At 51.9% G+C, this 57,006-nt stretch carries 62 protein-coding genes and 1 riboswitch (1 of these 63 cut by a window edge); of the genes, 6 read left to right on the plus strand and 56 right to left on the minus strand.

Going from position 1 to position 57,006, the window contains the following annotated elements:
* Positions 1-160: 160 nt before the first annotated feature.
* The 10 genes from rnc to IEY46_RS13815 all read right to left on the minus strand — a co-directional run bounded on the left by rnc (position 161) and on the right by IEY46_RS13815 (position 8,366).
* Positions 161-853, minus strand: coding sequence for a ribonuclease III (gene rnc, locus IEY46_RS13770; RefSeq protein ID WP_188992567.1), 693 nt, complete (start codon positions 851-853; stop codon positions 161-163).
* A complete protein-coding gene (gene fabF, locus IEY46_RS13775; protein ID WP_188992568.1) occupies positions 843-2,081 on the minus strand; it encodes a beta-ketoacyl-ACP synthase II in 1,239 nt (412 codons plus the stop codon). The genes rnc and fabF overlap by 11 nt, the downstream gene beginning before the upstream one ends.
* Positions 2,082-2,236: 155 nt before the next feature.
* A complete protein-coding gene (acpP, locus tag IEY46_RS13780) occupies positions 2,237-2,470 on the minus strand; it encodes an acyl carrier protein (protein ID WP_188992569.1) in 234 nt (77 codons plus the stop codon).
* A 99-nt stretch (positions 2,471-2,569) separates the two neighbouring features.
* Positions 2,570-3,319 (minus strand): 3-oxoacyl-[acyl-carrier-protein] reductase, encoded by a 750-nt coding sequence (gene fabG / locus IEY46_RS13785; RefSeq protein ID WP_188992570.1) that lies wholly within the window; start codon positions 3,317-3,319, stop codon positions 2,570-2,572.
* 499 nt (positions 3,320-3,818) lie between these two features.
* Positions 3,819-4,745 (minus strand): ACP S-malonyltransferase, encoded by a 927-nt coding sequence (gene fabD, locus IEY46_RS13790; protein ID WP_188992571.1) that lies wholly within the window; start codon positions 4,743-4,745, stop codon positions 3,819-3,821.
* Positions 4,746-4,814: 69 nt separating this feature from the next.
* Positions 4,815-5,801 (minus strand): beta-ketoacyl-ACP synthase III, encoded by a 987-nt coding sequence (locus tag IEY46_RS13795; RefSeq protein ID WP_188993822.1) that lies wholly within the window; start codon positions 5,799-5,801, stop codon positions 4,815-4,817.
* Positions 5,802-5,810: 9 nt separating this feature from the next.
* Complete coding sequence (gene plsX, locus IEY46_RS13800) at positions 5,811-6,800, minus strand: phosphate acyltransferase PlsX (protein ID WP_188992572.1); 990 nt, start codon at positions 6,798-6,800, stop codon at positions 5,811-5,813.
* Complete coding sequence (gene fapR, locus IEY46_RS13805) at positions 6,801-7,400, minus strand: transcription factor FapR (RefSeq protein WP_188992573.1); 600 nt, start codon at positions 7,398-7,400, stop codon at positions 6,801-6,803.
* A gap of 222 nt (positions 7,401-7,622) precedes the next feature.
* Complete coding sequence (gene rpmF / locus IEY46_RS13810; RefSeq protein ID WP_188992574.1) at positions 7,623-7,796, minus strand: 50S ribosomal protein L32; 174 nt, start codon at positions 7,794-7,796, stop codon at positions 7,623-7,625.
* Positions 7,797-7,853: 57 nt separating this feature from the next.
* Entirely contained in the window at positions 7,854-8,366 is a 513-nt protein-coding gene (locus IEY46_RS13815; protein ID WP_188992575.1) for a YceD family protein, read from the minus strand.
* Positions 8,367-8,479: 113 nt separating this feature from the next.
* Here IEY46_RS13815 and IEY46_RS13820 point away from each other — a divergent pair, with 113 nt between their 5' ends.
* Both IEY46_RS13820 and IEY46_RS13825 read left to right on the plus strand, forming a co-directional pair.
* Complete coding sequence (locus IEY46_RS13820; RefSeq protein WP_188992576.1) at positions 8,480-9,736, plus strand: nucleotidyltransferase; 1,257 nt, start codon at positions 8,480-8,482, stop codon at positions 9,734-9,736.
* 133 nt (positions 9,737-9,869) lie between these two features.
* Entirely contained in the window at positions 9,870-11,054 is a 1,185-nt protein-coding gene (locus tag IEY46_RS13825) for a nucleoside recognition domain-containing protein (RefSeq protein WP_188992577.1), read from the plus strand.
* Positions 11,055-11,103: 49 nt separating this feature from the next.
* Here IEY46_RS13825 and coaD read toward each other — a convergent pair whose 3' ends face one another.
* The 3 genes from coaD to pruA form a co-directional block, all read right to left on the minus strand.
* The gene (coaD, locus tag IEY46_RS13830) at positions 11,104-11,682 is read right to left on the minus strand and encodes a pantetheine-phosphate adenylyltransferase (RefSeq protein WP_188992578.1); all 579 of its coding nucleotides are present in this window, start codon (positions 11,680-11,682) and stop codon (positions 11,104-11,106) included.
* A gap of 3 nt (positions 11,683-11,685) precedes the next feature.
* Positions 11,686-12,270 carry a 16S rRNA (guanine(966)-N(2))-methyltransferase RsmD gene (rsmD, locus tag IEY46_RS13835; RefSeq protein WP_188992579.1) on the minus strand — a complete coding sequence of 195 codons (585 nt, stop codon included), beginning with the start codon at positions 12,268-12,270 and terminating at the stop codon, positions 11,686-11,688.
* Positions 12,271-12,359: 89 nt separating this feature from the next.
* A complete protein-coding gene (pruA, locus tag IEY46_RS13840; protein ID WP_188992580.1) occupies positions 12,360-13,913 on the minus strand; it encodes an L-glutamate gamma-semialdehyde dehydrogenase in 1,554 nt (517 codons plus the stop codon).
* Between the two features lie 221 nt (positions 13,914-14,134).
* On the opposite strand from pruA, the gene IEY46_RS13845 reads away from it, so the two are divergent.
* Together IEY46_RS13845 and rocF are read left to right on the plus strand one after the other, a co-directional pair.
* Positions 14,135-15,067, plus strand: a complete 933-nt coding sequence (locus tag IEY46_RS13845) for a proline dehydrogenase family protein (protein ID WP_188992581.1) — start codon at positions 14,135-14,137, stop codon at positions 15,065-15,067.
* A 39-nt stretch (positions 15,068-15,106) separates the two neighbouring features.
* The gene (gene rocF, locus IEY46_RS13850) at positions 15,107-16,009 is read left to right on the plus strand and encodes an arginase (RefSeq protein WP_188992582.1); all 903 of its coding nucleotides are present in this window, start codon (positions 15,107-15,109) and stop codon (positions 16,007-16,009) included.
* 184 nt (positions 16,010-16,193) lie between these two features.
* Here the strand turns inward: rocF and IEY46_RS13855 are convergent, their stop codons facing one another.
* The 5 genes from IEY46_RS13855 to IEY46_RS13875 form a co-directional block, all read right to left on the minus strand.
* Entirely contained in the window at positions 16,194-17,447 is a 1,254-nt protein-coding gene (locus IEY46_RS13855) for a peptidylprolyl isomerase (RefSeq protein ID WP_188992583.1), read from the minus strand.
* Positions 17,448-17,551: 104 nt separating this feature from the next.
* The gene (locus tag IEY46_RS13860) at positions 17,552-18,244 is read right to left on the minus strand and encodes an LrgB family protein (RefSeq protein WP_188992584.1); all 693 of its coding nucleotides are present in this window, start codon (positions 18,242-18,244) and stop codon (positions 17,552-17,554) included.
* Complete coding sequence (locus tag IEY46_RS13865) at positions 18,222-18,590, minus strand: CidA/LrgA family protein (protein ID WP_188992585.1); 369 nt, start codon at positions 18,588-18,590, stop codon at positions 18,222-18,224. Before IEY46_RS13865 ends, IEY46_RS13860 begins: the two co-directional genes overlap by 23 nt.
* A 78-nt stretch (positions 18,591-18,668) precedes the next feature.
* Positions 18,669-19,628 (minus strand): D-2-hydroxyacid dehydrogenase, encoded by a 960-nt coding sequence (locus IEY46_RS13870; RefSeq protein ID WP_188992586.1) that lies wholly within the window; start codon positions 19,626-19,628, stop codon positions 18,669-18,671.
* Between the two features lie 177 nt (positions 19,629-19,805).
* Positions 19,806-20,522 (minus strand): TrkA C-terminal domain-containing protein, encoded by a 717-nt coding sequence (locus tag IEY46_RS13875; protein ID WP_188992587.1) that lies wholly within the window; start codon positions 20,520-20,522, stop codon positions 19,806-19,808.
* Between the two features lie 383 nt (positions 20,523-20,905).
* Here IEY46_RS13875 and IEY46_RS13880 point away from each other — a divergent pair, with 383 nt between their 5' ends.
* Complete coding sequence (locus tag IEY46_RS13880) at positions 20,906-21,607, plus strand: endonuclease/exonuclease/phosphatase family protein (RefSeq protein ID WP_229750286.1); 702 nt, start codon at positions 20,906-20,908, stop codon at positions 21,605-21,607.
* 112 nt (positions 21,608-21,719) lie between these two features.
* Here IEY46_RS13880 and IEY46_RS13885 read toward each other — a convergent pair whose 3' ends face one another.
* From IEY46_RS13885 to IEY46_RS14025, 29 genes are all read right to left on the minus strand, one after another.
* Entirely contained in the window at positions 21,720-22,193 is a 474-nt protein-coding gene (locus IEY46_RS13885) for a DinB family protein (protein ID WP_188992589.1), read from the minus strand.
* 367 nt (positions 22,194-22,560) lie between these two features.
* The gene (locus IEY46_RS13890) at positions 22,561-22,923 is read right to left on the minus strand and encodes a WGxxGxxG family protein (protein ID WP_188993824.1); all 363 of its coding nucleotides are present in this window, start codon (positions 22,921-22,923) and stop codon (positions 22,561-22,563) included.
* A 153-nt stretch (positions 22,924-23,076) separates the two neighbouring features.
* On the minus strand, positions 23,077-23,880 hold the full coding sequence (locus tag IEY46_RS13895; protein ID WP_188992590.1) for a TatD family hydrolase: 804 nt from the start codon (positions 23,878-23,880) through the stop codon (positions 23,077-23,079).
* Positions 23,877-24,680, minus strand: coding sequence for an ABC transporter ATP-binding protein (locus IEY46_RS13900; RefSeq protein WP_188992591.1), 804 nt, complete (start codon positions 24,678-24,680; stop codon positions 23,877-23,879). Before IEY46_RS13900 ends, IEY46_RS13895 begins: the two co-directional genes overlap by 4 nt.
* A 7-nt stretch (positions 24,681-24,687) precedes the next feature.
* Complete coding sequence (locus IEY46_RS13905) at positions 24,688-25,461, minus strand: ABC transporter permease (RefSeq protein ID WP_188992592.1); 774 nt, start codon at positions 25,459-25,461, stop codon at positions 24,688-24,690.
* The gene (locus IEY46_RS13910; RefSeq protein WP_188992593.1) at positions 25,451-25,753 is read right to left on the minus strand and encodes a thiamine-binding protein; all 303 of its coding nucleotides are present in this window, start codon (positions 25,751-25,753) and stop codon (positions 25,451-25,453) included. The genes IEY46_RS13905 and IEY46_RS13910 overlap by 11 nt, the downstream gene beginning before the upstream one ends.
* A 46-nt stretch (positions 25,754-25,799) precedes the next feature.
* Complete coding sequence (locus IEY46_RS13915) at positions 25,800-26,900, minus strand: ABC transporter substrate-binding protein (RefSeq protein WP_188992594.1); 1,101 nt, start codon at positions 26,898-26,900, stop codon at positions 25,800-25,802.
* Between the two features lie 156 nt (positions 26,901-27,056).
* Positions 27,057-27,168, minus strand: a riboswitch (TPP riboswitch).
* Positions 27,169-27,244: 76 nt separating this feature from the next.
* Positions 27,245-27,931 (minus strand): DnaD domain-containing protein, encoded by a 687-nt coding sequence (locus IEY46_RS13920; RefSeq protein ID WP_188992595.1) that lies wholly within the window; start codon positions 27,929-27,931, stop codon positions 27,245-27,247.
* Between the two features lie 70 nt (positions 27,932-28,001).
* On the minus strand, positions 28,002-29,297 hold the full coding sequence (asnS, locus tag IEY46_RS13925; RefSeq protein ID WP_188992596.1) for an asparagine--tRNA ligase: 1,296 nt from the start codon (positions 29,295-29,297) through the stop codon (positions 28,002-28,004).
* Between the two features lie 33 nt (positions 29,298-29,330).
* Positions 29,331-30,536: an acetate kinase gene (locus tag IEY46_RS13930; RefSeq protein ID WP_188992597.1), complete on the minus strand. Its 1,206-nt coding sequence runs from the start codon at positions 30,534-30,536 to the stop codon at positions 29,331-29,333.
* On the minus strand, positions 30,533-31,414 hold the full coding sequence (locus IEY46_RS13935) for a 3-hydroxyacyl-CoA dehydrogenase family protein (RefSeq protein ID WP_373288804.1): 882 nt from the start codon (positions 31,412-31,414) through the stop codon (positions 30,533-30,535). Before IEY46_RS13935 ends, IEY46_RS13930 begins: the two co-directional genes overlap by 4 nt.
* A 171-nt stretch (positions 31,415-31,585) precedes the next feature.
* The gene (locus tag IEY46_RS13940) at positions 31,586-33,106 is read right to left on the minus strand and encodes an AAA family ATPase (RefSeq protein WP_188992599.1); all 1,521 of its coding nucleotides are present in this window, start codon (positions 33,104-33,106) and stop codon (positions 31,586-31,588) included.
* Positions 33,099-33,635, minus strand: a complete 537-nt coding sequence (locus IEY46_RS13945) for a hypothetical protein (protein ID WP_188992600.1) — start codon at positions 33,633-33,635, stop codon at positions 33,099-33,101. Before IEY46_RS13945 ends, IEY46_RS13940 begins: the two co-directional genes overlap by 8 nt.
* Positions 33,636-33,785: 150 nt before the next feature.
* The gene (locus tag IEY46_RS13950) at positions 33,786-34,271 is read right to left on the minus strand and encodes a cell wall elongation regulator TseB-like domain-containing protein (protein WP_229750287.1); all 486 of its coding nucleotides are present in this window, start codon (positions 34,269-34,271) and stop codon (positions 33,786-33,788) included.
* A gap of 32 nt (positions 34,272-34,303) precedes the next feature.
* Positions 34,304-35,605, minus strand: a complete 1,302-nt coding sequence (locus IEY46_RS13955; protein ID WP_188992602.1) for an amidohydrolase — start codon at positions 35,603-35,605, stop codon at positions 34,304-34,306.
* The gene (locus IEY46_RS13960) at positions 35,586-36,236 is read right to left on the minus strand and encodes a redox-sensing transcriptional repressor Rex (RefSeq protein ID WP_229750288.1); all 651 of its coding nucleotides are present in this window, start codon (positions 36,234-36,236) and stop codon (positions 35,586-35,588) included. The genes IEY46_RS13955 and IEY46_RS13960 overlap by 20 nt, the downstream gene beginning before the upstream one ends.
* The gene (gene dinG, locus IEY46_RS13965) at positions 36,233-39,142 is read right to left on the minus strand and encodes an ATP-dependent DNA helicase DinG (protein ID WP_188992604.1); all 2,910 of its coding nucleotides are present in this window, start codon (positions 39,140-39,142) and stop codon (positions 36,233-36,235) included. The genes IEY46_RS13960 and dinG overlap by 4 nt, the downstream gene beginning before the upstream one ends.
* A gap of 26 nt (positions 39,143-39,168) precedes the next feature.
* Positions 39,169-39,999: a tetratricopeptide repeat protein gene (locus IEY46_RS13970; protein ID WP_188992605.1), complete on the minus strand. Its 831-nt coding sequence runs from the start codon at positions 39,997-39,999 to the stop codon at positions 39,169-39,171.
* Positions 40,000-40,065: 66 nt separating this feature from the next.
* The gene (gene panD / locus IEY46_RS13975) at positions 40,066-40,449 is read right to left on the minus strand and encodes an aspartate 1-decarboxylase (RefSeq protein WP_188992606.1); all 384 of its coding nucleotides are present in this window, start codon (positions 40,447-40,449) and stop codon (positions 40,066-40,068) included.
* Entirely contained in the window at positions 40,442-41,335 is an 894-nt protein-coding gene (gene panC / locus IEY46_RS13980) for a pantoate--beta-alanine ligase (protein WP_373288805.1), read from the minus strand. Before panC ends, panD begins: the two co-directional genes overlap by 8 nt.
* Positions 41,304-42,221 (minus strand): 3-methyl-2-oxobutanoate hydroxymethyltransferase, encoded by a 918-nt coding sequence (gene panB / locus IEY46_RS13985; protein ID WP_188992608.1) that lies wholly within the window; start codon positions 42,219-42,221, stop codon positions 41,304-41,306. The genes panC and panB overlap by 32 nt, the downstream gene beginning before the upstream one ends.
* Before the next feature lie 291 nt (positions 42,222-42,512).
* Positions 42,513-43,502 carry a biotin--[acetyl-CoA-carboxylase] ligase gene (locus IEY46_RS13990; RefSeq protein ID WP_188992609.1) on the minus strand — a complete coding sequence of 330 codons (990 nt, stop codon included), beginning with the start codon at positions 43,500-43,502 and terminating at the stop codon, positions 42,513-42,515.
* Positions 43,503-43,523: 21 nt separating this feature from the next.
* Positions 43,524-44,888, minus strand: a complete 1,365-nt coding sequence (locus tag IEY46_RS13995; protein WP_188992610.1) for a CCA tRNA nucleotidyltransferase — start codon at positions 44,886-44,888, stop codon at positions 43,524-43,526.
* 2 nt (positions 44,889-44,890) lie between these two features.
* Positions 44,891-46,051 carry an N-acetyl-alpha-D-glucosaminyl L-malate synthase BshA gene (bshA, locus tag IEY46_RS14000; protein ID WP_188992611.1) on the minus strand — a complete coding sequence of 387 codons (1,161 nt, stop codon included), beginning with the start codon at positions 46,049-46,051 and terminating at the stop codon, positions 44,891-44,893.
* A 90-nt stretch (positions 46,052-46,141) separates the two neighbouring features.
* Positions 46,142-46,837, minus strand: coding sequence for a bacillithiol biosynthesis deacetylase BshB1 (bshB1, locus tag IEY46_RS14005; RefSeq protein ID WP_188992612.1), 696 nt, complete (start codon positions 46,835-46,837; stop codon positions 46,142-46,144).
* Entirely contained in the window at positions 46,837-47,256 is a 420-nt protein-coding gene (locus tag IEY46_RS14010; protein WP_188992613.1) for a methylglyoxal synthase, read from the minus strand. The genes bshB1 and IEY46_RS14010 overlap by 1 nt, the downstream gene beginning before the upstream one ends.
* Positions 47,257-47,302: 46 nt before the next feature.
* On the minus strand, positions 47,303-48,106 hold the full coding sequence (dapB, locus tag IEY46_RS14015; RefSeq protein ID WP_188992614.1) for a 4-hydroxy-tetrahydrodipicolinate reductase: 804 nt from the start codon (positions 48,104-48,106) through the stop codon (positions 47,303-47,305).
* 7 nt (positions 48,107-48,113) lie between these two features.
* Positions 48,114-48,653: a tetratricopeptide repeat protein gene (locus IEY46_RS14020; RefSeq protein WP_188992615.1), complete on the minus strand. Its 540-nt coding sequence runs from the start codon at positions 48,651-48,653 to the stop codon at positions 48,114-48,116.
* Positions 48,654-48,707: 54 nt separating this feature from the next.
* Positions 48,708-49,043: a nucleotide pyrophosphohydrolase gene (locus IEY46_RS14025; RefSeq protein ID WP_188992616.1), complete on the minus strand. Its 336-nt coding sequence runs from the start codon at positions 49,041-49,043 to the stop codon at positions 48,708-48,710.
* A gap of 154 nt (positions 49,044-49,197) precedes the next feature.
* Here IEY46_RS14025 and IEY46_RS14030 point away from each other — a divergent pair, with 154 nt between their 5' ends.
* The gene (locus IEY46_RS14030) at positions 49,198-50,064 is read left to right on the plus strand and encodes a YitT family protein (RefSeq protein WP_188992617.1); all 867 of its coding nucleotides are present in this window, start codon (positions 49,198-49,200) and stop codon (positions 50,062-50,064) included.
* A 70-nt stretch (positions 50,065-50,134) separates the two neighbouring features.
* Here IEY46_RS14030 and IEY46_RS14035 read toward each other — a convergent pair whose 3' ends face one another.
* The 9 genes from IEY46_RS14035 to IEY46_RS14075 form a co-directional block, all read right to left on the minus strand.
* Entirely contained in the window at positions 50,135-51,034 is a 900-nt protein-coding gene (locus IEY46_RS14035) for a sporulation protein YpjB (RefSeq protein WP_188992618.1), read from the minus strand.
* A gap of 43 nt (positions 51,035-51,077) precedes the next feature.
* A complete protein-coding gene (locus IEY46_RS14040; protein WP_188993826.1) occupies positions 51,078-51,662 on the minus strand; it encodes a DUF1405 domain-containing protein in 585 nt (194 codons plus the stop codon).
* A 140-nt stretch (positions 51,663-51,802) separates the two neighbouring features.
* Positions 51,803-52,687, minus strand: a complete 885-nt coding sequence (locus IEY46_RS14045; RefSeq protein WP_188992619.1) for a menaquinol-cytochrome c reductase cytochrome b/c subunit — start codon at positions 52,685-52,687, stop codon at positions 51,803-51,805.
* 22 nt (positions 52,688-52,709) lie between these two features.
* The gene (gene qcrB, locus IEY46_RS14050; RefSeq protein ID WP_188992620.1) at positions 52,710-53,381 is read right to left on the minus strand and encodes a menaquinol-cytochrome c reductase cytochrome b subunit; all 672 of its coding nucleotides are present in this window, start codon (positions 53,379-53,381) and stop codon (positions 52,710-52,712) included.
* A 16-nt stretch (positions 53,382-53,397) separates the two neighbouring features.
* Positions 53,398-53,931 (minus strand): Rieske (2Fe-2S) protein, encoded by a 534-nt coding sequence (locus IEY46_RS14055; protein ID WP_188992621.1) that lies wholly within the window; start codon positions 53,929-53,931, stop codon positions 53,398-53,400.
* 243 nt (positions 53,932-54,174) lie between these two features.
* Entirely contained in the window at positions 54,175-54,606 is a 432-nt protein-coding gene (locus IEY46_RS14060) for a DUF2487 family protein (RefSeq protein ID WP_188992622.1), read from the minus strand.
* A gap of 182 nt (positions 54,607-54,788) precedes the next feature.
* Positions 54,789-54,971 carry an IDEAL domain-containing protein gene (locus IEY46_RS14065; RefSeq protein ID WP_188992623.1) on the minus strand — a complete coding sequence of 61 codons (183 nt, stop codon included), beginning with the start codon at positions 54,969-54,971 and terminating at the stop codon, positions 54,789-54,791.
* A 291-nt stretch (positions 54,972-55,262) separates the two neighbouring features.
* The gene (locus tag IEY46_RS14070) at positions 55,263-56,465 is read right to left on the minus strand and encodes a hypothetical protein (RefSeq protein ID WP_188992624.1); all 1,203 of its coding nucleotides are present in this window, start codon (positions 56,463-56,465) and stop codon (positions 55,263-55,265) included.
* 144 nt (positions 56,466-56,609) lie between these two features.
* Positions 56,610-57,006, minus strand: the 3' portion of a protein-coding gene (locus tag IEY46_RS14075) for a histidine phosphatase family protein (protein WP_373288806.1). Its footprint extends 230 nt past the window's final position; only the last 397 of its 627 coding nucleotides appear in the window; its start codon lies off the right edge, out of view; it ends in the stop codon at positions 56,610-56,612.

A 57,006-nucleotide genomic window follows, 5' to 3' on the forward strand; every position in this document is an offset into this window, starting at 1 on the left:
CAATTGCTCGCTTGGGGGGCTATGCCGCGATGGATCTCACGGTTTCATGAGCGTTTTGCGATATGGGAAAATTTTCCCTGACTCGCCGCTTCCCGCGCAAAAAATCCCGGAACGCTTGACCAGCGACCAGGATCTTTTCGCAGCTATTGAATGAAGAGAATTAGCCGGGCAGTTTGCGCCAAGCTTCCGCAGCAGCCTGCTGCTCCGCTTCCTTCTTTGTTCGTCCGACTCCAGTTCCATACAGATCATCCGCGATGTAGACTTCCACGACAAATTCGCGGTCGTGGGCAGGCCCCCGCTCCTCTGTGATCCGGTATTCGATAGGACCCATGCCGCTATGCTGGGCACGCTCCTGCAGCGTAGATTTGTAATCCTTGACGAGCATGCCGCCATCGCTGTCGATGTGGGGGAAGATGTGGCGCGCGAGAAAATTCCGCACAGCCTCCAGCCCCTGATCGAGATAAATCGCTCCGACAAAGGATTCGAACAGATCGGCAAGCAGAGCAGGCCGAAGCCTGCCGCCGAGTTGTTCCTCACCGCGCCCAAGCATAACATGGGCGCCCAGTCCAAGCATATCCGCGAACCTTGCAAGCGATGGCTCGCACACAATCGAAGCGCGCATCCGGGTTAACTGCCCCTCCGGACGCTCCGGAAATGTCCGGTACAGAAATTCCGAAACCGTCAGCTGAAGAACGGCGTCGCCCAAAAATTCAAGCCGCTCATTATGTTCCAGCACGCTTTGACGGTGTTCATTCACATAAGAGGTGTGAGTGAACGCTTGTCTCAGCAGACGAGTTGTACGGAAACGGAGCTGCAGCCGCGATTGAAGCTCCTCAAACCTTTCAAGCTTCATATTTCTTCATCACGATCGTGGCGTTATGACCGCCAAAACCGAAGGAGTTGGACAATGCGATTTGCACATCCGCCTCACGCGGCGTGTTGGGTACATAATCGAGATCGCACTCCGGATCCGGATTGTCCAGGTTAATGGTGGGCGCAATTCGGCCATTCTTCAGCGTCAGTCCCAAAATAACGGCTTCAACGCCTCCTGCGGCTCCCAAAAGATGACCGGTCATCGACTTCGTAGAACTGACTGCCAGCTTATGGGCGTGTTCACCGAATGCTTTCTTGATGGCAATGGTTTCCGAGCGGTCGCCTGCACCCGTCGACGTGCCGTGTGCATTAATATAATCGATCGCCGTCGGCTCAATATTCGCATCCTTGAGCGCTTTTACCATACAGCGGGCAGCTCCATCCGGATCCGGATCTGTCATATGGTGAGCGTCGCCGCTCATCCCATAACCGATAATTTCCGCATAGATATGCGCTCCGCGCTGCTGTGCATGCTCCAAGGATTCAAGGACCAATACGCCCGACCCTTCGCCCATGACAAAACCGTCACGGTCGATATCAAACGGCCTGCTTGCTTTATGCGGCTCATCGTTTCGCGTCGACATCGCGCGCATGGAGCAGAAACCGGCCATGCCGGTCGGACGGATCGTTGCCTCCGCGCCTCCGCAAATCATCGCCTCGGCATCCCCGCGCTGTATCAATTTGAAGGAATCGCCAATGGAATGGGTTCCCGTCGCACAAGCGGTAACCGCCGTGCTATTGGGACCTTTGGCTCCTGTCGTAATGGAAACCTGGCCTGAGGCCATATTGGCGATCATCATTGGTATAAAGAACGGGCTGACCCGCTTGGGCCCTTTCTCCAGCAGAATATTATGCTGGTCCTCCCAAGTGCCTAGCCCCCCGATACCTGAACCGATCATGACGCCAATCCGTTCGGCGTCCACGTTGCTGCCAATTTCCAGTCCTGAATCTTTGACTGCAAGCAGGCTGGCAACGACCGCAAACTGAACAAAACGGTCCATGCGGCGAGCTTCTTTTTTATCCACGTAATCGTCAGGCTGGAAGTTCTTGATTTCAGCTGCAATCTGAGTCGTATACTCCGATACGTCAAACGCTTCGACATGCGAAACGCCCGACTTGCCCTGCATCAAATTCTCCCAGAACTGATCCAAATCCGAACCGAGCGAGGTCATGACCCCCATGCCCGTAACGACCACTCTCTGCTTCATTCAATTCACCTCAGATGGACAACGATAATGGTTACCGTACCATAGTTATAATAATCTATAAAAAACGCAGGTTGCGCTTGCTCACTGGGATATACAGCTTGTGAAAGGTTAATAAGGAGAGAAGTCCCGCTGTGAACGGGACCCGTAAGTTTACTTTAGGTATGAGAAGATATGTACTTCACTACTTCTCCCACACTGGTAATTTTCTCTGCATCTTCATCAGAGATCTCCATATCGAACTCATCTTCCAGCTCCATGACTAATTCGACGACATCTAGAGAGTCAGCGCCGAGGTCGTCTTTAAACGACGCTTCAAGCGATACTTCTGATTCGTCAACGCCAAGGCGGTCGACAACGATGCGTTTCACACGATCAAATACATCGGACATCCGGTTCACCTCCTCCATGGTATTATACGAGAATCTTGGACAAATTGCCATACGTCTGTCCGTGGTCCGAAAAGGGTTGAAACCGCGCAATGGAATGCGTTACATGTACATGCCGCCGTCCACATGAACCGTCTGTCCGGTCATGTAGGAAGCCGCGTCAGACGCCAGAAAACGAACCGCAGCCGCCACATCGGCGGGGGATCCAAGCTGGGCCAGCGGTATATCCGCCTGCAGCTTTGTTCTCATTTCTTCCGGCAGCTTGTCCGTCATTTCGGTCTCAATAAACCCCGGCGCCACGCAATTCACCGTAATCTGGCGCGAGGCCAGCTCGCGTGCAGAAGCTTTTGTCAGTCCAATCACACCAGCCTTGGCAGCCACATAATTAGCTTGCCCCGGATTGCCAAGGACGCCGACAACGGAAGAAATATTAATAATCCGGCCGGACCGCTGCTTCATCATAGGCCGCGTTACTGCCTTGATTCCGTTAAAGACGCCCTTGAGGTTGGTTTCAATAACCTGGTCGAACTCTTCTTCCTTCATCCGCATGATTAAATTATCCCGTGTGATTCCTGCATTATTCACCAAAATATCGATGGTTCCAAACGTTTCCACGACCTGCTTGACCATCGCTTCGAATTCGGCTTGTTTTCCTACGTTAGCCTGAATCGTAATCGCGCGCCGTCCCAAGGCTTCTACAGCCTTGGCGGTCTCAGCCGCAGCTGCTTCGCCACCCGCGTAATTGATAGCCACGTCGGCGCCGCCTTCTGCAAGCGCAATGGCGATGGCCCGTCCGATCCCGCGGGATGCTCCGGTTACCAGGGCGACTTTACCAGTCAGGTTTGCAAACATATTTGGTTGCTCCTTTCTTTGGGAGAGGGGCTGGTGCCCCACTTACCCCCCATAGGAATACGATTAAGATTAAGATTAGGGCTGTGCCCTACATTGCCCCCTAAATCCCCCAGAGGGGGACCCCAAGGGCATCCTGCCCTCTGGACACCCGGAATGGTATAACGTTGGCGCTGCCGCATAGCGTGTTAGTTACAACGTGCCGGCCTCGTTTTTCGTCCCATTCGGGACCCACTATTATTCCGGTGCTCACGTGTTAAAAGATGCCCCTTCGGGGCTTGAATAACGTTTAGTTTCGGGCTCGTGCCATTTGGCGGAGCAGGCGAAAACAGTCTGTAGAAGCGTAAGCTGCAAGCTTTCTGTAAGAAAGCTGCTTCGGAAGCATCCACTTACGACCTTTGTACCCCGAATTTAACCGATAAAGGTATTCAAAATAAAAAAATTCAGGGGTACAACAGCGATCGGAAGACGTTTTCGCATGCGCAACCGTTCTTAAACGGTTTTAAACTTCCACAGCCTCGATAGAGGCCGCGGAGTTGATGGAGATGATTTTTACGGTTTTATCGATTTTTTTGATCAGACCGGCCAGAACGGTGCCGGACCCGATTTCAATAAAGGTGTCAACGCCTTGCTCGATCAGGTAACGTATACTGTCTTCCCAAAGAACGGGAGAATAAACCTGCTCGGCCAACAAACGGCGTATCTCTGCCGCTTCAACCACCGGACCAGCCGTGACATTGGCAATGACTGGCATAGAAGCATCGCCCATTTGGATCGCAGACAATACATCCGCAAGCTTCGCTGCGGCCGGTTTCATCAACGAGGAATGGAACGGTCCGCTGACTTCCAGCGGAATGACGCGCTTCGCGCCTGCTTCCTTACCCCGCTCGACAACAGCCTGTACGCCTGCCGCCGTACCGGAGATGACGATTTGTCCCGGGCAGTTTATGTTGGCCAGCTCCACTGCGGCTGTATCCGCAGTGACAGCCTTACACAGCGCATCCAGGTCTCCACGCTCCGCACCGAGCACCGCAGCCATGGCGCCCTGGCCGCTTGGTACCGCCTGCTCCATGAATTCGCCGCGCGCTCTGACCGTGCGGACCGCGTCTTCGAAGGACAGCACGCCAGCAGCAACCAACGCGCTGTATTCGCCAAGACTGTGGCCAGCTGCATAGTCAGCTTCAATGCCCCGTGCGCGGAATGCCTCCAGCAGCGCGATGCTGACCGTAAGCAGCGCGGGCTGCGTATTTGCCGTTTGCTTAAGCGCATCGTCCGGACCTTGGAAGATCAGATCGCTCAGCTTGAAGCCAAGCGCCTCATCCGCCCGTTCGAAGATCGCTCTTGAAGCTTCTATCGTATCAAAAGCCTCCTTGCCCATTCCAACTGCTTGCGCACCCTGACCGGGAAATACGAATGCTGTTTTGCCCATGGTGATGCACCTCCTCCTATCAAGCATAAACCGAATTTACGAGGGTGATTTGACAATAAGGCCGGTTAATTACCAGACCAGTACGGAGGCTCCCCAGGTTAGCCCGCCGCCAAAGCCGACCATTACAAGGCGGTCGCCTTCATGGACGCGGCCCTGTTCAACCGCTTCAGCCAGCGCGATGGGAATCGATGCCGCTGAAACATTTCCGTAATTGTGCAGATTGATCATGCTTTTCTCTTCCGGAAGTTCCAACCGGTTAAGCGCCGACTGGATAATCCGGATATTCGCCTGATGGGGAATCAGCAAATCGATGTCGCCTTTGTCCATCCCGGCCTTGCGAAGCGCTTCTTCCGCCGCATTTCCCATAATCCGGACAGCAAATTTGAATACCTCGCTGCCCGCCATATAAATAAAATGCTGCTTGTCGGCAATTGTCTGCGCCGTAGACGGCAGTCGCGAGCCGCCACCGCACACCTTCAGCAAATCTCCCCCTGCACCGTCCGCGCCCAGCTCGAAGGATTTAAAACCCCGTCCTTCCGGAACCGCGCCGAGCACCACCGCACCTGATCCGTCACCGAACAGGATACAGGTATTGCGGTCGGTGTAATCCGTGATACGCGACAAACATTCTGCGCCGACAACCAGTACGTGACGGTACATGCCCGTCGCAATCATGCTTGTTGCGGTTGCCAGTCCATAAATAAAGCCGGAGCATGCCGCAGACAAATCAAACGCCGCCGCTTTCTTGGCTCCCAACTTATCCTGCAGCAGGCAGGCCGTGGACGGAAAATACATATCAGGCGTAATCGTCGCCACAATGATCAGGTCCAGCTCTTCAGCTGTTATTCCCGCTGCCTGGAGTGCTGCTGTTGAAGCATGGAATGCCAGATCGGAAGTCGCCTGATCCGGTGCGGCGATGCGGCGCTCACGAATTCCCGTCCGGGAAACGATCCATTCATCGTTCGTATCCACCATTTGTTCCAGCTCATGATTCGTTAAAATACGTTCAGGCACATATTTGCCTGTTCCAAGTATGCCAACTGATGTTTGTTGCATCATTCACTCTCACTTCCCGCTGATTTCAGCCGCGATTGATGGAATCAGCTGGCTTTCGATCGCTATTTTTGCCTGGCGTACGCCATTCTTGACCGCTTTGATATCGGATGATCCGTGACACTTGATGACAAGGCCGTTTACGCCCAGCAATGGAGCGCCGCCGTGCTCTTTATAATCCATTTTTTTGCGCAGCTTCTGCATGCTTGAACGCAAAATCGACGCGGCGATTTTGTTGACAAACGAACTGGTCAATGTTTCCTTCAAGGTACTGAACAGCATCCCTGCCGTGCCTTCCATTGTCTTCAACATAATGTTGCCGGCAAATCCGTCGCAAACGAGGACATCGCAGTTATGCGCCAGCACATCACGGGACTCCACATTGCCGATAAAATGAATCGGAGCCGCTTCCAGCAAGCTGTAAGCCGCCTTGGATAATTCATTGCCTTTCATCGCTTCTGTTCCCACATTGAGCAGACCGACACGGGGATTCTTAAGCCCCTGCACCTTGGTCCTGTAAATGCTGCCCATAATGGCATACTGCAGCAGATGCTCCGGCTTGGCATCCATATTCGCGCCCAGATCCAGCGCAAGCACGCCGACATCATCAATTGTCGGCAGCATGTACACCAGCGCCGGCCGCTCAATGCCCTCGATTCTGCCCACAACAAGCAGTCCCGTCGTCATCAGCGCTCCAGTATTGCCGGCCGACAGCATGGCCTCCGCCTGCCCTTCCCGGACCAGTCTTCCGGCCACCACCATGGAAGAATCCTTCTTCCGGCGCACGGCCTTCACCGGTTCCTCATCCGGTCCGATAACATCGGATGCATGGATGATCTTCACATTAGACGGCATCGTCCCTTCTATATGCTCTTCAATCCGCGGAGTGTCGCCTACCAGCAGCAGCTGTATATCCGGCCACTCCCTGGCTGCTTCCAATGCCCCTTTGACGATGAGTGCAGGCGCATGGTCGCCTCCCATCGCATCAATTGCGATCCGCACTTAATTTCCTCCCTCGATGACCGTCTCTCCCGCGGACCGATAAATAACGAAATGGCCCTGAAATACCATTTCATCCCCCACATAAGAAAACACTTCTACTTTCGCTTTGCTCTGCCTGCCTGAAATGGAACGGACATAAGCTTTGGATATGCATTTCTCGCCCAGCTTGACTGAACGTAAAAAACGGATATCCGCAGTTGCCGTAAGCGCGATCTCATCGTTAATAACGGCGACAGCCAATGAATTGGCCTGCGCGAAAATATGATGTCCGCGAGCTATCCCGGTTCTGGAAAAAACATGTTCATTGCGTATTTCAAAAATGGATATTCCGCTTCTGTCCAGCTGCAAATCAACAATATCCCCTATTACTTCATGCAGCGGAAGGGAGCGGACCGAATCATACGAACGCTCGGCCATCAGCTTGATGCGTTCCCTCAGTTCAGGGATGCCAAGTTCCATCCGGTCAAGCCTTACGGTCTGGATACTGACCTTCAACTGCCGGGTGAGTTCGCGATCCGTTATGAACGGGTTCTCATCAATAAGCTTTGCAAGCTGCTGGTGCCGTTGTCTTTTCGGAAGACGCTCGATAATCCGCACCACCCTTATCTATATTTTCTTTTCTTCCGGTGGATTCATTAATTGATGCCGAACTGTCAGCATGGTCAAAATTTGCATCCAGCTATTATAACCTGGTCCTAACAAGTATATAGAAGAATCCGGCGGGAAGCAATGACAACAATTGATCGGAAGATGGCCGCGAAAATGAGAAAAAGCGCAAAAAAATAGCACCTCACCAAGATGAAGTACTACTAATTAAGCGCATTATTGTTTGATAATTTCTCTCGTTTTGTAATATCCGCAAACTTTGCATACCCGGTGAGCCAATTTCAACTCTCCGCATTGTTCACATTTCACCATGCCCGGCACTGCCAGTTTGAAATGCGTGCGGCGTTTGTCACGACGGGTTTTCGATGTTCTTCGTTGTGGTACTGCCATATTTCCCACCTCCTTAAAAGAATTCGCTAAAGGTATGCTTAACCTCGACTGAAGAGCCTACTCTTTCTTGAAAAAATCTTGCAACGCGGCCAAACGGGGATCGATAACATCCTTCGAGCATCCGCAATTTTCAACATTCAAGTTGGTTCCGCAAGTGTGGCAAAGTCCTTTGCAGTCTTCGTCGCACAGCGGGATGAAAGGCAGGGAGAGAAGCATCGTTTCTTCAACAATCGGATCAAGATCCACGCTGTCCTCTTCAACCGCAATAATTTCTTCTTCATTTTCAAGATTTTCAATTTTAGCTTTAGCCGGCTTGAAACGTTCATGAAAAGGAACAGTAATCTGTTCCTTCACAGGTTCCAAGCAGCGCGAGCATGCGAATTCGACTTCAACGGACAGCTTGCCCTCCACATGAGCGATACCGTCCGTCGCGGTGGCCGTCAAATCAACTTCAAGCGGACTTGCGCTGATGACGTCACTGCGGACCTGCTGAAGCCAATCGGCATTTAAGCTCTCGCGTATCGGAACCGATGTCCCTTTGGACAAAAATTCACGAAGTTGAATCTTCATAGGATCACCCCAAACAAACAAAGTTTATTATATCGATTTTTGAATCGTTTTGTCAACAATTTAACTCCATGATATAGTGAAAATTATACATGGAAATGAACGGAGGGTCCAATATGCGTACAGTCGGCCTCATCGTGGAATATAATCCGTTCCATAATGGACATTATTATCATTTACAACAATCCGCAAAAATAACGAAGGCGGATGCGGTTGTTGCCGTGATGAGCGGAAATTTTTTGCAGCGCGGAGAGCCTGCGCTGCTGGATAAATGGACGCGGACCGAGATGGCGCTGCGCGGAGGCTGCGACCTGGTAATCGAGCTGCCTGTCGCTTATTCCACGCAAGCGGCGGAATGGTTCGCCTACGGAGCCGTTGCGCTGCTCGGCGCGACAGGTGTTGTGGACGCCTTGTGCTTCGGGAGCGAAGCCGGCGAGATCGGTCCGCTGCGCCGCATTGCCCGCATGCTAGCGCATGAGCCGGAGCCATTTGCGCGTCTTATGGCGGATACACTGGGACGCGGCGCCAGCTACCCCGCTGCTTATAGCGAGGCGGTACGCCTCTATATGGCGCAGGCGGGCGACCATGAGGCAGCCGCCTTTCCGCTGGAGCAGCCCAACAATACGCTTGGGCTGCATTATCTGCTGGCGCTTGAACGGCTGGGCAGCCGCATCGAGCCCCACACAATCCGCCGCGAGAAAGCCGGATATTCGCAATCGGATATCACCGATGGCGAGATTGCCAGCGCTACGGCAATCCGCAGGCTGGTGGCACAGCAGGGCGCGCCGGATGACGCCGCCCCTTATGTTCCACGGGCCACCATGGACCTGCTGCAGCGGGATTATGCCGCAGGACGTGGCCCTGTCAGCTGGTCCTCTTTTGCCCGGCCGCTGTTTCACAAGCTGATGTGCGAGTCCGCCGGCTCGCTTGCGGATTATCATGAAATGAGCGAAGGTCTCCAGCACAGGCTCAAACGTTCAGTAAGCACCCTGAGCAGCCTGGAAGTCGAACCCCTTCTGGAAGCCCTCAAGACGCGCCGTTATACGCGGACGAAGCTTCAGCGCATGCTGCTCGCCGTTCTGCTGGGACACCGCAAGGCGGATCTGTCGCCGGATCGCTTGCAAAGCGGAATCCAGTATATACGGGTTCTGGGATTTACGGGCAAAGGACGCGAGCTGCTCAAGAAAATGAAAACAACGGCCAGTCTGCCCATTCTGCACAGCGCGGCAAGGCCGCCTGAGCCATACCCTTACCTGGAGCTTGACGTGCAGGCTACTGCCGCCTATACGCTCGCCAGGACCAATACCTCCGCCCGCGATTGTTTCCGTGATTATTACCAGAAGCCGATTGTACTGGCCGAAGGTACATTCTAAAACCGGAAATGTGCCGGATCACGTTCTTCGCCCGTTGTCCTTATGGACAGACAGGTCTATTTCGGACAAGGCCAGCGTACAATGTAGTGGCTGTTTGTGTCCGGCTACTATACCTGTAATGGAGTGGAGTCCCATGAAAAGAACACTGCTGTTCGCCTTTCTGTCCATCCTGCTCGTCGGAGCGATTATTTATCGTCCCGGCGAAGCTTTTCAGGCTTCGTTGCAGGGTTTAACCATTTGGTGGAATATTGTTTTTCCCGGCCTGCTTCCATTCCTGTCCCTGCTGGAGCTGATGATGGCCTTTGGCGGCGTACATTTCATCGGCACCCTCATCAGCCCCCTGATGCAAAAACTGTTCAAGCTGCCTGGCGAAGCGGGCATGGCGATGGCTTTGGGCTGGACCGCCGGTTTTCCGTCAGGCGCTGAAGCCTCGGCAGCTCTTAGGCGCGGGACTGTCGTCTCCCGGCAAGAAGGACAGCGCCTGCTTGCGCTGTCGCACATGCCAAGCCCCCTCGTCATGCTGCTCGTAGTTGGAACCGGGTTCCTGAACCGGCCTGAATGGGGGCTCGTCATTGCCGCAGCCGTCTGGCTGGCGGCTCTTGTTGCCGGCCTTGTCCATGCCAGAGCCGCACACGAAGAAGTCAAGCCTGCAAGCGGGGCAAAGGATACCGGTTCCTTGCTGCGCAGAGCTGCATCCGCCATGGCCGATGCCCGGAAAGCCGACGGAAGAACTTTCGGCAGAACGCTGGGCGATGCGGTCACGGAATCCGTTTATAAGCTGATGGCCATCGGCGGGTTCATGATGATCTGCGCTGTCATTGTAAGACTGCTTGAACCGCTGATGCCGGCCTCACTGCCCGCTTATGTTCTGCCCGGCCTAATTGAAAGCCACATTGGGGCTTATGCGGCAGCTGTCTCCGATCAGGCAGGAGGACTCCCCTGGAATGCAGCGCTGATAGCCGCCATATTGAGCTTCGGTGGAATCAGTTCACTGTTTCAGGCCTCGAGCGCTGTATCGGGAACGGATCTCTCTCTTCGTCCTCTTGCCTTCATGCGCTGTATTCAATCGGCATTAGCCTTCGCCGCGACGTTGGTTATCTGGAAGCCGCTGACCGCTATACTCCAGGTCATTCCTGACTCTATAACGACGATGGAACAGCCGGGCGGAACAGCCGGGTATCCCCTCCGTCAGGCGGTTCATGCCGGGGACCTGTTCAGCCTGTGGCCATTCATACCACGTATTATGCTGCTGTTTGCCGGACTCGTGCTTGTGCTTGTCCTCGTGTCTGTCATTGTCCCGCGCAGATGGACACGTTGAAAAAACGCCCTATATAGAACATAAGGCGGCATTTATGGAGTGAATGGAGTTACGTTTCTTTCTGCTTGTATTTCTCTGACAAGGCCCTTTCCACTTCGGGGGGGACCAGATCCTGCACCTTGCCGTGAAATTTGGCGATTTCTTTGACGATACTGGAGCTCAGATACGAATATCTGGGATTGGTCATCATAAATATCGTTTCGATTTCGCCATCGAGCTGATGGTTGGTTGAAGCCAGCTGCAGCTCGTATTCGAAGTCGGTCACCGAGCGGATACCGCGGACAATGACATCCGCATTGCGCGAGCGCATAAAATGCACCAGCAGGTCGCGGAAGCTGTCAATGGACACATTCGGCAAATCACGGGTGACTTCCGCAAGAAGCACCTTGCGCTCCTCTACGGAAAAAAGCGGGTTTTTGCTGGAATTGTTCAGCACTGCCACAATCAAATGATCAAATTGCCTGGCTGCCCTATGTATAATGTCCATATGACCATAGGTAACAGGATCGAAGCTGCCCGGATATACAGCCACCCGCTGTCCGGCGATTGCTCCTGTAACCGGGATCACTGGGCTAATGAATGGTGTTTCGCCCTTTGAACCGGCTTCGGGATAAGATGAAAACGTCATGCATTACTCCTCCAATTGTCCAGTCGAACCGTCTGCCTGACGGTAGTTATAGATTGAAACGGCCGTATCCCCGTATTTCGAATGCTTGGCCTGTTCAAAATGGCCGATCACTTCCGGGTACGAGTGTCCGGCATCATGCTCCACCACAATTACGGCATCCGCCGCAAGCATCGCCTCAGCGGACAGCTTTTCCATGATGACGTCCATATTCTTCATTTTATAGGGCGGATCCAGAAATACAATCCGGAAAACCGATCCCCTTTTCGCAAGAGCCTTCAATGCGCGCAAGCTTTCATTGCGGTATATTTCGGCCTGCTCCTGAAAGCCTGAGGCTTGTACATTCCGCTTGATAACTTCGATGCTGCTCTGCTCCAAATCGACAAATACCGCATGCTCCGCCCCCCGGCTGAGAGCCTCAATTCCAAGACCGCCTGTCCCGGCGAACAAATCAAGCGCCCAGCCCCCGTCAAAGTAAGGACCGATCATACTAAAGATCGCTTCCTTTACCTTGTCCGTGGTCGGACGCGTATTCATACCGGGAACCGCTTTTAAAGCACGGCCTTTAGCCGTACCTGCAATAACTCTCAACTTTTCGACCTTCCCCTTTCGGTTATGCCCATAGACTGCTGCTATCTTAACATATTTTTCAGCAGTTGTTAAAGCGTTATCTAAGTGCCCTACATCCGCTCTGTAACGACCTTCGCCTGAAGAAATTGCAGCAGATAATCAGGTCCTCCCGCTTTGGAATCGGTCCCCGAAAGATCAAACCCGCCGAAAGGGTGCACGCCAACCAGCGCACCTGTACATTTACGGTTGAAATAAAGATTACCGACATGAAACTTCTCACGGGCAAGCTCCAGATGCGCCCTGTTCCCCGAAAAGACAGAACCGGTCAAGCCGTAAGGCGTGCCATTGGCAATCTCAAGCGCATGCGCGTAGTCGTCCGCTCGGATGACCACAAGAACAGGCCCGAATATTTCCTCCTGCGCGATTCGGGCCTGTGCATCTACCCCGGCTACAACCGTCGGTCCTGCATAATAACCCTCAGACGGATCCAGTTGCTCCGCTCCGCCACAAACAATCGTTCCTTCTGCTGCCGCAAGCTCAATGTATGCGGCGACTTTGTCGAAGGCGGCGCGGTCAATGACAGCTCCGACATTCGTGTCGAAGGCATCCGCCGGGCCTACTTTAAGCAGTCCGGCCCGCCTGACCACCTCCGCCAGAAATTCATCGTATACGCCTTGATGCACAATCGCTCTCGAGCAAGCCGAGCATTTCTGACCGCTGTAGCCGAATGCCGACTGCACAACCGCTACCGCCGCCTCGCCAATATCTGCACTGTCATCCACGATAATACCGTCTTTGCCGCCAAGCTCGGCCGTCACCCGCTTCAGCCAGCGCTGTCCCGGTCTGCGGAGAGCCGCTTTCTCATTGATGCCAAGTCCTACCTCCATTGAACCGGTAAAATTGATAAAACGAACAAGCGGATGGGTCACCATTTGATCGCCAAGCCGGCTCCCCGGGCACGGAACGTACTGTACGACGCCGCCAGGCAGTCCGGCTTCCTCCAGCAGCGAAACAAAATGGTAGGCGATTATGGGCGTTGCACTTGCCGGCTTAAGCACAACCGTATTGCCGCAGACGACAGCGGCAGCTGTCATGCCCGCCATGATGGCAAGCGGGAAGTTCCAGGGTGGAATAACAGCGCCTACGCCAAGCGGCATGTAGGACCATTCATTATGCTCGCAGGGATAGCTGACTAGCTTTGGCGGATGCAGCAGCAGCCGTTCGGCTTCAGAAGCATAATAATTCAGGAAATCGATCGCTTCTGCCGTTTCCACATCCGCTTCCACCCAGGTTTTTCCGGCTTCATAGACTAGCCATGCCGAGAACCAGTGCCTGCGTCTGCGCATCAGCGCCGCCGCTTTGTAGAGCATGCCGATTCGGAATAGAGGCTTCTCAAGCTGCCAGATGGTGTAAGCCGCCGATGCCCCTTCAATCGCCTGGTCCATCAGCGAATGGTCGGCTTGGGACACATAACCAGTAATCTGCGCATGCCTGGAGGGATTTATCGAAGGCTGCGGATTTCCTGCAGTGATGCGTTTGCCGTTAATGACCAGCGGATAATGTTTCCCCCACTCGGCCTTTACAGAAGCAAGAGCTTCCATAAAAGTCTGCCGGTTGTGATCGAGCGCAAAATTGGTAAACGGTTCGTTGCGGAAGGGTTCCATCTGTTTTAAGCCGCCCCCTTTAAAATAGCAATTCTTGCCTTACATGAATACAAGCAGTCCCGGTCGAAATTACTTTGTTTTTGATGGTTTTATTGCCATGCTGTCGGTGCATATGGTCTATATATAAGCATGATGACCGGTAAAAATGACAGCTTGCTGGCAAACGAAAGAGCATGCAAGCATGCGGTTTTTTCGGCTCATGGCGTGAAAGGAGTGATGAAATGGACATCGGGACCCGGTTGTTCCGCACGGCACTGCTCGGTCTTGCCGGCAATCGTGCGGCACGGGCACTCTCAGAACGGTACGGAATGAAGCTGGGGGCCAGCCGGTTTGTCGCAGGCGAAACGATGGAAGAAGCTATTGCCCAGGCCAAACGGCTGAATGCGGAAGGCATTGCTGTCACGTTGGATTTTCTTGGAGAAAGCGTAAGCAGCCTCGAGGAAGCCCAAGTAAGCGAGCGTAGTTATAAGGAATTGATCCGGATGATCTCGCACGAAGGCATCAACGGCAATGTATCTTTGAAGCCGACCCAGTTTGGCCTGGCACTGGACCGCAAGGCATGCGAAGAAGGCATCCGTGCAGTTGTAAATGAAGCTGCCGGACACGGCCTTTTTGTCCGGCTGGATATGGAGGACAGTCCCTGGACCGATGCCACGATCCAGATCGTCCAGATGCTTCAGGATGAAGGCTTTTCCAATGTCGGAACGGTCATTCAAGCCTATCTGTACCGCAGCGGCCGCGATGTTCAAGCCATGACGGCCAATAAAATGAATCTTCGGCTTGTAAAAGGCGCTTATAAGGAATCGCGCCGAATTGCTTTTGAGTCCAAGCAAGAAGTGGACGATAATATGCGGCGTTTGATTAAAGCAAGGCTGGACAGCGGCATTTATACAGCGATCGCTACGCATGATCAGCGCATCATCAGGTGGGTCCAGTCCTATACGCGCATGCGTGCGATACCCCGAAGCAAATTCGAATTTCAAATGCTATACGGCATTCGCAACCCTCTGCAGCGCTCTCTGGCCAGGGAAGGTTACAAGGTCCGCAGCTATGTCCCCTTCGGCCGCAGCTGGTACCCTTATTTCGTCAGACGGCTGGCGGAGCGTCCGGCAAATGTCATGTTTGTCGTAAAAAGTGTCGTTTGGCGCAATTAAGCCGAAAAAGGCTCGATGCATTGGACTGGGGGACTCAAGATGTTGCAAAAACAGGTAGCCATCCTCCCTGTTCCCTTTGATTGGGGGGCCAGCCGCCGGGGGGCAGCCGGGGGACCTCAGGCCGTTATTCTCGCCGGGTTGGAGCAAAAGCTGCAGCAGCTGGGGTTGAACTATTCCCTTCATCGCGAATTTCATCTGCAAGATCCTCCTGCGGACCGGCGCAGCTCGAAACGAATGAAGCATTGGGGCCGTGTTCATGATATGAGCCTTGCAGTATCCGGGGAAATCGCAAGGCTTGTGTCCTGTGGATACTTCCCGCTAACGCTCGGGGGCGATCACAGTATAGCCATGGGCACCATTGCGGGGCTTACAGAACATAAACAACGGCTCGGCGTTATCTGGATCGACGCCCATGCCGACCTGAACACGCCCCGCACATCTCCCTCGGGCAATCTGCACGGCATGAGCCTGGCCGCAGGCCTGGGGCATGGCGACTCCCGATTTACCCGGCTCCGCGGCTTCAGTCCCAAGCTCCAGCCTGGCCGTATTGTGCTGGTTGGAGCGAGGCAGCTCGATGAAGGAGAGAAGCAGTTAATCCGTACGCTCGGAGTTACCTGTTTCACCATGCAGGATATCGATAGGCTGGGGATGGCCCGTGTCATGGAGCAGACGATCCGAATTGCCTCAAACGGATCGGACGGCATCCATGTCAGCTTTGACATCGACTGTATCGATCCTGGCGAAGCGCCGGGGACCGGAACGCCGGTCAGAGGCGGTCTAAGCTACCGGGAAGCGCATTTGGCTATGGAAATGTTAGCGGAAACCGGGGCTGTAACATCAGCGGACATGGTTGAAGTTAATCCCCTGCTGGATCCTTCCAGCGGGACGGCAAGGCTTGCCGTGGAGCTGATCGGCTCCCTTCTGGGAGAGCGGATCCTTTAAGGAAGTTTTGCACGATCTCCGACGCGGAACCATACTGGCCGGCGTGCGATGCAAGAATGAATCGCGGATGATAAGCGTCGATACCGGCCGCGGGCCAAAAAACCGCTTGTCCTTGTGCGCATGAAGGGCGCAAAGACAAACGGTCTATTGAGGATCAAGCTGTCCTGGTTCGATTTACATAAGTTTAGCCGGCGTCTGGTGTCCCGGATTCGGAATTGGCCGGCGCTGCGCCGCTATCCCCTGCCTTCTCATCGGCAGCCGGCTTGTCCAGCGTGTTCGTGATTTTAGCTTTTTCCTTGATTTCCGCAAGCCAGGTGCCCGACAGCTCCGAAACCTGCTGCGCGACCAACTGATCCTTAATTTTCACTTTTTCCTCTTCCAAGGTTGCGGCATGCGCTGCTTTGCGCTCGGTGAACTTGATAATATGGAATCCGTTCGCGCCTTGCACGATCGGGCTCAGTTCATCTTTGGTTTTGAGTGCGAAAGCTGCTTTCTCAAACGGCTCGTCCATCATGCCGCGAGGGAAGAAATCCAGATCTCCGCCTTTGTCCTTGCTGCCCGGATCAATCGATTTCTCGGAAGCAAGCTTGGCGAAATCTGCTCCGCCCTTAAGCTCCTTGAGAATCGCTTCCGCCTCTTCTTTGGTTGCAACAAGGATATGGGATGCTCGAATCTGCTCCGGTGTATCGAATGAAGCCTTGTTTTCATCAAAGAATTGTTTGACCTGCTCATCGGTCACCGTTGTTTTCGGTTCCATTATTTTGCGGATACGAAGCTGGGTTGGCATTTCCTTGCGGAAATCCGCTTCCGTCATCCCGTTCTGCTGAAGCCAGGAATTGAAGTCATTCTCGGATGGAAAACGTCCCTTCCAGAGCGTGATTTCACTGTCAATATCCGCTTCTGTAGCCGTGATGCCGGCTTTGTCGGCTTCCTGCTTGATGAGCTCTTCCTGAATCATTTGATCCAATGTCGATTTCCCGCCCAGAGCGACCATTTTATTAAACAAACTGTCCTGTGTGATATCCACTTCGTTGACGGTTGCCACCACATCGCCGCTTCCGTCGGCTGCTCCCTTGCCAAAAGGAGGCTTTACCAATGCTACAACAAGCAGCAATGCCAGGCCAATGGCAATATACATCCATGCCCGGCCGCCGCCGCCGCGGTTCTCTTCGGGAACAGGCGGCTGCGCAACAAGCGGATTCAGCGTAACGGTTTCCCGTGCATTGTCCATCGTTTCTGTCCGCTCATCCGGGTACCCGGAATCAAGATCGCGGTCCAAGTCTTCCCCAGACAGGCTTGAGGCTGATTGCTTGTCAAGCACGATGCCGTCCTTGTCCGAAGGAGCCTTGTCCATCCCCCCGTCCAGCTCTGAACCTGCCGAGGATTCCTTCTTTCCCTGTTCAATCTCTTTATCCAGGTCTTTGTCTTTCTCGTTCAATTTGTAAAACTCCCTTCTGATAATAGATGCAGTTATGTTTCTGCTGCTGTCAATATACCAGAATAAATATTAAAAAACCTTAAGAGAAGATAAAATGTCAAAGTTTATAAGATAAACCAATGAAACGGGAGCAGCAGCACCGGCGTGAAAACTGCGCAGGCTGCCATCGAAAACCCGCTAACCCCGCCCTCTTCCTGGGAATCGGCGAGCAGTTTCGCGGAGCCTATTCCATGCGCGGCTGCACCAATGGCGATAGAAGCCGCAACACGATCATGTACGCCGGCTAACCGGAGCAGCACAGGACCCGCCACACTGCCGAACAATCCGGTCATCACCGTAAGTGCGGCAGTAAATTCCGGTGATCCGCCCAGCCAGCGTGAAAGCTCAACCGACACAGCTGCGGTAACAGACTTGGGAAGCGACGAACGGAGCAGCTCCTCCGTGCCGCCAAGCGCTATTACGCACAAGGCATTCACGGCAAGGCCCAGCGCGCTGCCCACCAAAGCTCCCAACAGCAGCGAAGGCAGGACCGGTTTCAGCCGCATAGCCTGTTTATACAACGGAATGGCCAGTGCAACCGTTGCCGGCCCCAGGAAGAAGGCGACCATATCTCCGCCAACCTTGTAATCCGTATAATCGATCCGCCCCAATTGGAGTAAGGCATATACCAGGACAGGGGCCGTGATTAGAGGGTGCAGGCGGGGAACACGCCGCCGGACAAGCAAAGCAGCCGCGTATGCGGCAAAGGTGACGCAAACGCCAAATACCGGATCGCTATAAAGACTGCTGCCGTTCATGCGGAAGCTCCTTCCGCTTAGTCGTCAACAGCTGGGTGACAAGTCCTGTCGCTACGGTGACAGCCGCTGTACCTGCGGTCAAGCTGACTGCCGCTGCCAGCCATGATTCCCGCAGCAAAGGCGCAAAGGTTGACACGCCGGCAAGCAGCGGCACAAAAAACAGCATCATATGACGCGTCAGCAGCGTCGCGCTCGCTTCCACCCACTCCAGCTTTACGATATTCATAAACAATGCAGCTGTCAGAAGAAGCAGCCCAAGCACATGAGCAGGAAGCGGCACTCCGGCCACCGCATGCAGCAGCCACCCCAAACCGTCAAAACCGATTATGATTGCAAATCCGCGCATGAAACTCTCCTCACTATAAAGGCCCCCCAGAATAATTGTTCGTTTGATGCCTGAAATTTCAAGTGGAACAGATCCAATTTACCGGCTCACCCGGTTACGGACGGCCCCATCCATATAGGATTGCAAATTATCCGCAGCCAGTGTCATCAAACGTTTCCTGGCCTCCACTGTCGCCCATCCGATATGCGGCGTCAAATAACAATTTGGCGCGCCGATGAGAGGATGGTTGGAAGGAGGTGGCTCTACGGACAATACATCTAGCCCTGCGCCTGCAAGTCTGCCGGCATGCAGCGCTTCTGCCAGATCCTGCTCCACGATATGGCCCCCTCGCGCCGTGTTGATCAGGAACGATGACGGTTTCATCAAGCCAAGCGTCCGCCGGCTCACAATTCCTTTGGTCTGCTCCGTCAGCGGACAATGGAGCGTCACAAAATCCGATTCGCGGAACAACTCATCCTCACTGACAAAAGGCACATCTTCTAGACCCTCTACCTGCTTGGTGGTTCGGGAATGAATCATAATCCGCATCCCAAAAGCCTTCGCAATATGTGCAACCTGCTGGCCGATCTGGCCAAAACCGATGATGCCAATCGTTTTGTTTGCCAATTCAAGGAGCGGGGATAACGAAAACATGAAATCCGGTCCAGCCGACCAGCGTCCTCCATGGACGGCATCGCTATGCTTTTGCACCTGAACACAATGCTCCAGTATGAGGGAAAAGACCAGCTGCGCGACCGAGAACGAACTGTAATCCGGCACATTGGTGACCGTGATTCCCTGCTCCCCGGCAGCCTCGATATCCACAATATTGTAGCCTGTAGCGAGAACACCGATATAACGGAGCTTGGGAAGAAGGGCAATCGTTTCAGCCGACAGCGGGGTTTTATTGGTCAGCACCGCTTCCGCCTCAGCCGCGCGCGAAACGATATCCTCTTCAGAGGTACGTTCGAAAACAGTGAGAGTGCCCAGACCCTCCATTTCATCCCAAGACAAATCTCCCGGATTCAGGGTATAACCGTCCAAAACAACAATATTCATAACCTTGGAACCTCCATGGACTCATTTTGAAATGAAAATCTTATCCTAATAATTGTGTGCGTTTGCAGCTGTGCGAATGAGATACAACTATCTTCCGCAATAATAGCCCCGCTGGGAATAGATGTCCATACCTTTATATGGAAATCACTCATGCTGATGAGCTGAAGCGCAATGAAATTACTCGTTCAACCGGGCTGCTCTTTTTTCATCATGTTCCTGTTGTTCCCGCAATTTGAGCTCTTCTTCGAAAAGCCTGGAGAGATCAGCTTTACTGCCATACACAAATATCAGATCGCCGCTGCACAGCTCGGTAGACATCCGGTCCTTGCGAATCGTTTCCTCGCCGCGTTTGATAAACAGCAGGTTAATATCGTAATCGTCCTTTAACAGATCTTTCACGCTCTTGCCAATATGTCTGGAATCCTCATGAATGGAAATGTCGATAAACAGATCGTTTTCATTCATCTCGAAGCTTTCGGAAACGGGAAGCTCTTTCAGGTCAAAATTTTGCTGAAGCTCGGCATGGAACCATTGGGTTATAAATGAATGTACAGGAGGGAATCGCAGTACAAGCAAAATAAGACCCAACACAGCCGCAGTCCAGATCAGTTGAGGGATATGAAAGCTTTTCGTCATGATCGTACTGATAGAGGAAATAATAACTGCAAGGGAAAAAGCTCCGAAAAGAATCAGAAACATGCCTATATTCCGCCGCACCGGATGCCTTAAAATCAGCTCCGATTCTTTGGTCGTAAAACCGGTTCCCGTCATCATCGAAACGACCTGGAAACGCGAAATGTCACGTTTCAGCCCCGTACTCCGGAAGAGGATAACGGCTATTTCAAGTACAAGGAAAATAATCACAAAATAGATCAGGATAAAAATAAATCCCATGCCGGTCCCCGCCTTTGCTAGTTCTCTCGATTACCATTACCCGAATGGCTCCAAAAAAATAGCCGGCATGTATAAATCCCCGGAAATGGGCAATCCTGTTGATATCGGCGTCGAGAGATGCCGTAGACAACCGCGGAGAAGACTTACGTTTCCCCATAAGCTCTTCGTCCGGTTTCTCCTCTCCCATGAAAAGGGGCTCTCGAAAGAGGGCCCCGGTTTTTTTTGTGTAGACCCTTGATATGAAGATTTTCCATGTTTATCACTTATTTGTACTACTTTTATTCTTTGATCACCGATTGAGCTTTAATTCCGTATATACCCCAATTCCAGGATCAATACTAATGATACATATAATTTAGTCGGCGTAAACTAAGCAGAAAGCGGTGAATCCAATAGACGCCAGCATTACTATGAGAGTGATGACCTACGGTATACAGCATGGAAAAGGGATGGATGGAAAAACCAGTTTGCGCCGCATAGCCTATGAGATTGCGGAAGCCCATCCGGATATTGTTACCCTGCAAGGTGTGGACCGTTTTTCCCCTCGCAGCGGCTTTCAAGATCAGTTGAATTGGCTAGCTAAACAGCTCGGAATGTATTCCTGTTTCGCTCCCAGTGTAAACCTCCTTATCGTCCAATACGGAAATGCCATACTAAGCCGTTATCCGATTGTTGCAAAAAAAATTCAGTATATTGGCGGGTCCATTGAACGAAGAAGTATCCTGACGGTGAGAGTACAAATAGGTGAAGGTACGGTCATTGTATTAAATACCCATTTGGGGGTACATAAAAAGGAACGAAAAAAACAGGTTCCGATCCTTTTGGAGGTTTTAAACAAGCTGGACCGGCCAGCGATCGTAACGGGGGACTTTAATATGGAGATGGATGACCCGTTAATGAAACGATTAAACACCCATTGGCAAAAAATTATGTTACAAAACAAGCACCAGACCTTTGAGGATGGCAGAGAGATCGACCATATCTTTGTAAACATGCCGACAGAGCAAGCCTCAGCCAAGGTACACCCTTCCGTCGTATCGGATCATTTTCCGGTCATTGCCGAGATTCGTTGGAAATTCGAGTGAACGATGCGATTGTCGTATCTTTCCGCCTAATCCTTGGATGAAGCCCGGCTCTAATGTGCCTCTTATGATGCCCATTGTTTGAAAACAGCAGCTGGCCGGGCATACTTTGCGCTTAACCCGCTTTGCCCAGGAAAGCTTTCAACTGGTCGATGTGCTGTTTGTCATGCAGGATGAAGTCCATAAGATACTGATACGCGGAAAATGGATGGCCATCCCCGTCCATATGCTCCTTGACGAACGCTTCATCATTCAATTGTCCCAGGAGTCGGAGAATTTCGCTGCGGCAGCGAATGGTTCTGTCAATAATTTCTTGTTTGTCCGTTACTTTAGCATATTCAACTGCTTTTCTGTTGAATTCATCATAGTCGAGATGCTGCACGGTTACTGGCTGGTGAGTGGCTATTTTTGCAATAGCTTGTTCCAGAAAATAGTTGTCCCATAGCATAATATGTGCAAGTACATCTCTTGTTGTCCACTTGCCCTCTTCAATCGGCGTTGTCCATTTTCCTTCGTCCAGCTGCGTTATTGATTGAACAAACGGAATCAGGCCAGAAAATTGTTGCAGTAGCTGTTCTTTATTTTGCATGAACGGGACCCCTTTTCTGGAATATTAAGCAACTCTATACTACAAATTCGACTTCGTTCTCTCTTTCCCTTTCTGGAGCCGTCAAGTCTATGTAAAGGATGAGCTGATTCTTCCTGATACAAGAAGGATTCAAACACGCAAGAAAAAGATGATAAATATTTTTCGTTAGCTGATTCAAAACAATACCCGGGGTTAATATACATACATGACCCCCCATTGATATAGTTTCATTTTGGCCCGCCTTATTGGCGGGTCCTTTTTTTGTTCTCTGTTCTTTTGGCTGCTCGAAACGAAACGAACCTGATAAGGAAGCAGAGATCCGCTCCGTTATCAGGTTCGCCAGGTTACTACCCGGATGGGTTTGAGCTTATGTCCGCTCCCGGTCCTTGCTGCGCATTCCCGCAAGTCCGATCAGACCAAGCAGACCAAGCCAGCCCCAATTGGAGCCTCTGTTGTTACCCGTTGCTGTCGCTCTGTACGTGTTGGCATTGGTTGTTCCATAAGTGTTCATTCTGCCCGTGCCAGCCGTGTTACCGGTATAGGTATTGCCATAGGTGCCATTGTTCGTACCGGTTCCATAGGTAGTGCTGTTACCGTAGGTACCTGTGCCCGAGGTATTACCGGTGCCTGGATACGTATTGGCCCCATTCATGCTTGAATTGCTGGTTGCGAACGCGGGCACCAACAACATGATGGAAATGAACGCACAAACGAACATACTTGTCATCATCTTTTTCAAGGGAAGACCTCCATTTGGGGTTATAGATTGTGTTCCCTCTTGGTTTCTCCTCTTGCCCAAGCTTTTATTCAAAAAAAAGCTGCAGCCCCTTGCATGCTGTTGACCCGCATGAAGTGTGAAATTTTTACTGGGGCTGGCCATTTTTCAACGATAAAATTCTTTTGCATTATCCAGCAGCCGGGAAGCTGCGTGGTCCTCTTGTATACCTTTGATCAAAGCAATCTCGGCAGCCACCTCGCGCACCATTTCCGGTCTGGTGCACTTGCCGGCGAATGTCCCTTCAAACGGCCAGGGACCATCCGTTTCCGTCATCATTAGCTCGATTGGATAATCCTTAACGATCTGTCTGATCTCTTCCTCATACTCGACATCCGGCGTTACCGATATGCGGAAACCGGCCGCCCGTATCCGCCCGAGGGTAGCGGAGGAACCTTTGAACCAATGGAAGTGGGCCCGTCTTACCTGATGCTTGTCCAGGATATCGCAAGCCTTGTCTGCGTCCTCATACACTGCGTGCAGCACGAGAGGGCGGTCCAATTCGGCTGCCAGAGCCGCAAATTGATCCAGCACCTGCAAATAAGGACCTTCGTCAAATGGCCGGCCTGCTTCGCGTGCTTCCAACCTGGTGTAATAAGGCAGTCCGACTTCACCTATGGCGAACGTTTCACCAGCTTTGTTCCGGTCCCTGATCCATCCCATGAGCTCTTCCAACTGGCTGCCGGACGGAAGAATCTGCTCCGGGTGGAAGCCATAGGCCGGAATCAAACGGCCGGGATATTTCATCGCTAACTCCCTATTGATTTTGCAGGATTCCAAATGCATTGATACCGCGACCACAGCCGTTATCCCCTGGTCAAATGCTCTCTTTAACATGGCATCTCTTTCCCCGGATGGATACAAATCCACATGAATATGCGCGTCGATATAGTTCTGTCCGCCGCTCTTCAATGCAATTCCCCCTTGCGACCGCTCTCTAGGCTGCCAGCCGCCGGTCCGAGCATTCGATAAATATCCAGCTTCATGGCGTTGAACTCCGGATCATTCCACAGCTGCTCGCTGCTGCGCGGACGGCGAAAAGGAACCGTTATCTCCTTCATAACAACAGCCGGCGAAGCGGATAATACAATAATCCGGTCGGACATTAGCAGCGCCTCCTCGATGCTGTGGGTGACAAGCAGCACAGACCGCCGGTGTTCCTCCCAAAGCGAAAGCAGCCAGGTCTGCATATGGAGCCTGGTCAGCGCATCAAGCGCTCCGAATGGCTCATCCAGACACATCAGGGGCTGTGGGGACAACAGCGCCCTCAGGAACGATACCCGCTGCTGCATCCCCCCTGAGAGCACATCGGGATATGCGTTAGCAAGACCGCCAAGTCCGACTCGCTCCAGCCATTCTGAAGCCATTTTCCTGCCCTCCTTGCGGGCAATTCCGGCTATAGATAATGCCAGCTCAATATTGCCTGTTACGGTGAGCCAAGGGAGCAGAGCAGCCTGCTGCGGCATGTAGGCAATCCGACCGCGCTCGCCGCCGCTGATTCTTCCGTTTATCCGAATCTCCCCGGAGGAAGGTGGTTCCAGACCGCCAATCATTTGAAATAAGGTCGTTTTCCCGCTGCCGGATGGACCGATCAGCGAAACAAATTCGCCATCCTTCACATGGAAGCTCACATCGGCCAAAACAAGCTTTGCCGATTCGCCTTCCAAAAAATGCTTGGAGACGGATAACAGTTCAAGCGCATTCTCTGCCATATAATGGTTATCCCCTTCCCTTTTCCGGCTTGCGACTGCCCCCGCGAACAAGAAATTGCTCTGCCAGGCTAATAAGGCCAAATAGAATCAGGCTGAGTACGACAATAATCGCTATTGCGGAGAATACATTGGCCGTCTGCCATCCCCGCTGGGAGACCAGCATAAAATTACCCAGCCCTTCACTGCCCCCGATCGATTCCGCATAAATGGCGCTGATTACACTGTACGAAGCGGCAATTTTAAGACCCGAGAACAAATAAGGCACGGCATTGGGAAGCTCCAACCGCCAGAATAGCCTCCCTTTGGTAGCGCCGATCATTTTCATATAATCAACCAGCTTGGGATCGCTTTGCGTCAGCCCTGTAAGCATGGCGACGACTACAGGGAAGAAGCATACCAATATGATCAGGATAAGCCTCGGCAGAATGCCGAATCCAAACCACACGACAAGCAGTGACCCCAGCGCGATGACCGGAACATTCTGGGTCAGCACCAGCAAGGGGTAAAACCCTGCTTTCGCACCCGGTATAACATGCAGCAAAGCGGCGAGCACGAAGCCCGCCGCCGTTCCTGCCATGAATCCGAGCAGCGTTACGCCCAGTGTCGACCATGTATGATGCAAGAGCCTCGGCGTCTGCTCGATTGTATTGGATGCAATCGCAAGCGGAGACGGAAGAATATAAGGCTCGATATGAAACAGGATGACCACCGCCTGCCAGAGTATAACAAATGCCCCAAGCACGGCAGCAGGCGGCCAAAAATTGCGAAGCTTATTGACCATCGGGGTATTTCTCCAGCAGCCTGTCCATAGAAGCGCCGCCTTCCGGATTATAATACACTTTGATCTGGGAGATGACAGATGGGCAGCCCATGACGGTCATCGCCTCATTCATCTCCTGAACGATGGACAGCAGTTGGTTCAGTTCCCCTTCCATCGTGGTTTCGAGCGGAGCTACGCGGTACGGCACCCCAGAGGCTTTAATAATCTCAATCGCGCGGTCCACGTATGGGAGGACACTTTCTCCTCCTGGCGTATGCGGCAAAATTTGAATGCTTAACAAGGCGTTTGACATCGGTTTTATTTTCCCCTTTCCATTCGAGCTCTTCAATTTCGATCTGCTATTCAGGCAAAAATTCATTCGTGAAAGCTTTGTCTGCTTCAAGCTCTTTGTCCAAAAGCTTATGTTCAAACATCCAGCCTGCGTAGTTAGCCCAAACTTCCTTTCGTTGCTCCCCCCATCGGGCGGCGTCATCCTGATAACGTGGACTGAGCCATTTCTGGCTGGCACGGACCAGATCCGCGTTAAGATCAGGCACCGCTTTAATCAGAATTTCCGCTGCGTCCTCGGGATGCTCGATCGCATAGGCATAACCTTCGGATGCTCCGGCAACAAAAGCTTTTACGATATCGCCATTCTCGGCAATCATTTTCTCATTGGTTTCCAGTACTGGTGTGTAATAATCCAGCTTGTCGCTGTAATCCGTCAAATACATCATGTTGATCTTATCCCCCCGAAGCTCCGCCTCCACTCCGGTCCATGCATAATAAATCCAGGCAAAATCAATATTCTTCTTGACGGCTGTAAAATAATCCGCATCGCCGATGTTGACGATCTTGACCTTGCTTGCGTCCGCCTTCTCTTCCTTCATCAGCGATTCAATGACTGCCGCTTCTGCAGGAGATCCCCAGCCCCCGTAGGTTTTGCCTTCAAAATCAACCGGCGTTTTAATGTTCTTATCCGCGGGCGAAGCGAAGCCGGAGGTATTATGCTGAATAACAGCTGCGATGGAAACCAGCGGAACACCCTGAATCCGCGCCTGGGTGATCCCCTCCTGGTAGCCGACGCCAAATTCCGCAGCACCGGTTGCAACCATCGTATCGGCACCCGCTTCGCCAGGCAGAACAATTTCCACATCCAAGCCGTGATTTTTGAAAAAGCCGTTGTCCCTTGCTACATACAGACCTGTATGGTTCGTATTCGGGGTCCAGTCCAGCACGACTTTGACTTTCGTCAACGCCTCCGGATCGGAGGACTTCCCTCCAGATTCTTGACTGCCGCCTTTATTGTCTGTATTCCCTGTGTTTTCGCTGGCGGTCCCTGTTCCATTGCCAGTCTGCCCTGCGCCGTTCTCTTTGGCGCCGCAGCCCGCCAATACGAGCAGCAGAACAAGCGCCGCCATTCCCCATTTTGCTTTTGTAAATGGTTTGTTTCCTGCCATAATACCGCTGACTCCTCCCTGATATCTCCCATGATGAGCGACCATAGCTGCTAAAAGACCCCGAGTTCATAAGAAAAAGCGCCTCCCGCTGGAAGACGCTTGTAAACGGCTTTGTATACTCCATTCCCTCCCTTCACAAAACGAAAAGTGAAAGAGGGCTGGCTACAAGGCAATTCCTACGCTGGCATTATCCAGATCAGGTCAAAGGGTCGGGATGATATCGGTATCCCCTCTCAGCCGGCCAATTCCAGCTCCCCATCTCGTATTCAGTTGTGTCGCATCATCTATTATAACAAACACAGCCGTAAAAGCCACATCTTTGTAATGCGCATAAACGGCTTCAGTTACGATGAGCCGCGGCCGCCCCGAAATTTAGCCGTGTGCGCTTTGGCCTCATCCGTGTTCGTAACCCGGTTGCGGCTCCATTCGATCAGAATGCGGTCGATATAGCGGAAATGCAGCTTGCCCGCAAACACGGACTCCTTCAGCGCAAAACGGATCAGCTCCTCGGCGTATTGGTCCTGGTCCAGCCAGGCACTGATCGTCTCGCATTCCATAGGCGACAAGGGCCGGCCGAACTCCTGCTCAAATACCGAGAACAGATCCGCCGATTTCGCCATGGCAGTACGTTTTTTCCCACGCTCGGATTGGATCGACTGCCTGGCTTCATCGGCCAGCCATTCGGCGCAGCGGATAATCAGCCCGTTCCAATTGTAACGCTCAGATGGGATGCCGCTGATGGGATCCATATCTTCATCAATCATCAGCAGCCCCTCCTTCATCAGCCTTCCAAGCTGCTGTCCCACGGCTTTGGAGCTGGTGCCAAGCCGCTCTGCCAGCTGCTCGGGCGTCGGAAAATCCACCTGTTCCAGCTGCCTGAACATCATGAGCTGGATAAACAGCAGCATATCGGCATCGGCAATGCCGATGGCCTTATATGAGCGCATTAACGCCGCGGGGACCACAACACCGCCGCTGTTCATAGCGGCTGCCATCCCCCGGGCGTATGCTTTCCACATTTCATTCTTCAAAAGTGAGCCCCCAAACTTCGCAATTCTGAGATTCCCATTTACGAATCCATTCGAATGTTCCTGGTATTAGTTATGGATATAAACGATACAGGGTACGTGGGAATGCAATCGTTTCGCGGACATGCTCCAGTCCGCAAATCCAGGCTACTGTCCGTTCAAGCCCAAGGCCAAATCCCGAATGCGGGACGCTCCCGTACTGCCTGAGATCCAGATACCATTGATAAGCTTCCGTAGACAGTTCATGCTCGGCGAAGCGCTCGGCGAGCAGCTGCGGGTCGTCGATCCGCTGCGAGCCTCCAATAATCTCTCCATAGCCTTCGGGTGCGATCATGTCTGCACATAACACGACCTCCGGCCGGTTCGGATCCGGCTTCATGTAGAAGGCTTTGATCGAAGTCGGATAATGCGTTATAAACACCGGCTTATCGAATGCCGCGGCAATGGCTGTTTCATGAGGCGCGCCGAAATCCTCGCCCCAAGGAATATCGAAGCCTCCGTCGTGCAGCAGCTTGATGGCCTCGTCATACGTAATGCGCGGGAATGGCGCCTGAATAGCTTCCAGCTTGCTCACATCTCGCCCCACCGTCTCAAGTTCACGGCGGCAGTTGGCAAGAACGGACTGCACCACATACGAAATAAACTGCTCCTGCACCCGCAAATTTTCTTCGTGGTCGACAAAAGCCATCTCCGGCTCAATCATCCAAAACTCAATCAGATGGCGGCGTGTCTTCGATTTCTCCGCCCGGAAAGTCGGACCAAATGAGTAGACCTTGCCCAAAGCCATCGCAGCCGCTTCCATATATAATTGACCGCTCTGCGTCAGATAAGCGTCCTCATCGAAATATTTGGTATGAAACAAATTCGTTGTCCCCTCGCAGGAGGACGGTGTCAGTACCGGCGGATCGACGAGTGTGAAGCTTCGCTCATCGAAGAATTGCTGGATGGACCGGATGATTTGGGCGCGGATGACCATAATAGCCCGCTGCTTGGCTGAGCGCAGCCACAGATGGCGGCGGTCCATCAAAAAATCAACGCCATGCTCCTTGGGCGTGATGGGATAATCCTGCGTGATCTGAATAATCTCGATTTCCTGAACCGTCAGCTCATAGCCGGAAGGACTGCGCGGCTCCGCGCGGACCTCTCCCTTCACATAGAGGGAGCTTTCCTGCGTCAACTGCTGCGCGGCCGTCCAGGCCGCTTCCGGCACTTCGCTTTTTACTACGACTCCCTGTACAAATCCCGTTCCGTCACGCAGCTGCAAAAACTGAATTTTGCCGCTGGAACGTTTGCCGCCGAGCCAGCAGCCGATCCATACGGTTTGACCGGCATGCTGATCCAATTGTCCGATTGTCGTTAAGGTTCTCATTTATATCCCGTCCTTTTTTTGGTTTAGAACAGCTCAGGCAAACTGCTTCACCAATTGATAAGTATCTCTTGCAATCAGAAGCTCTTCATTGGTAGGGACCACCATTACGCTCACACGCGAATCGTCTGTGGATATCAAGCGTGCCTCGCGGGAACGCACTTCATTTCGCTCTTCATCCAGCTGCACGCCCAGAAACGTGAGATTCTCGCAAACGGCCTTCCGGACCGCTACCGAATTTTCCCCGATTCCCGCCGTAAACACCAGGACATCCAGACCGTTCATCCCTGCCGTATAGGCACCGATGTATTTGCGGAGCCTGTAGGTATACATGTCGAAGGCCAGCTTCGCCTGCTTGTCGCCCTCATTCATCGATTCCGTAATCTCCCGCATATCGCTGCTAATCCCGCTGATCGCCTGGAGTCCACTGTGTTTGTTGAGCATGGAATTCACTTCGTTCAAAGTTAGTTCCTCCTTGTTCATCGTGAACGGAACAATAGCAGGATCCAGATCTCCGCTGCGCGTTCCCATCATCAGCCCCTCCAGCGGAGTAAGTCCCATGCTGGTATCATAAGAACGTCCATTCACAATCGCTGCGCAGCTTGCGCCGTTTCCGATATGACAGGTAATCATCTTCAGGGAATCCAGCGAGCGCCCCAGCTTGATGGCTGCCTGCTGGCTGACATAATTGTGCGAGGTCCCGTGAAAACCATAACGGCGAATCTTGTGGCGGCGGTAAAGCACCATGGGTATCGGGTACAGGAAGGTTTCCTGCGGCATGGTTTGATGAAAAGCAGTATCGAACACAACCACCTGCGAGATGGTCGGCATATTCGTCTCCACCGCCGTAATTCCCATCATGGCCGGCGGATTATGTAAGGGGGCCAGGTCAAACAACCGGCGGATTTCCTCTTTAACCTCCGGTGTGACCAACGTCGACTGCTTGAAGCTTTCGCCGCCATGCACGACCCGGTGTCCAACCGCTTTGATTTCGTCCAGGGAACTGAGCACTCCATGCTCGCGATGAGTCAGCATTTCACTTACTTTTTTGACCGCCGCATTATGATCAAGAATCTCGCTGACCACCCGCACTTCGGGCTTGCCGCTTGTTTCGTGGGTCACAATGGACGAATCCATGCCGATACGCTCAACGCTGCCATGAGCCAGCACCGCTTCATTACTCATGTTGTACAATTGATATTTCAGGGAAGAGCTGCCAGCATTCATGACCAGTATTATCATTGACGGTCTCCATCCTTATCGTAATGAAAGAAGCCAACACCGCTTTTTACACCGAGCTGGCCCGCGCGGACCATTTTCTTGAGCACGATGGACGGACGGTATTTAAGTTCACCATATTCACGGAACATACGCTCCAGCGCAGCCAGAATGGCGTCCAGCCCGAAGCGGTCGGCCATCTCGAAGGGTCCGTTCTGGAAGCTGTAGCCGATCCTCATCGCGCTGTCGATATCCTCCGCTGAGGCGACTCCTTCCTCCAGCACATGCAACGCTTCATTGATGAACAGACAGATCAGCCTCGTGGTAACGAATCCTGGAGATTCGAATACCATAATGCCTTTTTTTTGTATAATATGCTCGACAAAATGCTTGGTCCGGTTGAAGGTTTCATCAGAGGTTTTCAGTCCACGGACGATTTCCACGAGATCCGTACGATTGGCCGGGTATACAAAATGCATGCCGATCACACGCTGCGGATGTGCGGTGACACTGGCAAGCTCCGTCAAGCTGAGCGTCGACGTATTGCTGGCCAATATGACATGGGGTTTGCAGATTTGATCCAGTCGTTCAAAGATCATTTTCTTGCTTTCCAGATCCTCGGTAATCGTCTCAATAATAAGCTCGCAATCTCCCAGTTCCTCCAGCCGGTGAATAAGATGAATCCGGTTCAAGGTAAGCTTCTTCTCCGCCCGGGTCAAAGCCCATTTCTCTATCTGGCGGTCGAGATTCTGCTCGATCTGCAGCAGAGCCTGCGCAAGCTTCTCTTCGGAATATTCGGTCACATAAACTTCCAGACCATTAAAAGCCAGCATTTCGGCAATGCCTTGTCCCATGGTCCCGGCGCCAACGACGCCAATTTTACGCATAATCAATGATGTCATCCTCCATTTATCATTCCGCTGCAGGAAGCAGCAAATACACGGTCTGAGCCATGAAATGAATTCGGCGTTGCCGTAAACATAAATTAAGAAGGCCTATATCTTCTAATTATAACGTTTTTACGCAAAAAAAGAAGGCGAACCCCCCGTTCGTCTTCTTTCCTGCATATAAGGTCAGGCTAATTGTGTCAAAGCCTGCGCATCGGCAGACTGTTTTTGCAATAACAGCCGGAAGCGGTCACCGCCAAGCGTTTCTTCCGCGACAAGAACATCAAGGGAATGGAGGAAAACAGTTTTCTGATCAGCCAGCAGAAGCTTCACTCTCTCCATCAGATCATCCAAAATGGACTTGTTAACACTTGCCCAGCGGTCGGGAGTAATCATGGAATTGTCAATAATGCCAAGCTCCGTCAGACCGCATTCCACCATCGTCCGGACAATATTCATCGCCTGATCAAAATCGCCTCGCGAGCCCGTGCTGCGTCCGCCATAGAACAGTTCTTCGGCCGCTGCGCCACCGAGCGCAATCATAATTTGCCCTTCAAGAAATTGCTGCGTGTACAGATAATGGTCCTGCTGCGGATTATGACGCACATAGCCCAGAGCTTGCCCGCGCGGTGACAATGCAACCTGCGAAACGCTGCCCGGGCGCACGAGCTCCGCGACAATCGCATGCCCCAGCTCATGCAGGGCAACCCGCTCCCGCTCTTCTTTGGTCGATTCGCGGTCTGTCTGCTCACCCATCATCACTTTATCGATCGCCATCGACAGGTGGCGTTGCGAGATCGATTCGGACTCCTCACGCATGGCGTAGATGGCCGATTCATTCATGACACTTTCAAGCTGCGCGCCGGAGAAGCCGAAGGATTCCTCCGCAATTTTCTCCAGGCTCACTTCTTCATGAAGCGGCTTGTTGCGGGCATGAATGCGCAGAATATGATCCCTTCCCTTCTTGTCCGGCAGATCGACAACGATATGACGGTCGAACCTCCCCGGACGAAGCAGGGCACTGTCGAGTATTTCCTTGCGGTTCGTAGCTCCCATGAGCAGAATACGCGGCTTCTCGGCCGTATGAATGCCATCCATTTCCGTCAGCAGCTGATTCAGCGTCTGGTCGTATTCCTTATGTTGGCCTCCGTCGCGCTTGCCGCCGATGACATCGATCTCATCGATAAATACGACTGCGCTTCCTTTTCCTGCTTTTGCAGCTTTCTGCCGGGCTTCCTTAAATAAATCCCGGATACGGCTGGCACCGACCCCGACATACATTTCAACGAATTCTGAGCCTGAAGCAGCCACATAGATCGAGTCGGTGTATGTGGCCGCCGCTTTGGCCAGCAATGTTTTGCCCGTTCCCGGAGGACCCGTCAACAGGATTCCTTTGAGCGGACGGATGCCAAATTTGGAGATTTTCTCTTCATGCACGAGAAAGTCCAGCGCCTCGACCAATTCCTGCTTGGCCCGCTCCTGACCGCCAATCTGCTCAAAAGAGAGCGGGGCCGGTGCTGCTAGTTTTCCTTTGCGCTCACTGCCGATTGCTGCCAGATTCCCCCGCGAGCGAACGATATAGAACACGCCGGCCATCATGGCCATAAAGAAAACAATAGGAATCATATTAATACCGACAATAAATTGCAAAAATAGAATGAGAACGGGAAAAAAACCGATCGCAATTTCCTTCGAATAGTTACGCATTCGGCCACGCTCCCATCTGTGCGGCTATTCTTGGCAGCACAATATGCTTGAAATCATCGCCGTCTCTGAGCGTAATGTAGACATTGCTCTCGTCCATCTCCGAAACAGCCTGAATGCCGCTGAACTGCTGCTCAGCCTGCTTCAGTGTTTGCGGGATATCCGAATAATTCCGGTGATCCATCGCTTGCGCAATACCAAACAGCATGGATGACCATACGGTGTCCAGCTTCTGCTGGTCCGTGCTCTCGCGGATTTGAAGTTTCAGCTCGCGTCCGCCGATAACGGATTTGCCTTCCTGGTAAATCTTATCGTAGACGGCTCTAATATCCGCATTTTTATCCAAGGTCAATTCCACCGTTACAGTATCGCGGCCAATTTCCGGCTTTGCTTCCGTGACGCCGGGAATTTGTGCTGTAATCTGTTCAAGTGGTCGAATGGTAGTCATATTTCGGTATATATACCAGCCGCCGACAAGCAAACATGCAGATAATACAGCTGTAATTAATGTTGGAACCCATCTAATTTTCATGGCATGAAGCCTCCTTTGTCGTACGATTGTATATATTAATATCTATCAGTTTTACTATACGATAGTATATCACATTTTTTAAGGGATAGGCATGAGAAAAAACAGGGAACGAACAAAAAAGCGCGCTTGGCGTCTTTGTTCACTCCCTCATTAATTGGTCGACAACGTGTAAGTAATAATGAACGAACCGTCCCCATATTTATAGAAATCATAATAATTAAAAGTCTTCGAAGAATTCTTGTCCGCATAAAATACTTCCCATACGGGCGCTCCGTCCAGCATCCCGAGCTTGATATGGTAGAGGTCGGCTGCGGGGGATTTTTTCCGGAACTTCGATTTGATTTCCGACTCCGTCACACCATTTTTGGCTTTGAGCTTGAGCGGCTCCTTCACCATCCATACATAAGCGTCGTCGCCATCTTGATCCTTGCCTTCCACAATCCAAACAGGCTCATCCCACACAAATCGATGTGATTTCGTCGCTTCCTTTAACCCGCCTGTTTGGACGGCCAAAACTTCTGCGCTGTGTTCTTCCTTCCAGAGCGTGGACTGTACGGACCGGTAATAAAGATTAAGCCCAATCAGAATCAACATGACGACAATGGCCCCAAGCAATAACCACATCGTTCGGGTCATGGCAGACGGCCGCCGTTGACGATTCCTGCGCATTATCGCTCAAGCAGCCTTTCAAAGCATTGCTGGGCTTCTGCACGTATTTTGGCCTCGTCCAGCAACAGGCACTCGCCACCGGAAACGACCTGCCTCCCGTTAATCCAGACATGCTTCACATCACGCCCTGATCCGGCATAGACCAGATGCGAAACCATCTCAGTCTGCGGATAAAAATGCGGCTGCTCCGTGTCGATTGCGATAAAATCGGCTTTTTTGCCAACCTCAAGCGACCCCAATTGTGTCTCCTGCCAGACCGTTCTGGCCCCGTTCAAGGTTCCCAGCTTTAATGCTTCATAGGCGGGAACTACGGTAGGATCGCCGGTTATTCCTTTATGGATCAAAGCTGCCAATCTGATCTCGTCAAACAGATCTAAATTATTATTGCTTGCCGCGCTGTCCGTTCCAAGCGATACGGTAACTCCGGCCCGGATCAAATCGGGAACCCGGGCGATGCCGCTGGCCAGCTTCAGATTGCTTGCCGGATTATGGGACACGCCGACATTTTTTTCTGCCAGCAGCGCAATTTCCTCGTCATGGAGATGAACAGCATGGGCAACGAAAGAAGGACGAGAGAAGAAACCGAGCTTGTCCAGATGCTCCACAGGCCGGCAGCCGTAATCGTTCACATTCTGCTGCACCTCGGCAGCCGTCTCCGACATATGGGTATGTAACGGAACGTTTAATTCATGAGCCGCTTCAATGATACGTTCGATATAATCAGGGGGACAAGTGTAGGGAGCATGCGGGGACATCATCGTCGTTATACGTCCATCCGCCTTGCCGTTCCAGTCTCTTGCGAAGCTTTTGGCCTCCTCAAGCTTGGCCGTCTGTACATCGGACGGGCACAAACCGATTACACCGCGTGTCAGAACACCCCGGATGCCGGATTGCTCTACAACCTCTGCTACGATATTCATCCTGTCATACATATCCACAAAGGTCGTCGTGCCGGATTTCAACATTTCAATAACCGCCAGAGATGTGCCCCAACGGGTGTCCGCATCGATATATTTCCCCTCCATCGGCCACATCTTCTGCTCCAGCCATACCTGAAGATTCTGATCGTCCGAGTATCCGCGGAGCAGCGACATGGCCGCATGGCCGTGCGTATTGATCAAGCCCGGCATGAAGAGAAGCCCCCGGCCGTCCAGACGCTCGGCACCTTCAGGCAAGGGATTTGGCGGCTCTTCGTCCAAATAGATTATCCGGTCATTCTCCACCACCATATGTCCCTTGATTACGGGAGCCTTCTCATTCATGGTCACAAAGGTTCCATTTTCAATCCACAAGCGGTTCATCCGTTTCGTCCCCCTCTTTTTCCAAATAATATGCCAAGCTGAGCAGCTCGGTCGTAAAATCCGCATAATGGATCCTGACATGCTCCGGAACCCGAAGAATCGTGGGGGCAAAATTCAGTATCCCTTCCACTCCCGCTTCAACAAATCCATCGGCGACATTCTGCGCTTCGACTGCTGGCACGGTAATGATGCCAATCCGGATATTGCGGGCAGCCACGATGTCCTTCAACTGATCCATCGGCATAACAACCAGGCTGTTGATGGCGGCTCCGATCATAGCCGGATTGGCATCGAATACAGCGGTTATTTTCATATTGTCCTTTAAATACGTATTGTAATTGCACAATGCCCGCCCCAAGTTGCCTGCGCCGACGAGGCCTACGTTCAACCCCTGGTCAAGCTTGAGAATCTGCCGGATCTTCTCGATCAGATAGGACACGTCGTACCCGATGCCTTTGCGTCCGAATTCGCCAAAGTAGGCAAGATCCTTACGGATTTGGGCAGGGTTGAGATCCAGTTTATTGCCAAGCTCCTGCGAGGATACGGTTTGAACATCCCTCTTGCTCAAGTCGCTGAGCACCTGCAGGTAAACCGGAAGTCTGCGGACGACTGCTTCGGATATTTTTTTCATTGCTCCACCCCTTCTTGACCTGTGGACAACCATTCCCCGATGCGCGGAACGATCTGCTCCAAATGCATATGCTCAATCTTCGGTCCAGGAAGCGAGTAAAGGAAATACTTGCCATAGTAGGTATCAATCACGCGCGTATCATAGATAAGTACAATACCCCGATCCCGGTTCGTGCGGACAAGCCGTCCGAAACCCTGCTTGAAACGGATGACGGCCTGCGGGATAGACAACTTCATAAACGGATTCTGCTTCTGCTCCTGCAGCATTTCCGACTTGGCCTCCACAAGCGGATGATTAGGAGGCTGAAAAGGCAGCCGCACAATCGCCAGGCAGGTCAGCGCATCGCCAGGGATATCGACCCCTTCCCAGAAGCTGCTGGTTCCCAGGAGAACGGATGCCGCCTGCTGCTGGAAGCGGCGGGTCAGCTTGCTGCGGTTGCCGCTGTCGATCCCCTGTCCAAGCAGTTGTATGCCGCTCGGGGCCAGAACTTCTTTCAGCGGATCATAAACTTGACGCAGCATCCGGTAAGATGTGAACAGCACCAGCATTCTTCCTTTGGTCTGAATAGCGGCCTCGCCCAAAGACTTAACCAGCATTTCATTAAACAGCGGATCGCCCGCTGCTCCCTTAAGCACAGGGAAATTCCGCGGAATAATGACTAGCGCCTGATCCCTGTAATTGAACGGGGAAGGGAGCTGGACGGTCTTCAGCTTGCCGCTTTGTTCATCCTGTTCCAGACCCAGCTGCTCGCAGGCATATTGAAAGGACTTCTGTACGGATAAAGTGGCGGAGGTAAGCACAACGCTTCGTTTCGTATCGAAAAAATAATTCCGCAGCTGCTCGCTGACATTGGCGGGGACCGCATACAGATGAATGGATTTGGCCCGGTAATTATTATTGGCTTCGATCCAGTAAACCATTTCTTTCTTGTCGGCCTTCATAAACTGGCGGAGGTCATCCCGGGCTCTGGCCAAATCCTTGACCGTCCCGCTCAAATCGGTCACAAGCGCGGCGATTCCCGGGTCGTCCAACTCCTCCTTCACCTCAGCGAACAGCTTATCCAGCGGCCGGATGATCTGGCTTAAATAACCGTGGACGATTTCTTCTACAGCCTGGGCTTCAGACCATTGAGCAGGCATTTGGCTCCTGCGCAGCCGCAGTACCAGTTGGTTGGCATCACCGGCGGCGGCGGCTTCCTGAACCGCGGGATATCCCTGCCTGCCGCTTGCGGCGGTTCCTCCCAGGAACGTGAACAGCATATCAAACAAACGGTCCCATTCATCGCGCAGTTCTCCGAAGACCGGTACGACCTCGTCGATCTGCTCTCTCCACTTTGCCGCCTTTTCCAAGTCCTCATGAGACAACCGGTGCTTCAACAGAATAAGCTGGCCGTTGCGCGCATCCTTGCAAAGTCTGCCTACCGGATGGTGAACCGTATGATAGGACACCTGGGTGCCCAAATGCTTGCCCGCCACATCTTCCAGATGATGCGCTTCATCAACGATTAAATGATCATAACCCGGCAGCAGCCTGTGATCGGCGCGGATATCGGTAAACAGCATGGAGTGATTGGTAATCACCACATCCGCAATATTGGCTTCCTGTTTAGCCCGGTGATAATAACAGCGCTTGAACCAGGGGCAGCTGCGGTTGAGACAGGAATCGGCGTCACTTGCCACCGTGCTCCAGAATTCACTGCCCCTGTTGCCAAAGTTAAGCTCCTCCTGGTCGCCATGCTCGGTTTCACTCAGCCATACTACCATCTGTGCAGCCGTGATCCGGTCTTCGTTGCGGGAGGCGAAGTCCTGCGCCCCTACTTTTGCTTCATATTTACGAAGGCAAAGATAGTTGCCGCGCCCCTTGAAAACAGCCGCCCTGAAAGGATACGGCATAACGGATTGCAAAAGCGGCAGATCGCGCTGACGGAGCTGCTCCTGCAGATTAATGGTATGCGTACTGACGACTATCCGCTTTCCCTGCTGGACACCATAATATAAAGCCGGGATCAAATAACCCAGCGATTTCCCCGTGCCCGTCCCTGCTTCAATCATCAGATGATGGTCGTGTTCAAAGGCGTCGATCACTTCCTGAAACATCATGTTCTGAGGCTCGCGCTCCTCGTAACCGGGATTAAGCGCGCGGATTCCATCTTTTATATGCTTCAGAAAGTCATCGAACGACCATTCATGAACAGACTCCGCTTCGCCTTCACCGCTTCTAGCCGGCTGCTCCTCCGTCCAATCGCCCGCTTTCATGGCAAATTGGCGAAAGTAGGTATAGGCATCAAGATCAATAGAGCTTTGGTTTTCCTTGAGGGTGACCATCTGCCCGATGAACCAGGCCATATCGTCGATATCGTCATTAAACAAGCTGACCAGCCGCTCCAGCGTCATCAGAGGCAGCTGTTCTAGCTTGCGGTAGCATTCAATAAACAGCTCAGCCGTAGCCATCGCGTCACTGTCCGCACGATGGTGCTGGTCATGATCAATCCCGAATAATTCCGTAACCGCTCCCAGTTGATAAGTTGTCAATGTGGGATACAGCACACGCAACAAATCAATCGTATCGAGCCGGCGTCCGGCAAATTGCATATAGCCGCTGCGGTCGAGCGCCGAGTTGAGAAACCCGGCGTCGAAACCGACATTGTGCGCGACCAGTACCGCATCGTCCAGCAGGGGGATGAGCTCCAGAAGCACATCCTCCACAGAAGGCGCGTCTTGAACCATAGATTCGTCTATCCCGGTTAATTGTGTAATAAAAGACGGGATTGCAATGCTTGGCTTGACGAAAGTATTATAAGATCGGGATATTTCCATGGATTCATTAAGAATAACAAGTCCAACCTGTATAATTTCATCGCCGGCACTATGTCCGGTTGTTTCCAAATCGAGTACCGCATAATTCATCCGGCTATGACGTCCTTTCGCAAAAACTAAAGCTGCCCGCTCCCAAAATACAATGACAAATGGCCGTTTGTATGCTGCTGGCAGGACTTGATATTGGAGACGGGATCGGGAAAATCGGGGTCGGATTCATGAGCTCTTGCAAAATAACGCTCGGCCTGCTCCAAATTCAACCTGATCGCCTGGATGCATCCCAGCGCGTTAAGACCCAGAGCCCGCCATTTGGCATTGTCAGTCACCTCGATAAGGAGTTGAAAATGACGCTGGGCTTCCTGCCATTCCTGAAGATGCATCAGGGACATAGCCAGAAACAATTTGGCTTCGTTATATTCCGGTGCGTGAAGCAGAGCCTCCATAAAACACGCAGCAGCTTCCTTAAACATAAACAGCTTGAAATAGCCCTGGCCTTTGATGAAGGCTTCGCAGGAAGCCGTCTGATCGGGATCGTCCGCTGACAACGGAGACTCAGGTTCAGCATGGACGGCTTTGCCCGGCGCTAGATGCTGCACAAGCATATATTTCTCGGCTTCCGCCAGGCATTCCAGCTCTGCCTGCGTTGGGACGGCAGCACTTGCCCCTGTAGCTGCTGGAACTTGCAGCTGCCCGGACTGCATGTCACGGAAATCAGCCATTTTTTCTTCAAACTGCAGCCAGTGTTCGATGAAGCTGTCACTGAACTGCTTGAGAACAGCAAGCTTTTCATCCAAAAGTTGTTTCTGCTCGGCATCCGCATAAGGATAATGAATAATAATATCGTCCAGCGTTTCATGCAGTGTTCCAAATACCTGATTAATCATCGCCTGCATCCCACCTTCACTTGATATCGTGAATTTGTTATGCTCATTCTTTGCCCTGGCCATTGTTTTCATACCCCATTCCAGAGGTTACACTGGCTTGGCATTGGATGTGCGCGGGAACTGGCGGAGTTACAATATTGTGGCGTGAATTTCTTCCGTCATTGTTTGCACGGGACGATTGTCCGCATCGACAATGACTACCTTGGGTTTATAAGCCTTCGCTTCTTCTTCACTCATCATAGCATAACAAATAATAATGACGTTATCACCTGGCTGCACAAGCCTTGCGGCTGCACCGTTCAAGCAAATGACGCCGGAGCCTCTTGGTCCCGGTATCACATAGGTTTCCAGCCGCGCCCCGTTATTATTATTGACGATTTGAACCTTCTCATTAGCCCAAATATCGGTCAGCTCCATTAAATCCTCATCAATGGTAATACTTCCCACATAATTCAGATTGGCTTCCGTAACAGTTGCCCGGTGAATTTTTGATTTCATCATCGTTCTAAACATGCGGTGCACACCTCCACTTCTGTTCCACAATTCGGTTATCGATCAAGCGCGTATCTCCGAACCTGACGGCTATCGCAATGATGAGCGGTTGGGTACTCGCTGCAAGCTCCATGTCATCCGGCAGATCTGTCAGGTCCGGATAGTGGAGCAGCTCGGCATAATCAATATCAGCCAGCGGCGCCTGTCCGATATAGGAACTGAGCCGTTCCTTGAACAACGGAGCGGTCATCCCGGGCTCCTTAGCCCATTGTTCCGCCTGCTCAAGCGCCGAATTCAAGATGATGGCCTGGCGCCGCTCTTCTTCATTCAGAAACACATTGCGCGAGCTCATAGCAAGTCCATCGGATTCGCGCAGAGTAGGACAGCGTATTATTTCAACGGAAAAATCCAGGTCGGACACCATCCGCTCCACAACCGCCACCTGCTGGGCATCCTTCATCCCAAAGTATGCCCGATCCGGCTGAATCAGATGAAACAGCTTGCTTACAACCGTTCCCACCCCGTCAAAATGTCCCGGTCTGGAAGCGCCGCAAAGACGTTCCGTCACTTCGCTGAGCAATACTCTCGTGAGCGGTTTCGTCGGATACATCTCACTCACATCCGGCATAAACAGCACATCGATTCCGTTGTTTTCCGCAAGTGCCGCATCGCGCTGCTTATCCCGGGGATAGCGGTCAAAATCTTCATTGGGACCGAATTGCAGCGGATTGACAAAAACCGACAGAACGGTAAAATCACATTCTTCTTTGGCGCGCTTCATCAGGCTGGCATGACCTTCATGCAGGAAACCCATCGTCGGTACAAGTCCGACCCTGCTCCCCGGAAACCCTTCCTTATATAGAGCCAACTGTTCTTTAAGCTGTTGTTTGGTTGTGCATACGATCACGGGAAACCGTCTCCTTCTCATCGGCTGATTGTGCCTCGGACGTATCGTTTCCGTATACATGTTTCAGCGGTTCAAGCTCGGATTCGAAAGCATGCTCCTGCTGGGGGAATGCGCGGGATTTTACATCCGCTACATACTCACCAATCGCATTTCGCACGGTTGCTCCCAGATCCGCATAGGTTTTGACAAAACGTTTCTGCCGGTAAGGGGACGCATACTGCAGGATATCGTGGTAAACCAGTACCTGTCCGTCACAGCCCCGGCCCGCGCCAATTCCGATCGTAGGGATCGTCAAAGACTTGGAAATGGCTTCCGCCAGTTGTTCCGTCACAAGCTCCACTACGATGGCAAACGCCCCGGCAGCCTCCAGCGCTTTCGCGTCATCGATCAACTGCTGCGCTTCCTTTGGCAGCTTGCCTTGTACTTTGTAGCCTCCAAGCTGATGGACCGACTGCGGCGTCAGGCCTATATGCCCCATAACCGGAATTCCAGCCCGGACGCAAGCGGCAATCTCTCCGGCAATATCGGCCCCACCCTCCATCTTGACGGCGTGGGCATGACCCTCCTGCATCAATCTGGCGGCATTGCGCAAAGTTGTTTCGTTCCCTAGCCGGTAGGTCATGAACGGTAAATCGGTCACAATAAAAGTATGCTGCGCACCACGGGCAGCAGCCCTGGAATGGTACACCATATCATCAAGGGTAACAGGTATGGTCGAATCATAGCCAAGCACGACATTGCCGAGGGAATCCCCAACAAGAATCACGTCGATTCCTGCTTCCTCGGCCAGCCTGGCGGATGGATAATCATAGGCAGTCAGCACTGAAATTGGCTCGCCGCTTTGCTTCATTTTTTTCAACTTGGTAATAGTCAACGGTTGTTTCATGAGCTTTCTTCCTCCTTTGAGGTAAATGGATTGTAAATGCAAAAAAACCTTTCAGCTGCCGCTAAAAAGGTCCCATCCAAAAAGGAACGTCCTGATTGCCACCAGCGGCTTCCTTCTGTCTCGGTCCCTAACGGCTCAGAGCAGAGTACGCACAGCTATGCAAAAGACATCAAACAACCAGTATGATTGCCGAAAACGGATTTCTGTCGGTGCGGTTCTTTCACTTGCAGATACCGCCCTGAAATCTGTCTTGATGAATAATTCGAGTATAGCAAAAAAACGTCTTCCCGTCTATGCGCCACCATCACCTGCCGGCAACTTGATATCTGCCGAGAATACCGGGATAATTTCCCCGCCTGCAAGCTTGACGAGGAGAGCTCCGCGGTCATCCAGGCCGACCGGCGTTCCTTCCACAACCCCGGATGGGGTAACCAGTCTTGCCTGTTTATGCAGCGTAATCGACCGTGCCTCCCATAAGCTGCGTATTGGTGCGAAGCCTTCCTTGTGATAGAGGGTATAGAGCTGCTGGAACTGGGATATAAAAGCGGCTATTACCTCTGAGCGTTCAAGCGGCCGCCCAAGCGCGATCCGAAGAGATGTAGCGGCCTCCAGCAGCTCAGGCGGATAATCCGTCTCCTCCAGATTGACACTGATTCCGATACCCGCCACTACATAACGAAGCCGCTCGTCCTCGGCAGTCGATTCCAGCAGAATGCCGCTGATTTTTTTACCGCCAATAAGCAGATCATTGGGCCATTTGATTCCAATATCCAGCGGTGCGATTGCCATAAGCGCCCGGCTCAGCGCAACTGCCGCAAGGAGGGTAAGCTGCGGCGCAAACTGCAGTGGTATTTCCGGACGGAGCACCATGCTCATCCATACTCCTTTACCTGGAGGGGAAACCCAATGACGGCCCATACGGCCTCTTCCTTTTGTTTGCTGCTCCGCTATGACAAGCGTTCCTTCAGGCGCACCTTCCTCAGCCATTCGCTGGGCAATGTTCTGAGTGGAATCTACGGCATCGAGCAGCTTAATAGAAGGGACGAATGAGGATTCCTTCAATTTCTCCATCAGATCAGGCATGGTCAGCCTGGACGGTTTACCCAGCAGCCTGTAACCCATTCTGCGAGAAGCTTCAATTCGGTATCCCATGCCTTCCAGCTTCTTGATATGCTTCCACACCGCGGTGCGGCTTATGTTTAATTCCCGGCTGAGCACCTCGCCGGATAGATAACGTCCTTCCTCCTGCAGTTCCAACAAAGCGATAATCCGAGTGTCCATACCTGCTCCTAACCGGTTTTGTTAGTCATTGATGACTTCATCCCTGTTTACTTGCTCCGCATAATTCAGCAGCTGCTCTTTTTCGTTGGCAACCTCTCCCAATGCAGTAGCGCGAAGCAGCTTCTCGAGCAGCCTCCCCAGCCATGGACCTGCAGGCTTACCTACCCGGGCCAGCACGGCCGATCCATCTGCGGCAAGCCCCGAAAGAGAGAAGGCTGGCAGGGAATCAAGTTCCCGCTTCAAGCGGTTAATCAGGCTGTCAGAATAATCTGCCTCCACGCTTGAACCCGTGGTGCGATCCAGCGGCGGAATTGAATGACGCTCCGCAGCCGAAGGCAACAGTCCGGGAAGCTCGCCAATGATCCGCAGCCATGCGCGGCTTGCATATTCGCCATGTTCCAGCACCCGCAGCTTCCAATCCTGCAGCAGGCTCAGCCATTCGTTCTCGCTGCGGAAGGACAGATTCTTTATCGCTTCTACCATAGCTTCATGCAGAGCAATAATGGCTGTCAGCCTTGACGCCCGTCTGGCTGAGAAGCATAATGCCTGAAACAGCCCTTTCACCGCCGGCAGCGGCAAATCTCCCGCCAAGCAGCAAGCTGCCCATCGGTCATCCGGCTCATCAAGAAGCGTAATATTTGCAAGGCTCCCCAGAGACTCTCGCCTCCCTCCCCATGCCTGTATACGCTCAGGCAGCGGTTCTTTCGTGTCGTCCATGAGCCCGCTTGCCGCAAACCAGACAATAGCCCGGTCCGGATGCGAACCGCCAATCATTTTGTCGCATTCCGATCCGATGCGTTCCATCGCAATGTTGACAAGCAGCCTCTGGTGCCTCTTTATGGCTCTCCAGGTTGCAGGCGCAATCCGCAATTCGTATTCGGCCGCAAACCTTATAGCCCGAAGCATACGCAGCGCGTCCTCCTGAAACCTGGCGTCGGGATCGCCGACACAGCGCAAAACGCCTTTTCGGATATCGTCCAGGCCGCCCACGGGATCAAATATTTCTCCGTTTGAACGCATAGCCATCGCGTTGATGGTGAAATCGCGCCGTTGCAGGTCCGCAGCCAAATTATCGACAAACTGCACGGAAGCCGGTCTGCGAAAATCCTCATAGCCGGATTCCGTACGAAAGGTCGTCACCTCGTAATGGCTATCGTTATGAATAACCGTTACTGTACCGTGCTTGAGCCCGGTCGGTATGGTTTGGGGAAACAAGTCCATCACCTGCTCGGGGCGTGCAGCGGTAGCGATATCAATATCCTTGAGAGGACGTTTCCAGAGCGAATCACGTACGCAGCCGCCTACAAAAACAGTCTCGAATCCGCAGGATTCCAGCTTCTGCAGAACAGGCAGCGCGGCAGCGAGGGCCGTTCCTGTCGTCTTCACAATTAATCACATACCGGAAGCGGAATATCGGCTTCAATGCCTAGTACACGATAATAAATCCGTTCATATTCCGCTGTAATCAAATCATTGCAGAATTGGGTACGTGCACGATGCAGGCAAGCTTCCCTGAAACGGCTGTACATGCTCTCGTCCTGCAGCAGCGAGATCGCGTTATGGGCCATATCCTCCGTATCGCCGATCGGAGAGAGAAATCCGGTCTCCCCGTGCGTAACCAGCTCCGGTATCCCCCCTGCAAATGAGCCGATTGTCGGAACGCCGCATGCCATCGCCTCCAGAGCTACAAGCCCGAAGCTCTCTTTCTCTGAAGGAAGCAGCATGATATCGGCAATGGAAATCACATGCGCCACATCATCTTGTTTACCCAGAAAATGAACCTTGTTTTCCAGCCCCATACTGCGGATTTTATGCTGAATCTTGGGCAGCTCGGGCCCTTCTCCGACGAGTAGAAGCCGGCTTGGAATATGTTCGGCCACTTTGGCGAATACATCGACCACATCGCTGACCCTTTTTACCGGCCGGAAGTTGGATATATGCATAAGAATTTTTTCATCTTTGCCCACAAAATCACTGCGCAGAGAGGAACATTCCCGAGGGTAATATACCCGCTTGTCAACAAAGTTATAGGTCAGATCAATCGGTTTATGAATATCCAGCAGGTCCCGCGTCTCCTGAATCAAATCATTGGAAACCGCAGTCACGGCATCGCTTTTATTAATGGCCAACCGGATCAGATCCTTTAACGATTCATCCTGGGCCAGTACGGTAATATCCGTTCCATGCAGCGTTGTTACGGTTTTCAGGCCTTCCCCCACCATTTCCTTCGCCAAATAGGCGCAGATCGCATGGGGAACCGCATAATGGACGTGAAGCAAATCCAGATTTTGCATTTTTGCCACTTGAGCCATTTTGCTCGCCAACGATAAATCGTAAGGCGGATAACGAAAAACATAATAATCGTTGACTTCAACTTCATGATAAAAAATATTTTTCTGGAATTTGCCCAGCCGGAATGGAACACTGTGGGTAATAAAATGAATTTCATGTCCTTTTTCGGCAAGAATCTTGCCAAGCTCGGTTGCCACAACCCCTGATCCGCCAAGTGTCGGGTAACACGTGATACCGATTTTTAAACGTCTTTCCACTTTTGACACCCCCGCTGTAGGCTGATGATTAAATCTATGTAGCCTCTTGGTCCGTTATGGTTAAAAATAGGAGAAACCGCCCGTTCTGCTTTAGAATAATGTTACCCGGTGAGGGGCTTTAATGGCAAAACCTTCCGCATAAGCAAAGCCGCGCGTTTGGCCAAGCAGCAAATCGCGCGCCTCCACACGCTGAATATAGCGGTCCGTAAGTGGTGTCCGCACACGGCCTTCTCCCTCTGCCGGAGGAGCAAATTGGGAGGAATAACAGCTCAATGCCTGCTGCTTCTGATCGTGAAACTCACTTATGTCTACGATAAGCGAAACCTCGCTGCTATCGTTAATATAATAAAAATACAGCTGCTCCACCTGGACAGCCGGCAGCTCAGGCAAATAATTGCGAAGCTTTGCATTAAACACGGCAGCCTCCACCAGCTTGCTGCAATCGGTGTGATCGGGGTGTCGATCCACCCAATAGGGCGCAAATACAATTCTTGGCCGCAGGCGGCGAATTTCCCTGACAACCGCTTCCAGCTGTTCCGCGGAACCGGTTAATCCCCTGTCGGGAAGGCCGAGGCAGGATCGGGCGGATAAACCAAGCACCGCGGACGCTTCGGCTGCTTCCTGCCGCCTCGTTTCCACGGTGCCGTTTGAAGACATTTCCGCACGGGTCAGATCGCATATAGCGACACGCAAACCTGACTTGACATGCTTGGCAAGGGTACCGCCCATCCCGATTTCGACATCGTCCGGATGCGCGCCAAACGCTAAAAGCTCAACGGTTTCCATTATGATTGTTCGCCCGGTTTGTATTTATGAACCAATTCCCGCCAGCCGAATTCACCCCGCTGAAGGGAATGGACGAGTAATTCGCCCGTTGCGATATTCGTCGCTACAGGTATTCCCTGCACATCGCATAATCGGAGCAAAGCAATAATATCAGGCTCATGAGGCTGAGCCATTAAAGGATCGCGCAGGAAAATAATAAGATCCATTTCATTTTGCGCGACCATTGCGCCGATTTGCTGGTCGCCTCCGAGCGGTCCGGACATAAAACGATGAATGGATAACCCGGTTTGCTCCATAATACGTGTGCCCGTTGTACCGGTCGAATAAAGCGTATGGTCTTTAAATACATACTCGTAGGCAATAACGAAGTTAACCATTTCTTCTTTCTTTCGATCGTGCGCGATAAACGCGATATTCATCGATGTCGTTCTCCTCTCTTGAAGTAAAGGAAGCTGCTTGTACTGGCTAATCCATTATATGCTCAAAACCGTATATGAGCCCGGTGTAGGTCATCACTTTCTTAACCGCTACACTGACACCTGGCATATAACCGGCCCGATCGTAGGAATCATGACGGATTTTGAGAGTTTGACCAAATCCGCCGAAAATAACCTCCTGCTGGGCAAATACGCCCGGGAGGCGAACGCTATGTATCCGGAAACCGTCGTAGTATCCACCTCGCGAGCCTTCGATGGTTTCTTTCTCTTGCGGATTTCCCTGCCGCAGCTCCTCGCGCACCTCAGAAATCAGCTCCGCTGTTTTTACAGCCGTTCCCGATGGAGCGTCAAGCTTCTGGTCTCCGTGGTATTCAATAATTTCAACATGTGGCAGGTATTTGGATGCTTCAGCAGCAAATTTCATCATTAGAATCGCACCGATGGAGAAGTTCGGAGCGATCAGGCCCCCGATTCCCCGGCTCTTGCACTGCCCGTTCAGCTCTTCAATCTGCTCCGGGGTAAACCCTGTCGTTCCGATTATGGGACGCACGCCATATTCAATCGCTGTCCGGGTATTATTATAAGCGGCATGCGGTACTGTAAAATCAACCAGCACATCCGCGTTGGATTCTCGCAATGCCGATTCCAAATCCGGGGAAACTGTAATTCCGCAAGGTCCGAGTCCTACAAGCGTCCCTGCATCGACCGGACCTGCGGTTGGAGCCACTGCCGCAACCAGTTCAAGCTGCTCATCTTCCAACACCAATTTAACCACTTCCCGGCCCATCCGGCCGCTTGCACCTGTTACGGCTACTTTGATTAACTGCGTCATAGCTGCATCACCTGTTCCTTTTTCTTTTTCTTCGCTGGCTTGCCAATGTCGAACGGCTGCGCTTGATGTCGGCAAACAACCGCTGTGCAGCTGAATGCTCAGGATCAAGACGCAGAGCTTCACGGGCATAGACAAGAGCCTCATCATAACGGTTTAACGAGGTATAAGCGGCTCCCAGCAGCAGCAGCGCCTCCATATTAAGCGGGTCGAGACGCGAGGCAGCAAGCAGCATATTCAAGGCATATTCCGTCTCCTGAGGGGCATGCGTCAGCAGTTCCTCCGCATCATAAACCAGCTGCTTGGCCTGTACGGTGCGCAAATGAAACCGGTATTCCTCGCGTTCCGGTCCAAGCTTGACGGCCTGCTGCGCATATTCCAGCGCTTTGGCCCATTTTCCGCTTCTTGCGCATGTAATTGAGCATCTGTAGTAAGCCATGGCGTTGTCAGGTTCAAGCTCAATCGCTTCTTCGAAGCGCACGATTGCCTGCTCAAAGTCACCGCCGAGGATGGCTTCATAAGCCTTTTTGATGATATCCGCTCCGTTCATACGCCCATCCTCCTTGTACATAAGGTGATGGTACAGCATATGTCCGGATGTCCTTTACGGTTCGACGTTTTTTCGTGTCCACCGGTCTGCGTCGCGCGTATTGAATTTATTCATAACGCGGTCATGCGCTTCCGCCAGATCGATGCCCAGCGAGTTTGCGAAGCATATGACGATAAATAAAACGTCGCCAAGTTCCATTTCAATCGAGCTATCGGCTTCATCCGCCTTTTTGGGCTTTTCCCCAAACTGATGATTCACCTCGCGCGCAAGCTCGCCTACTTCCTCAGTCATACGGGCCAGCATGGACAGCGGACTGAAGTAGCCTTCCTTGAACTGCGATATGTATCGGTCAACCTCGCGCTGCATTTCGGCAAGGGATTTCTCTGTCATCGCCTTCGTTCCTTTCGCCTCTCAAGGTTCACTTCATATGTTATCGCAAAGCGGGTTTGAAAACAACGTTTTTGATTGTCCGAAAAATATGACATACTATCAAGGACAGGTTCCATAAAAGAACAATATCGCATCCTAAAAAGGAGCTGAAAGGATGTATAACCGTCTATTTGCGCAGTTGAAAACATGGCCGCCCATTATGCTGGGAACCGCTATTTATGCTTTCGGTCTTCATTATTTCATCCTTCCGAACGAACTGATGGAAGGCGGTGTAACCGGAATAGCCATCCTTCTGCATTACGCCTTTAACTGGCCGCTGTCGCTCTCGACCCTGCTGCTTAATATCCCCCTTTTTGCTGTAGGTTGGCGTTACTTGGGGCGTTCCCAATTGGTCTACTCCCTGCTTGGTACCCTTTCGCTCTCCTTATTTCTGGCTCTGATCGAGAAAATGATTGCCATTGGCTGGATTGTTCCTTTCCAGACCTCAAATGATTATATCCTGGCCGCGCTGTACGCGGGCGTAACCCTTGGCCTTGGTCTGGGCCTCGTTTTCCGGTTCGGCGCCACGACAGGGGGCGCGGATATTATAGCCCGAATCGCCTCCAAGCAGAAAGGCTGGAGTATGGGGCAAATTATATTGTTCCTGGATGCTGTCATTATCGGTTCATCACTCCTCTATATACCGAAAGAAAAGGTGCTGTACACGCTTGTAGCTGTTTTTATTGCTTCCAAAGTGATTGACTTTATTCAGGAGGGCGCTTATGCAGCCAAATCCTTCGCGATTTTTACCGAAGATGGAGAACAGCTGGCAAAGCTGATTACGCAGGAGATGGATCGGGGGGTTACCTTATTCCCGGCCAAAGGCGCTTTTTCCGGCAGAGAGAAGCAGGTCGTCTACTGCGTCATTGCACGCCATGAAATAAGAAGGCTAAAGACGATCATCCACCGGCTGGACCCGCTTGCTTTTATCGTCGTTACCGATGTGCATGATGTCCTTGGTGAAGGGTTCAAGCAGGACTGATAAGCAAAGAAAAGGACGCGCCACCTTATAAAAGTGTACGCGCCCCTTCCATTATTTCGGCCGATTCGCTTCAGCGCCCTTTTCGGGATGGAATGGAGGATCCGTGTTTCTGTTCGTACGCAAAGCGCCTCCATCCGGAAAAGGCCAATATCCCCATTACAAAGGCAGAGATATAAAGGACCGCCAACTGCTCGCCAACTTTATTCTCCCCGGACAGCTGCGGGACCTGTAAAGCCAGAGCATCTTCGGCTTCCTTCCTGCCAAATAAGGACTCCGCCGCATCTTCAAGCGATACCAGCGCAGTTGTCACATTCGTACTGCTGCCGCTATTCAGGTCCTTCGTTTCCAGCACCTGTCTTACATAATCCATACGCTTGCGCAAATCTATTGTAAACGCCTCCGGCCGCTGCATGAGCGCAGCCAGCTCTATCCGTTTCGCATGCGTATCGTAAAGATCAAGCTGCCGCAATGCCGCCTGAGCATGACCGGCGGTTTGTGATTTCCACGCCAGGCGCACCCGGTTCCAATCGTCTTGCATCACTTCTTTATATTGCAGCCATAAGGGCGCTTGCGGATTGATCAGAACATCAACGGCCAGCTTCATTCTGGCGGCCTCATTGATCCAAGCCAGGCTAGAAGCGTTACGGGCAAGAATCACACGGGTGTTTTCCACTCCTGAATCCCAGGCCTTCCAACCAGCCTGCGTCCCGTACTGACGAACCTCGGGTAACCTCGCAGCTTGCCGGATACGTTCCAGCAGCGTATAGGAAAGTTGTCTGTTTCCTTTATTGGCAGACGCGTAGAAGGCCTCGGAAAGCTCCTCCAGCGATTCCAGCGATACCGGAAGGCTTCCATTGAGACTGTTCATAGCTTGTACATGCCGGATTTGATTTTGACCTTTACCGCTGCACCCGGCAACGATAAACAGTACGGCGAGGCCGACTATTAACCCTGACAACGACAATTTCACGCTCATCCCCCCCCGATATTACTTTATGGGGGGCTGTCCAAAATTAGACCTTTCTAAATTTAAGGGTCAAATTCGTAACCAGCAGCGTGATAATGGAAAGACCGATGGTAAAATTTCGGATGGCGTCCAGATCGTCATCCAGTTCGCTCGGAAGCCATGGAAAAATACCGGCGCTGTAGTCCAGCATATCGTTCAAGAGCATCCACATCAGTGCGATAATGGCAGCCGTGCGTCCAAATATCATAAACCGTACAAACAACAGCCCTTCGACCGCCATCCCTAAATGAGAAACGACAAGCATATAATGCTGCCATACAATGGGATCACCCTGGGCGCCGCCGGCAGCGATCATCGTGACAGCCCAAATCCCGTATTTAAATGAAGTCAGTACCGCCAAAGCTTCAATAATTGACCTTACGCCAATATATGCCGCAGATGGCGTTCCCTTCTTGGGGAACAGGAGAAATAAGAGCGCAATTGTGAAAAACAAACTGGCCGTTGGGCTATCCGGCACGAACACGACTTGCCAGAGGGGATTGTGATTCATCGTGTATTCGATTTGTTTGCCATACCATATGTATCCATATACCGTTCCGGCGGCATTAACAACAAACAACAGCCAGAGCATAGTGCGGCTGGTCAAGAACGACCGGCTCCAGAAATAAGACAATGACGACAAGGAAGACACCCTTTCATGCTAAAATCGGATAGAAGTTTTTACAAAAAAACCTGATCGGGTCTTCCGATCAGGTTCGTGACAAGCTGCTCTTATTCGGCTTTCTTCTGTTTCGCGAGCCAGGTGGTTAATTGATCAATCTCATCCGCACTCAAAGTATCTTTGAAAGCAGGCATTTTCCCTCCGCCTTTACCGTTGGTGACGACATCGACCAGTTCTTCCTTGGTCAGTTCGTCGCCCACACCGCGAAGCGATGGTACTTGGGCGCTCTCATTTCCTTTGAGGTCCGCACCATGACAGGAGATACATTGTGCTTTCTTGGCGATTTCCATTGCAGGATCATCTTTGTCCACAAGCGGAATGTTTGCCGCTTCTTCCGCAGCCTGTCCGGGCTCTTTGCCGGCGGCGGCAGCTTCACGCGCCTTCTCTTCACGAACATGATGCTCTGGAATCGTATTTGTCAGCTCAAGCTCATGCGTGTAATGATCCCAGGATTGCTTCGTCAGAAATACAACCGAGATCAGCGATAAAATCATTAGAATCGAAGTGATCGGACGTCTGTAGAAACGACGCTCTTTGCCAGTATCCAGGAACGGCGCAAGCAGCAGCGCCCCAAAAGCAATCCCGGGAATACCAACGGTTCCGAGTACGATATAACTTCCCGATACATAAGGAAGCTTCAAAAATTGATACAGGAACAGGAAGTACCAGTCCGGCATCGGAATAAATGCTGCGTTCGTCGGATCTGCCGGATAACCGAGCGGTGCCGGTTCCGCAATCGTCAGTACGAGGAACCCTACGAGTACAACAACGCCGACCATCCATTCCTTGAGCAGGAAGTTCGGGATGAAGGCTTCTGATTTTCCCGGGTAGGCGGAATAGTCAGGCGGTACAGCAGGACTTTGCCGAACGCGCTGTCGAACGCGGGAATCGCCAACATACACTACCTTTTCCGTTGATTTCTTATCATGTGCCATTCGCAAATTGCCTCCCTTCGTCTTATAGTGGTCCCGAAATACCCTGTTTCCGGATCATAAAGAAGTGAGCCGCGAGAAGCGCAAGCAATGCGCCTGGTAAGAAAAAGACATGGATGGCGAAAAAGCGTGTTAACGTTTCGGCACCGACAATTTCTCCGCCCTGCATCAATTCTTTAATGTAGGTACCTATGTAAGGTACTGATTCAGCGATTTGAATACCAACCTTCGTTGCAAAATAAGCTTTGTTATCCCATGGCAGCAGATAACCGGTAAATCCAAGTCCCAGCATGATGAAGAAAATAAGCATGCCGACAACCCAGTTCATTTCACGAGGCGCCTTGTAGGAGCCGGTAAAGAATACCCGCAGTGTATGCAGGAACATCATGACGATAACAAGACTCGCTCCCCAGTGATGCATCCCCCGCACAATTCCGCCAAATGCGACTTTATGCTGAAGGTAGTCAACACTTTTGTATGCGTTGATAATATCCGGCACGAAATATAACGTGAGGAACATACCTGACAAAATTTGAATAACCGTGATGAAGAACGTCAGTCCGCCGAAACAATACACGAATGCGGAAAAATGATGCGCAGGATTCACGTGCTCCGGCACTTCATGGTCAGCAACGTCCCTCCACATCGGCGTAATATCAAGACGTTCATCGATCCAGTTGTATACACCTTTTAACATCTGAGCTTACGCCTCCTTATTTGAATCGTGTATTCGGCATAACCGGGCCAAGATAAATCCAATCGTTCTCGATCTTCAATTCATACTCATCCAGCGGTTTCGGAGCGACAGTCAGGTTCTTACCCTCCTGCGTGTAATGGGCGTTGTGGCATGGACACACATATTGGTTGTTTTTCTCTGTGTTCCAGCTGATTGTACAGCCCAGATGCTTACAAACCGGCGAAAGCGCATAAAATTTGCCCTGGGAATCTTTTGATATCCATGCGGTCAATTCAGGGTCACTGATATACCAGCCGTCAATCTGATGGATTTTAAATTTAAATTCCTGCGGTTCATTGGTGATTTTGGATTGCTCAACCACTTTAACATAAGTACCGGATTCTTTTTTCATCAAAATCGGGTCAACCGCGAACCGCACCATCGGGAGTATCATTCCTGCGCCCATGAATGCGCCTGCGCCTCCGAGCGTATACGACAGAAATTGACGCCGGGACATTCCGCTGCGTTTTACTGGACGTTGTGCGGTTTCTCGTTGTTCGTGATTACTCATCTACTGTTCTACCCCCTTTGCTGAGCCATATCTTGTGTTCTGCCGGAGAAGGCAAAACGTATTACGAACTAGGACATTACCTATAATAGCCTAGGTGGTTTAGAGCGTCAAGAATGTGGCGGGCAAATTGCAGATCGTAAGAAAATCGTTCTTCAATTTGTTATTATTTTGTCACAATTGACCTTGTCTGCCATTTGTTTTTCCCTAGATGGAGCCGCCTTATACAAAAATCATCCCAAAGCATCAAGAAGTTCTTTGCCCCATCCACAAATGGCGGACCGCTACGCTGACTTCTTCCGCGGCTGGAAGCACGCCATTGGAATCCGGTCCGACAAACAGATCCGCTTCCTCTGTCTTCATTAAAGAGGGCTCGGAAAAAGCAGCAGCGACGACCACATGCTTAAAACCTGCCGTTTGTTTTAAATTTCTGCACACGGATGCGACTTGCTGCGCGGTTTCCGTATTCCATGCCCCATAGTTGCAGGTGGGATAAGTCACGATTCGTCCTTTGAACGGTTTCTCGATCAGATCCAGCACATCCCGCAGTTTCTCGAGCGCTTCTGTTGCCTGGTAAGGCGCTTCATTGCCGGTCAGGCCGGTTACGGGCAGAACGGCCGTATCCAGATAAGGCTGAAGCTCTCCCCATTGGTCCGGGGTAAGTTCACTGAATTTCATCGTTATGCATTCACCTTTCCATGAATCAATTCCATTTGCATTGCATGTTATGATTCCCATAAATAAGCTATTCTATTATCCTACCATATAAAACGAAACAAACAAATGGCCTGCACCGCTTGGGAACCTTCATCCCACGGTAACAGGCCAATCAGGAAAACCGGAGCATATCCAGCTGTAGATCAGATATACAGCATTTTCAGCTCTTCCGTCAGGCGGTTGAACGTATCCCTGTCTCCAGAGACCAGCGCTTCATCAATCGCCTGGTATAAACGGTCCTTGCGAAATTTCAATACCGCTTCGTCCAGTGTCATTTCCGCAGCAAGTCCGAGCATCGCTTCGTACGTTACTTTCATTTTGTCCATAGGATACACCTCCAACACCGCGCCCTAAGAGATCCTATATTCGTTCCTTTCGCCATGAAGAATTTCCATCGTCAGTCTCCTGTGTTGCATATCGTCTTGTGTCCGGTCATCGACGATTGAAGCAGGCGATCCAAGTGAAAGCATATAGGTCATAAACATTTTCCTATGCTAAGCGACGAGTAACCGGTTCTTAATCAGCATATTCATTTCAGTCATCCCCGCCAAGGACGATGGCCCCTTCGGCAACGAATGTGCCCCTGCCCGTAGCCTCTGAAAACCCGCAAGGTCCGGTCAGTTCAAGACAATTGCATCATCCTCGATGCTTAGACCCGCTACGATGGACCGTCCCATCGGGGTCATACGAATCACTTGCCCTTTCGACGGGACTTCCCCTATTCGGAGCAAACCCATGTGCATCATCATGCCAATCAGGCGCTGCTCAAGTATCGTTTCCGGCTGATCATAATAGAAAGGCTTTATATAAGGCGTAAGCACGGATTGCAAAGAGGTGCTCATCACCCATTTATGGGACAACTGGTCAATCCAGTATGTGAGAGCTCTGATGTTTGGAATCGCCCCTTTATAGAGACGAAGCCAGAACCGGTACAGCTTGTCCGAGGGCTCCGCCATCCGCATGGCCTGACGTTCCTTGCCTGAAGGCGTCAATGTAAGCAGGCTGTCGGCTTCGGATAACCAGCCGTAAAAGTAACAATAGTCGTAGATCAGGGACATCCGGTTTGGATAGTCTTTCATCCTCCGGCCATAACCGAAACGCCATTCGCCCCTCGCCGGGAAATCCTCCTTTACGCCGAAACGGTCCATAATCTGGATCAAACTGCGCTTGTACATGGCGCTATCGGAGGTTAGCGGTATCTCGTTGTGATAGACAAAGTCAAGAAAATGCTTCACATCTTCGCCCATGATCAGCTGTTCATCCCGGTAGGCATGAGGCTCTTCCTCCGCATAAACCGCTTGGGAGAGGAATTTTTTGCCCAGCGTTTCCTTGAAACGCTCCTTCACATCGCTTGGCACTTGAAACAGATATCGGTTCGGACCGGCATACCCGTTGAACAGCCACCCATACTGCTTGAAGCGCGAAATCGTTTCCCGCGGGCCGCTCTCCGTCACAGACTCCGGCGTTTTTTTGCTTTTTTTGGCTGGTTTTTTCCCATCAGTGGCTGCCGGACGCTCGGGTGTGTCGGCCTTCTGCTGGGCTGAGTCCGTTTTATTAAACTTGCTTTGCTGGACACGTGCGATCAATTCTTCCAGGCTGAAAGAATCCCGGGGGTCAAACAACAATGAATTGATGAAACGCAAATCTTCCATCTTCATCGACCCAATTTGAGTCTCAAATACTTCCCTGCGATTTACCGTAGATAAAATAGACTGGATCAACTCGTTTTTTGAATTCCCGCTGCATTCGCATTGGTAGGTAGTCGCAATACGGCTTAACTGGCCGATGTCCGCATAACTGAGCATATCCGCCAAATTCATCTTCTCCACCCCCATTCCCCGGTGTTCTTAGCAGGTTTACTACCATTATGGGAACTTTGACGGATTTTATAACCATAGACAACAAAAAAAAGCCCTCCGGCCGCAAGGCGGTCGAGGGGCGATGATCCGTGTACAGCAAAAAAATTAATGCCGTCCGGCATGCGGCTGCTCCAAATGAAGCGCGCAATTATGGAGCAGCGGTTTCCAGTCCTGATCCACTCTCTCCATAACGGAAAAAGACATATTAACAATCGGTTTATCCTCCAGATTACTGCACATTGCCTGCATCAGCTGTGCCAGCAAACTGCCATGTGTGACAGCGAGGATATTTGGATTAGTGGGGCTGGAAGCCGCTTCTTCGACAAAAGAGAGAGCCCGCGATCGCACGGCCTCATCGGTTTCCTGCCCGCTGTCGCTTTTTCGCCAGTCCGGCCCCCATTTCTCCATACGTTCCGCGTCTGTCGTACCTTCAATTGCGCCATAATAACGTTCCCTCAAACGACTGTCCGGAGGCAGAAGGGGGATACCGAGTTTCTGGGCA

The organism is Paenibacillus nasutitermitis (genome assembly GCF_014641075.1).
Lineage (GTDB): Bacteria > Bacillota > Bacilli > Paenibacillales > Paenibacillaceae > Paenibacillus_Z > Paenibacillus_Z nasutitermitis.

Coding starts and splice junctions, on each gene's coding strand:
- rnc (WP_188992567.1), bottom strand. CDS start 853: ATGAAGCTTGAAAGGTTTGAGGAGCTTCAATCGCGGCTGCAGCTCCGT.
- fabF (WP_188992568.1), bottom strand. CDS start 2,081: ATGAAGCAGAGAGTGGTCGTTACGGGCATGGGGGTCATGACCTCGCTC.
- acpP (WP_188992569.1), bottom strand. CDS start 2,470: ATGTCCGATGTATTTGATCGTGTGAAACGCATCGTTGTCGACCGCCTT.
- fabG (WP_188992570.1), bottom strand. CDS start 3,319: ATGTTTGCAAACCTGACTGGTAAAGTCGCCCTGGTAACCGGAGCATCC.
- fabD (WP_188992571.1), bottom strand. CDS start 4,745: ATGGGCAAAACAGCATTCGTATTTCCCGGTCAGGGTGCGCAAGCAGTT.
- IEY46_RS13795 (WP_188993822.1), bottom strand. CDS start 5,801: ATGCAACAAACATCAGTTGGCATACTTGGAACAGGCAAATATGTGCCT.
- rpmF (WP_188992574.1), bottom strand. CDS start 7,796: ATGGCAGTACCACAACGAAGAACATCGAAAACCCGTCGTGACAAACGC.
- IEY46_RS13815 (WP_188992575.1), bottom strand. CDS start 8,366: ATGAAGATTCAACTTCGTGAATTTTTGTCCAAAGGGACATCGGTTCCG.
- IEY46_RS13820 (WP_188992576.1), top strand. CDS start 8,480: ATGCGTACAGTCGGCCTCATCGTGGAATATAATCCGTTCCATAATGGA.
- IEY46_RS13825 (WP_188992577.1), top strand. CDS start 9,870: ATGAAAAGAACACTGCTGTTCGCCTTTCTGTCCATCCTGCTCGTCGGA.
- coaD (WP_188992578.1), bottom strand. CDS start 11,682: ATGACGTTTTCATCTTATCCCGAAGCCGGTTCAAAGGGCGAAACACCA.
- pruA (WP_188992580.1), bottom strand. CDS start 13,913: ATGGAACCCTTCCGCAACGAACCGTTTACCAATTTTGCGCTCGATCAC.
- IEY46_RS13845 (WP_188992581.1), top strand. CDS start 14,135: ATGGACATCGGGACCCGGTTGTTCCGCACGGCACTGCTCGGTCTTGCC.
- rocF (WP_188992582.1), top strand. CDS start 15,107: ATGTTGCAAAAACAGGTAGCCATCCTCCCTGTTCCCTTTGATTGGGGG.
- IEY46_RS13860 (WP_188992584.1), bottom strand. CDS start 18,244: ATGAACGGCAGCAGTCTTTATAGCGATCCGGTATTTGGCGTTTGCGTC.
- IEY46_RS13865 (WP_188992585.1), bottom strand. CDS start 18,590: ATGCGCGGATTTGCAATCATAATCGGTTTTGACGGTTTGGGGTGGCTG.
- IEY46_RS13870 (WP_188992586.1), bottom strand. CDS start 19,628: ATGAATATTGTTGTTTTGGACGGTTATACCCTGAATCCGGGAGATTTG.
- IEY46_RS13875 (WP_188992587.1), bottom strand. CDS start 20,522: ATGGGATTTATTTTTATCCTGATCTATTTTGTGATTATTTTCCTTGTA.
- IEY46_RS13885 (WP_188992589.1), bottom strand. CDS start 22,193: ATGCAAAATAAAGAACAGCTACTGCAACAATTTTCTGGCCTGATTCCG.
- IEY46_RS13890 (WP_188993824.1), bottom strand. CDS start 22,923: ATGATGACAAGTATGTTCGTTTGTGCGTTCATTTCCATCATGTTGTTG.
- IEY46_RS13900 (WP_188992591.1), bottom strand. CDS start 24,680: ATGGCAGAGAATGCGCTTGAACTGTTATCCGTCTCCAAGCATTTTTTG.
- IEY46_RS13905 (WP_188992592.1), bottom strand. CDS start 25,461: ATGGTCAATAAGCTTCGCAATTTTTGGCCGCCTGCTGCCGTGCTTGGG.
- IEY46_RS13910 (WP_188992593.1), bottom strand. CDS start 25,753: ATGTCAAACGCCTTGTTAAGCATTCAAATTTTGCCGCATACGCCAGGA.
- IEY46_RS13915 (WP_188992594.1), bottom strand. CDS start 26,900: ATGGCAGGAAACAAACCATTTACAAAAGCAAAATGGGGAATGGCGGCG.
- asnS (WP_188992596.1), bottom strand. CDS start 29,297: ATGAGAACCTTAACGACAATCGGACAATTGGATCAGCATGCCGGTCAA.
- IEY46_RS13930 (WP_188992597.1), bottom strand. CDS start 30,536: ATGATAATACTGGTCATGAATGCTGGCAGCTCTTCCCTGAAATATCAA.
- IEY46_RS13935 (WP_373288804.1), bottom strand. CDS start 31,414: ATGACATCATTGATTATGCGTAAAATTGGCGTCGTTGGCGCCGGGACC.
- IEY46_RS13940 (WP_188992599.1), bottom strand. CDS start 33,106: ATGCGTAACTATTCGAAGGAAATTGCGATCGGTTTTTTTCCCGTTCTC.
- IEY46_RS13945 (WP_188992600.1), bottom strand. CDS start 33,635: ATGAAAATTAGATGGGTTCCAACATTAATTACAGCTGTATTATCTGCA.
- IEY46_RS13950 (WP_229750287.1), bottom strand. CDS start 34,271: ATGACCCGAACGATGTGGTTATTGCTTGGGGCCATTGTCGTCATGTTG.
- IEY46_RS13955 (WP_188992602.1), bottom strand. CDS start 35,605: ATGAACCGCTTGTGGATTGAAAATGGAACCTTTGTGACCATGAATGAG.
- IEY46_RS13960 (WP_229750288.1), bottom strand. CDS start 36,236: ATGAAAAAAATATCCGAAGCAGTCGTCCGCAGACTTCCGGTTTACCTG.
- dinG (WP_188992604.1), bottom strand. CDS start 39,142: ATGAATTATGCGGTACTCGATTTGGAAACAACCGGACATAGTGCCGGC.
- IEY46_RS13970 (WP_188992605.1), bottom strand. CDS start 39,999: ATGGCCAGGGCAAAGAATGAGCATAACAAATTCACGATATCAAGTGAA.
- panD (WP_188992606.1), bottom strand. CDS start 40,449: ATGTTTAGAACGATGATGAAATCAAAAATTCACCGGGCAACTGTTACG.
- panB (WP_188992608.1), bottom strand. CDS start 42,221: ATGAAACAACCGTTGACTATTACCAAGTTGAAAAAAATGAAGCAAAGC.
- IEY46_RS13990 (WP_188992609.1), bottom strand. CDS start 43,502: ATGGACACTCGGATTATCGCTTTGTTGGAACTGCAGGAGGAAGGACGT.
- bshB1 (WP_188992612.1), bottom strand. CDS start 46,837: ATGGAAACCGTTGAGCTTTTAGCGTTTGGCGCGCATCCGGACGATGTC.
- IEY46_RS14010 (WP_188992613.1), bottom strand. CDS start 47,256: ATGAATATCGCGTTTATCGCGCACGATCGAAAGAAAGAAGAAATGGTT.
- dapB (WP_188992614.1), bottom strand. CDS start 48,106: ATGACGCAGTTAATCAAAGTAGCCGTAACAGGTGCAAGCGGCCGGATG.
- IEY46_RS14020 (WP_188992615.1), bottom strand. CDS start 48,653: ATGAACGGAGCGGATATCATCAAAAAGGCTTATGAAGCCATCCTCGGC.
- IEY46_RS14025 (WP_188992616.1), bottom strand. CDS start 49,043: ATGACAGAGAAATCCCTTGCCGAAATGCAGCGCGAGGTTGACCGATAC.
- IEY46_RS14030 (WP_188992617.1), top strand. CDS start 49,198: ATGTATAACCGTCTATTTGCGCAGTTGAAAACATGGCCGCCCATTATG.
- IEY46_RS14040 (WP_188993826.1), bottom strand. CDS start 51,662: ATGCTCTGGCTGTTGTTTGTTGTTAATGCCGCCGGAACGGTATATGGA.
- IEY46_RS14045 (WP_188992619.1), bottom strand. CDS start 52,687: ATGGCACATGATAAGAAATCAACGGAAAAGGTAGTGTATGTTGGCGAT.
- qcrB (WP_188992620.1), bottom strand. CDS start 53,381: ATGTTAAAAGGTGTATACAACTGGATCGATGAACGTCTTGATATTACG.
- IEY46_RS14055 (WP_188992621.1), bottom strand. CDS start 53,931: ATGAGTAATCACGAACAACGAGAAACCGCACAACGTCCAGTAAAACGC.
- IEY46_RS14060 (WP_188992622.1), bottom strand. CDS start 54,606: ATGAAATTCAGTGAACTTACCCCGGACCAATGGGGAGAGCTTCAGCCT.
- IEY46_RS14065 (WP_188992623.1), bottom strand. CDS start 54,971: ATGGACAAAATGAAAGTAACGTACGAAGCGATGCTCGGACTTGCTGCG.
- IEY46_RS14070 (WP_188992624.1), bottom strand. CDS start 56,465: ATGAATTTGGCGGATATGCTCAGTTATGCGGACATCGGCCAGTTAAGC.